Genomic DNA, 57,671 nt, shown 5'->3' with positions numbered 1-57,671 from the left:
GGTCTTGGTCGAACTCGGAACGCTGTTCTACGATTTGCACGCGCAAGGCGGGTTCTTTGACCGTGCGAATTTCGGCGTGCATTCCAAAGCGATCGAGCAACTGAGGACGCAGTTCGCCTTCTTCGGGATTGCCTGAACCCACTAGGACAAAGCGAGCAGGGTGGCGAATCGAGATGCCTTCACGCTCGACGGTATTCCACCCGGATGCGGCAGAGTCAAGCAATACATCTACCAAGTGGTCATCCAGTAGGTTCACCTCATCGACGTAGAGAATGCCTCGATTGGCTTTAGCTAACAGTCCTGGTTCAAAAGCTTTTACGCCTTCTGCCAGTGCTTTCTCAATATCAATCGTGCCGCAGACGCGATCTTCAGTTGCGCCCAGCGGCAAATCAACCATTTGTACTTTCTTTTTCGCCACCTGGATCGGCAGGTTAGCGGCACTAGTCTGATCGGAATGATCGGTGGATGCTGCCATAAGCCGTTGGCGCACTTCATCGCTCATCAAGTCAGGGTCACTGGGATGGCTGTTGAAGGGATCATCGGCAACAACTTCGATTTCGGGCAACAGGTCAGCTAGGGCACGAATGGTAGTGGATTTGCCTGTGCCGCGATCGCCCATAATCATCACGCCGCCGATTTTGGGATCAATCACGTTTAACAGCAACGCCAGCTTCATTTCCTCTTGACCGACGATTGCTGTGAAGGGAAACACCGCCCGACGAGCGGCTAACTTGGGTGAAGGGGTGGCTGACGCAGTAAGACTCACAGGACTACCTAAGATTGCTAACAAAAGATTAAATCACTGTTTCTCATTGTAAGCGCTCTTTGCACTCAAGCTGAGCTGTGTCAAAGTTCAATGCGATCGCAGCTTAAGTAAACTTAATCCCTACCCAGATTGTCTCAACCTAATCTGAAGAAGTGAGCGCTTCATGGCTTCATCTCCTCTGGGCCGGGGCGAAAGAGTCACTTTAGGAGACGAGCGATGCAGAATGCTGAGCAGGTGCAGTGGTTGCGGCAAAACACGTCGCTAGAGGCACTATCGGATGAAGTGCTGGAGGCGATCGCCGCCGAAATTCAGGAGGAAACCTTTGGGGAGAATCGCCGCTTGGTGCTGGAAGACACTCCACCACTCGCCCTTTACATTCTCAAATCGGGGCGGTTAGAGAGCTACCACACCAGCACTAATAGTCTGGCGAAAGCCACCAGCCTACTGCCAGGCACAGTGTTACATCTGAAAGAACTTCTGCTTGATCAGCCTACTGAGCAGACCGTAATCACCCTGAGTGACTGCATTTTGTGGACAGTTGCGGCTGAGGCATTCAAAGCGTTAGTAGAGCAACATCCAGAAATTTCTCGCACTTTCTCCCGCCAGTTGGCGGCTGAGTTAGATCAGGTTGCCTTTCAGCTTGCCTTTGAGCAAGAGCGGCAGGCAGCGTTACGTCCTTACATTGTGCCAAAGGTGCGACGGGGAGTTGTTGGCTCCAGTCGCTATGCAGTGCGGCTGCGGCAGGACATCAAAAAGGCTGCAGCAGACCGCCAACCCGTGATCATTTTTGGTGAACCGGGGTTAGGTAAAGACAATTCGGCAGCGCTGATTCACTTTGGCTCACGCGATCGCCACCAACCTATCATCAAAATCAACTGTGACACCATCCAGATAAGTGGTGCTGAACTCTTTGGTCGCCAGGGCGGTAAACCCGGACTACTGGAATGGTTAGGCAGAGGGACGCTGATGCTCAACAACGTCCAGGATTTACCCCAAGGATTGGAGGAAAAGCTGATTCGCCTGTTGAAAACCGGGGAATATTTACCTGTCAGCCGGGAAGGAGAGCAAGAACCTGTCCCAAAGCAGGCTAAAGCACGAATCATCCTGACGACAGAGCGATCGCTACCTAAAATCGATCGCAAAAATCTGGTTGGGCATTCGATCAAAGTGCCGCCGCTGCGAGTGCGAAAAGCCGACATTGAAGCACAGGTGAAATACTACATCAGCTTATTTTGCCGCGACAAAGGCTTAGCTCAACCCAAGGTGGCTCCAGAAGCACTGCGACGGCTTCAGGGCTATGACTTTCCAGGCAACCTGACTGAACTGGAAAGCCTGGTAGAACGTGCCCTGATTCAGAGCGATCTCGAAGAGATATCCGCAAGGGGTCGAGCTCCCGTTCTCACCGAAGAAGTATTCTGGTCAACCAGCACCAAAAACAAACGATTCCGATTCAACTTGCTTAACAGCTATCCGCGACTGCGTCAGTTTTTGCGTAGCCCCTGGTGGCCCGACCGGGTCAACTACGGCTTTACTTTGGGCTTCTTTGCCGTCATTGTCGCCATGCTGTTTTTAGGGCCGCAAACTCGTGATTCAAACATTGCCCTGAATCTCTTTTGGGCGTGGTGGTGGCCGTTAATCTTGGTTAGCTTTCCGTTTGTCGGGCGAACCTGGTGCGCGATTTGCCCCTTCATGATTTACGGCGAACTGGCACAAATGATTTCCCTCAAAGTTTTTCCGCGCCAGCTTCAGGCATGGTCAAGGCAACAAGCCGAGAAATGGGGCGGCTGGTTTCTATTTGGGCTATTTGTCCTAATTTTGCTCTGGGAAGAACTGTGGAATCTGGAGAATGTTGCCTACTTATCAGGTTGCTTGCTACTTCTGATTACCGCAGGAGCAGTGGTTTTTTCGCTGCTGTTTGAGCGACGGTTTTGGTGTCGCTATCTCTGTCCGATTGGCGGCATGAACGGAATGTTTGCCAAGCTCTCGATGATTGAGTTGCGGGCGCAGCAGGGAATTTGCTCAGCGACCTGCACCACCTATCAGTGCTACAAAGGCGGTCCGCAAAAAGGTGAAGGACTGGAAACAGGCGGCTGTCCGATTTATTCCCACCCGGCTCAACTTCAGGAAAATCGGGACTGCGTTCTATGCATGACCTGCCTTAAAGCCTGCCCCCACCGATCAGTAGAGCTAAACTTGCGTCCCCCTGGCATTGAGTTATGGACAACTCACGAGCCAACCCGTCACGAAGTCGCGCTGCTGTTTCTATTATTTGGCGCTGTATTTTTGCACCGCTTGCCAGAGATTTCAGCCCGTTTGAGTTGGTCCCTTGACTTGGAGAATTTTGGCATCCATGCAGGAGTGTCGATTCTGGCGCTGTTGGTGCCAGTGACGATCGCCCTCACCGCCCAGTTTTTAATTCGCCTCTTCAACCGCAATTGCAAACCCAAATCTTTTGTAGAACTGGCTTATGGGTATTTGCCGTTGGTTCTAGGGGGCAGTTTGGCACACTATCTGCGGTTGGGATTAAATGAAGCAGGACGGGCAATTCCAGTAACGCTTGCAACCTTTGGCTATAGCGGTGGTGGAATGGCAATCGCCGTCGCAGATCCCGCCGTGCTGTCATTTCTACAGAGCGTGACGCTGATTGTTTCTGTTTGGCTAAGCGTCATCCTGACTCAGAAAATCGCCCGTCAACCGTTCATCAACCTGTTGCCCCAACATTTAGCGACCGTGGCGATCGGTTCGCTTTTGTGGAAGATCATTGTTGGCTGGTAAATTGTCGGCTTGTAAAGACAACTGGTAAATGTCGGCTGGTAGAAATGCGCTCGCCTATGCTCGTCGCCACATTTGCCTGATCATTCCAGGCAGGAAGCCTGTTACTTCGTCGATGCGCTCTTGAGACAACTCGGCTTTGACGGCTGAAAAGACTGCAGCGATTACCACTTCTGGCTCTACCCCATTGGACAAGCCTGCTTCCTGGCGAATCCGGAACAGAAAGGTTTCCGGCTCAATTACTAGCGGTGGACGAACGCGGCTGAGGAATCGAACGAGGGGATTGGTGTCTCTCCAGAGGTCAACTACATCGTTTTGCAGAGCTTTGTCTTTGGTGGCGACCCCTTGCGGGTATCCCTTCGCAATCGCCTCTCCTTGAAGCTCAGCCGCTACTCGGTCAGAAACTTCTGTAGGCATCATGTCGCGCATCGTGCGAAACACAACCTCAGCGATGTCTCTAGCATCGTACAAATCTTCAAGCTCGCCCCGCACCATCACCTTTTTGAGGAACGACGTTGCTGCAACTGGAGTGGACTCAGAAGTTGAATTTGAAACTTTAGATAAACCAGTGGATGGTGAATTCATATTTCTTTGCAAAACTTATTTTTTCTTTACATGCTTCACCATAACGCCTTATCCCTGACAACGCAAATCGCCCCAGCAAAAGCCAGGGCGATTGTTAGGTTGCGATTAGACAGTTAGATGCTACGCTTCCTGCCACATTTGCTTAATTTCGCCAGGCAAGAAGTTAGCGACTTCATTAATCCGCTCTTCTGAAAGCTCGTCTTTGGTGGCTGAAAAAACTGCCTTAATTGCAGTTTCAGGTCCTACACCTCTAGGTAAGCCCGCTTCCTGATTAATCCGAAACAGGAACGTCTCAGGCTTGATTTCCAGGGGCGGACGAATTTTGCTGAGGAAGCGCACGATTGGATTGGTGTCTTGCCATAGTTCTGCCACCTCGTTTTGCAAGGCTTTGTCATCAGTTGGCAGAGCTTCTTCGTGCAGTTCAGAAGTGACTCGGTCAGCGGCTTCGGTAGTCATCATGTCGCGCATGGTACGGAACACGACCTCAGACACATCTCTTGCGTCAAACACATCCTCTAGGTTGCCCTTCAGCATCACCTTTTCGAGGAAAGGCATATTCTCCTGGACAATCGGTACAGAGGGTCCTTTGCTCAAGGCTGCAGGCGGATTTGCCTCCATTTTTTCCAGCAGCTTGCGTCCCTTGTCCGTCAGCTCTGCCCGCTTGAACTCAATCAGGTGAGGCAGTGGGCCATCCGGTGCGCCAAAGGTATTGGCAATACGGATATCTACTTCACCAGGATTGAGCGCATCGGGTACGTCTTCCTGATTGCCGTAGGCGTTGCCGCTAAATTCGGCGTTGATGTAGTGTTTCTGATTTAGGTAGTCTAGATGTCCGAGCAGATCTGTTTCGGTTACTGATCTACCTGCCAGGTCGCCAGGGGTTAGCCTTACTTCGTGCTTTCCTTCTGACTGGGTATCTCCTTCGCTAATTTTTTTAAGCAAGATAAAGGCGACATCTTCTCGTAAAGCAATTGTCATAAAAAAATCTCCCGATGAGTTCAACTTAAAGCAGGGTGGCGACCCCTTGCGGGTATCTCTTCGAGATCGCCATTCAAAAGGGCAAATCCGAAATCATCAGATCCTCAATTTTTATTGACCCTGTCAAAATTGAACATAGTCTGGTCCGATCCCTAACGACATCTGCTACAGGGCACAGACCCAAAGAAGGAGAGGGTAGAGCTTAAGTCTGTGGGCTGTGTTGCATTTGATTGAATCTCACTGCTTGTAGTCGTGAAATCGGTTAAGCATAGAGTGGTTTTTAACCTATCGAGCCTGTCCTATCGAGCCTGTATTGATGTCCTTTGAAATTCCTACCGAACCTGCACCGACAGAGGATTCTTTAGAATCGGCTCTCCCTTTAATTGAGGAGCCTAAAGAGGAATCTGAGCTTGATCCGTTTCTGATCAGCCAAACAATTTTGAAGCTGACCGTACCAATCGCGGCGCATCAGGATGTTCCAGAAGAGGCTCCCTCTGAGGCGACATCTGTTCCTGTCGCTTCGACTCAAGTTTTGGAGGCAATGCAGCGATTGGTAAACATGATTAAGGATTTGCGATCGCCCAAAAGCGGCGAGTCGCCCGATGTACCCCAAACGCCTGAAGCCTTGGCTCCGTATTTGGTTGAAGAAGCCTATGATGTGCTAGAAGCGATACAAAAGAACTACTTTGAGCTGCCCCAATCAGACTCCATTGGCTTGGTGGAAGGAGGCGATCGCTGGCAAAGCTACTTTCTAATTTCAGACCTGGCTCCCTGGCTGCTCTGGTGCATTGCTCGCAGCAGCCATGAGGTAATGCGACTGCTTGAAGGCATTCCTGCCAAAGCCTTTAAGCTAGGGCAAGGTTGGCGCACTGGAATTATCCGCCTGGTTGCGACGCTAGACACAAAAATTCCTGAACTGTCTGCATACCTAGATCTGACAACCTTCCAGGTCAACCAGTCTTTGCTTCCATCCGATACGATGATTCAATCGGACCAGTACAGCGCTTGTCAACAACCAACTTGGCTTGCTGGATTGCTGCCAGATTTGACTCAACACATTACAGCAACAACCCCTTCCATCAGCCGATTTTTTGCAGGCGCTGAAGTAGACGCTTTAGCACCAAACCACAACTGGCAGTCTGGACTGATCCAACTTCAGCTTGGGTTTGAATTTATCGCAACCGACGCGACCGTTTTTGCAGACTTTGCGGAGGCTTCTGACGCAGAGGCAGCCGCTCTTCTCCCCCCAAACGCTACCGAAGCAGCATCCCTTTCTTCAGACTCAAGCCACCTCCAAATCAAATTCACCCATTCAGATTGGCTAGAAAAATACTCCAAGACCCTACTTCAACAACAGCTTGCTAGTACCATCCAGCAGTTACCCACATTCCGAGCGGCAGGTGAAAAAAATCGGAACCTTTCTTCTCAAAGCCTGATTCCGCTGATCGTCAAAGATGCCTGCGACCTGGTAGACCTGCTGCAAACCTCTCCTGCACTATCAAGCCACTCTTTACAGCAAGAAGTTGAACTGACCGCCTTAACTCACCAACTGCTCTGGTCCTTTAGCCGAGGTGCCTATGAAGTGATGCAGCTGATGGGTGGCATTCGCGTCAATCTGCTTCAACCCGAATGCCCCTGGGAAACAGGTACCCTGCGTCTGTTAGCCAGCCTCAACAGCAAGACTCCAGAGCAAGACTGGCAACTCGATATAACGACCGGACAGCCTCCCCAACCGCACATTTTTCCACTTGCCCGCAATGTGATCGTGCAGTCTCATCAGAGTCACTGGTGTGAACGACCCGATGCGCTGGAGCAGCTAGAAACAAAGCTGATGCAGGTACTAGAACAAGCTGCCCCAGACTTGCTCCTGTTTCTAGAAGGAACAGACATAGAGGTACTAAGCGAGAATCAGCAAGGGGAACCTGGCGCGATTCAACTCAATGTCGGCTTTGAGTTCGTTCCTGACCTGAACTACAGCGCCTCTAGATAGACGGATAAACCTAGAAGACGCACTCTTTGACACTTGTTACTAATTGTGACGTTTGAGCGCTTTTGAGCCAGGGTCTTTCCTTGGGGTGATGATTGAACAACTGGCGTATCTCTAGCATAATCCCACATCCTTTATTGAAGGTTTGAATGAGTTATGCAATCTCCTAGTCAAGCTGTAGACCAGTCGAAGGATCGTCCTCGTGATCCCAGGAATCGGGAAGTAGTTTATGCTGCTGCCGATCCGCAAAACGGGAACCTGGCGACTCCGATTAATGCTTCAGACTTTACAATGGCGTTTATTAACAACCTGCCTGCCTACCGTAAGGGTTTATCTCCCTTGCGACGAGGTTTAGAGGTGGGAATGGCTCATGGTTATTGGATCCTCGGTCCTTTTGCGAAGCTGGGGCCACTGCGTGATACAGATATTGCTAACCTGTCGGGGCTACTTTCAACCGTTGGGCTGATCGTGATTTCAACGCTCGCTATGTCGCTGTATGCCAGCAGCAACCCGCCCAACCCAACTCAAACCATTACAACCCCCAGACCTCCTGAGGCTTTTAACCATTCCGAGGGTTGGAATGAATATGCGAGTGGGTTCTTAATTGGTGGAATTGGCGGTGCAGCTTTTGCTTATCTGCTGCTGCTGATCATTCCATCTTTTAGCAACTTCCTGGGCTAACCCTGGTCTTGCTTTGTTGCTCAATCCTTGTAACTTCCTAAATTCTCCATCCTAGAAAGTTGCTCATTTCGAAGCTCTAGTTTCCTTGTCTCTAATTGCAAGAAGCTGGAGCTTCTTTTGACTCGTTCCTGAGCTGGAATTGGGAAACCAGGAAAGCCTTGTAACCGTATGCGTTCCATCAGCCTGACTCTTATTGGTGCGAATCTTGAGGACGTTGGAGCAAATTCAGCAGTCCAGTTCCCAGGGCGACTGCGGCAGCAACGTAAAATACGGGCGGCAACCCGGCATATTTCCAGACTGGTCCTAGTACCAACGGTGAGATAAATTGTCCGAGCGAGTTACAACCTGTGCCGATCGCCAACACGCTAGAGCGCAGTTCTGAAGGTGCTTGATCTGCTAGACGGTCGTAAACGTTGGGCACAACTACCCCAAACCCCATGCCAAATAAGACGGCTGTTGGCATAATCCATTCCAACTGATCCAGGAAGGGAATCGTTGCCAGCGTTAGAGACATCAGCGTAAAACCGAGTGCGATCGCCCGCTCTGTTCCCATAGCCTTAGCCAACCGACTTGCTAGCAGCGCTGAAACGATCGCCGCTCCAATTGCTCGGACTGCCAAAACACTTCCATTCAGTAAAGGTGTTGCTCCGATTGCTTCACGCAGATACAGCGGCGTGTAGATTACCACCGAGTAGACAACCGAAGCTGCCAGAGCCAGCGTTAGATAAAGCTGCAAGGTGCGAGGCTGGCGCAAGATTTGTAGTAGCTGTTGGGTTTGATTAGCGGGAATAACGGAAGATTGTCCAGATTGCCCTTCCTTTAGCAGTACAGCGGCGATCGCTGCCAACGGCAACCCAAACCCGTAAAGATAAAACGCATACTGCCAGTGATGTTGCCCGACCCAGCCGCCTATCAGCGGAATCAAAATGCTGGCTGTAGTCATAGCGCTCGTGGCATAACCCAGAATGCGCGATCGCGCGTCTCCTTCATACATCGTCCCTAGTAAGCCAATGGTTGCTGCCGCGACCGCACCACTCGCAGCTCCGAGCAGGGCACGAGTTGCCAGCAGCGGCAGGAAACTTTGCATCCAGGCTCCAGCAGTTCCGAATATTGCATATAGCACCAGACCCGGAATCAGCACCTTGAGCTTGCCAATGCGATCCGAGAGAATGCCAAACAGCGGTGTGCAGACGGCGATCGCCAACGCGTGCATACTCACCAACAAACCCGCCCAGCGAGGGTCAAGCTGAAGCTGCTGCACAATCTCAGGCAGCACTGGTGAGACGATACCGCCCGTCATCGTAGTCAGGCAGCCCGCAGCCAACAACACCAGTAGTTTTGGCAGTTGCTTTGAAGCCATCAGCTTAGACAACGGCCTTGCGGGAGCTTTACGAACAGGCAACATAAAATTACTTAGAATTCAGAAACTTCTCAACACCACATAGATCGAGACTTACGCACCCTGCTTGGTACTGCGCTCCACACTGTGCCAGTTTGTCAAGCTGCTAACTAGGTGGGTCAGCCTCACAAAAATTCCGGCAAAACAAAATCAGGACGTGATCCACAGATCGTCCTCTTTACAAAGTTGCACATGGCGTCCACATTTTCTAGCCATAGCTTTATAAGCTGGCTAATTCTAGGGAAGTTGGCACAATCTGCACTAAAGAATGACCACTTTTCATGCTGTTTGGGTGAATACCGAAGCAGCAATGTATTGAGGAATAGATTGACTTATGAAAGGATTAAAAGTCTAGAGTGCGTTTCTATTCATCCATCGCTAAGTAGCAATATAAGCTCAATATCTAGACAGCGGTTAGTAGCAGGGGGAAAGCAGAATAGATGGAACTGGCGACAACGTTGAAGGGGCAGACCGTCCGGAACATTATCCGGGAAGTCGGTATCAATGCAAACCATTGGTATCCTGCGGGTTGGGCAAACCAACTCAAGCCAGGACAGGTGATGCCGCTGGTCGTCTGGAAGCAGGCGATCGCCATCTACCGAGACACCGACGGAGAGCTTCACGCACTCGAAGACGCTTGCCCACACCGGGGTGTAGAGCTACACAAAGGCAAAGTTCACGGTAAGCATCTCGCCTGTAGCTATCACGGTTGGGAGTTTGATGGTAGCGGCAGTTGCGTTAGCATTCCCTACCTGCCAAGCGGACAAAAGCTTCCCTGTGCTGAGGCGCGCAGCTACCCAGTGCAAGAGAAATATGGCTTGATCTGGGTGTTTCCGGGTGATCCTCACCGTGCCGAGACGCATCCTCTTCCTTCAGTGCCAGAGTACGACCAGCCAGAATGGTTGATGGTGCCTGTAACAGCTCACTTCAACGCCCACTTCTCGATCTGTAACGAGAACGCGATGGATGTGTTTCACGGCTTTTTGCACCAAGAGCTTCAAGGCTGGTTTGACCCAGTGCTGCTGAACTTGAAAGAGACAGAATCCGCAATCTGCGCCGATTATCAGGTTTCCTATAAAGGGCGACTGGCAAAATTTTTGGGATTGAGCGATCGCGCCGATGAGGTCACCACGCTGCCAATCTCAATTCAGTATCGCTATCCCCACTATTCCAGTTCGCTCCAAGGAATCTCTGCGCTTTACCTGATGCGGCTACCCGTTGGCCCAGTCGAAAGTCGCTCGTTCGCTCTATTTTTCTTTAAAGTCAAGGTGCCTCAGTGGTTGCCCCGCCCGGTCAAATCGTTGCTCAGTTGGGTGATTCAAAACTTTATGCTGCAACGCTTCCTCGACCAGGACATTGAAATGATGGAAAGCGAACAGCGGATTTACCTGGAAAACCCTAACCGCCGCTACGTCGAGATCAATCCGGCAATCATCGCTCTTCAGCGATTAATCATCCGGCAGTATGAGCAATTTATGCAACAATCAAGTCAATCATCCAGTCAATTACAAAGTGGTCGAAACGGTGATTCCCACAAGTCTATCTCTTTGTCCAAAGCGGCGATTTCAGGTCAGGCCGAACAAACCTCGGAAAATTGAGCTTGGATGAAGATAACTGTACTAACGCTATCAGCCATGCTTGCCAACTTCTGGCAGAGTCATAGGTGGCTCTTCAATTTATACCGAAGGTCGCCAAGCAATTGGGTTCAATGTCACAATCACGGTTGTGAATGTCTCTTGTCATCTCGCGTTGACTTCAGATCGGGGTAGCGCACCCTACCTGACCGATCTGCTGTTAAGCCAGAGGCAAAAAGCTACCTAAAGAAACTAAGGTGAGGGGAGTTTACTGTGCAAGTTATTAAGGAATACGTTCAGCGTTGGTACGAAAGTGGGCTTGACCCTGATGAATATATTTGTCACGGCAAGCAGGGCAACTTAGTTGAAATTGAGGAGGCTGACACGGGCAAACGCCGCACTGTTCTCACTTTCTGCACCAACGACGTGTTGGGACTAGTTCAAAATGAAGCCGTTCAAAAAGCTGCTATTGATGCAATTTTGAAGTATGGCACTTCTAATAGTTCGACTTCGGTGTTGAGCGGTCGGATTGACCTGCACCGCCAGCTCGAAGATGAAATTTCAGCATTTAAACATTTACCCTATACGCAGCTATTTCTCAATGCTTGGATGGCGATGCAGGCATTAATGGATGCCTTCTGCCACCTGGCAATTCCGGTGCCTGGCTTTCAGCATACACGCGAAACGCTGATTCTAACTGATGTGTTAAACCATGGTTGCATTGTGTCAGCGATCGCCAATGCTGGCACCCGCTCCGGTAAGCTGTTTGGGCATAGCCCCCGCGTTCGGGTACGGGCTTACCGCCACTGTGATATGGAAGACCTCAGCCGCAAGCTCCAGCGATATGCCCGTCCAGATGACCGGATATTGGTGGTGTCTGACGCAGTCTTTTCAATGGATGGCGACATCGCCCCGTTGCCCGACATGCTCAGCATTATGCAAAACTACGAAGGTAGCGTTTTGCTGATGGATGAAGCCCATGCTAGCGGCGCACTTGGCGCGACAGGTCGAGGCATCTATGAGCATTTTGGGTTATTGCCACAACAGGCGATCGAGCGGGGCGTTGTGCCGCTGATCATGACAACTTTCTCTAAGTTTGCGGCTTCTGCCGGAGCCGCGATTAGCAGCCATGTTGCCGAGCTAAAGCCGTTGCTCAACGTTTCACCCACCTCAATTGGCACTATTTCGCTGCCCCCTCCAACGACTGCTGCTGCGTTGGAGAGCATCCGTCAAGTGGTGAAGACTCCAGAACTAGTAGAGCGGTTGCAGGAAAATACTCAGTATCTGCGATCGCGCCTGGAGGAAAATGACTTTATGGCGATCGGTGAAACTAACGTGCTTCCAGTACTGCTGCCACCCGAGCTTAATCCTAAAATCTTTGCCAGAAAGCTGATGAACGATCACGGGGTGTGGGTGTCACCCATCTGGTTTATCGCCAAGCCTCGAGTTCGGATTACCGTTAACTCGCTGCATACCCGCGAAGAAATGGATCGTCTGGTTACCAGCATGGTAGCAACGCGAGAAGTACTGTACAAACCTACTATTAGTGCGTAAGTCCAGGCATTAAATTAGCATGAACAGTAGGGTGGGCAATGCTCACCCTATTTGCTTCTAGAAGGGGCGATCGCCCCTCGACTAGAATATTTTCTCCTGACAAGCTAAATTTATTGCTTTGTTACCTTTCTTGTCCCATCCTCAGTTGCTTGTGAGACATTGGGTATTAGAGAAGGGAATCTACTTCGCCGCCCGCTATGAGTTTGTGCATCAACCCCCGCTGTCTTCAGCCCGACCACCCTGGCAATGACGGCAATCAATTTTGCCAAAGCTGCGGCTCTGATCTGATTTTGCAGGGACGCTATCGGGTCATGCGACTGCTGAGCGACAAGAGCGGATTTGGCAAAGTTTATGAAGCCTTTGAGCGTAGTACACCCAAAATCCTCAAAGTCCTTAAAGAAAGTCACAGCACCAATCCCAAAGCGGTAACGCTGTTTCAGCAAGAAGCCGTCGTCTTGAGCCAACTTCAGCATCCCAGCATTCCGCAAATCGAGCCAGATGGATACTTTCAGTTTTTTCCAAGAAACGCTGTAGAGCCGCTGCACTGCATCATCATGGAAAAAATTGATGGGCCAAATTTAACCCAGTGGATGCGGCAACAGGGCAATAATCCCATTGGTGAAAAGCAGGCTGTTAACTGGCTTCAGCAGATAGTAGGAATTTTGCACCTGGTTCACAGCAAAAATTATTTTCATCGCGACATCAAGCCCGAAAACATCATGCTGCGCTCTAGCGGTCAGCTTGTGCTGGTTGATTTTGGTGCAGCCAGAGAGATGACCTATACCTATCTGGCTCAGCTTGGTGGCACCAGTGGTGTGACCCGCATCAGCTCTGCTGGCTACACACCACCTGAGCAAGAGCAGGGGCAAGCAGTTCCTCAGTCGGATTTCTACGCGTTGGGGCGCACCTTTATTTATCTGCTAACAGGCAAGCAGCCAACTGACACTGGCATTTATGATTCGCTCCAGAATGAATTTCACTGGCGTAATCATGCTCCCCACATTTCGCCACAGCTAGCCGGACTGATTGATCAACTCATTGCTCCTAGAGCCGCCGATCGCCCCAAAGACACGCAAGAAATTTTGGCTCGACTGTCACAAATTTCTCAGGAAGTTGCTGGCGGCGCATCTCACCCTTCTCACGCTTCAATGGGAGGAGCAGCCCTGTCGCCTCTGAGTATTCCAACGGTGTATCAGTCGCCACCCAAGTCGAGAACTTGGCAATGGTTGAGCGGCGGGCTACTAATTTTGCTGTTGGGAGGAGGTGGATATTGGCTCTGGCAGTCTCGTCAATCTTTTCCTTTAATTGCCAATAGCCAGAGAGTGGAAAATCAGGCGATCGCCATTACCCGCACTTTCACAGGGCACTCCAGCTTTGTCAACAGCCTGGTTCTCAGTTCCAATGGGCAAACCCTAATTAGCGGCAGTGCTGACAAAGCGATTAAAATTTGGAACTTTAACACGGGCGAGGAAATCCGCACGCTGACTGGACATTCCAGCTTTGTAAATCGATTAGCGGTAACACCGGACGGACGCCTTCTCGTCAGCACCAGTGCCGACCAGATGATTAAAATCTGGGAGATTGCGACGGGTCAGGAACTTCGCACCCTCGCCGGACACACTAGCCCCATCGATGCACTGGTGATTACACCAGATGGACACCATTTAATCAGTGGCAGTGTTGACCAAACGATCAAAATCTGGGAGATTGCGACGGGTCAAGAACTTCGCACCCTCACCGGACATGCTAGCTCGATTAATGCGCTGGTCGTTACTCCAGATGGGCAACGGTTAATTAGCGGGGGTGCCGACAAACTGATCAAAATCTGGGACATCAATACAGGTGAAGAAATCAGCACGTTGACAGGACATGACAGCTTTATCAATGCGCTGGCAATCAGCCCAGATGGGCAGTTAGTCGCTAGCGGCAGCGCTGATAAGACCATTAAAATTTGGAACGTGGAAACAGGTGAAGCAGTTCGCACGCTGACAGGACATTCAGGTTATGTGAATGCTCTGGCAATTAGTCCAGATGGGCAAACGCTGGCTAGCGGCAGTGCTGACCAAACGATCAAGCTGTGGGATTTCAACACGGGTGAAGAAATTCGCACGTTGACGGGCTATGGCACTCACATCAATTATTTTGTAATTAGCCCAGACTGGAGTGAAATGGCCAGCGGAAGCGATCGCCCCGTCATTTCTGTTTGGCGCTTACCGGAATAATTGAGATGCAAAATTGGGCAATTAGAGGCAAGTCTTTTGAATGGGGGATACGCACTTATCTGATGGCAGTGCTAAACGTCACGCCCGACAGCTTTAGCGATGGGGGACAGTTTAATACGCTAGAGACGGCGATCGCCCAAGCCACTCTTTTGCTTGAATCTGGAGCCGACATTTTAGATATTGGCGGACAGTCTACTCGTCCTCAAGCTGACCAAATTTCCCTGGAGGAAGAACTTAACCGGGTCATACCTGTAATTCAGGCGTTGCGTTCTGGTGCAGCGGGGGATGCTGTTCGGTCAGCGCCGATTTCAATTGATACTACCCGTGCCGCAGTTGCTCGTGCTGCGGTTCGGGCGGGAGCTGACGTGGTGAACGATATTTCTGGCGGCACCTATGATGCTGAAATGCTGCCCACCGTTGCAGAACTGGGTGTTCCCGCGATTCTGATGCATATTCGCGGCAACTCCAAGACAATGCAGCAGATGATAGACTACCGGGATTTAATCGGCGAGATTTGCCAGTTTTTACAGAAGCAAGCGGATCTAGCGATCGCCCAGGGCATTTCCCCTAGCAACATTGCTCTTGATCCAGGCATCGGCTTTGCCAAAACAGGCGCTCAAAATCTGGAGATTTTGAGACGACTGCCAGAAGTGCGATCGCTGGGCTACCCGCTGCTGGTAGGAACCTCCCGCAAAAGCTTTATTGGTCACATTCTGAATCAACCCGATCCACAACAACGGGTTTGGGGAACGGCAGCCACCTGCTGTGCGGCGATCGCTGGCGCTGCTGATATTCTCCGAGTTCACGATGTGAAGGAGATGCATGAGGTTTGCCAAGTCGCGGATGCAATTTGGCGATCCTAAGTTTCTATACGGTAGAACCTTTAGGAAGGGCTGGATCCGTTGCCACTACCACCATTGCCATTTGAACCATTGGTATCAGGCTCAATGATAGGTTCAGGCACAATCAACTCAGACATTGCCTCAGTTAGGGCTTTCGGGTCCATGAAAATGATCTTAGAGTTGTTGCTCTGTCCGAGCCTATAGTTAGCATCTACATATTTTTGCGCCACGAGATACTGCAACACAGCATGAGTGTTGTTCTGAGACTTGAGGGCATTAGAAATTAGCTCAATCGATTGCACCGTTCCTTCTGCTTCGGAAATTGCTGCCTGCTTTTCACCTTCTGCTTCAAGGATTGCTGCCCGCTTCTTACTTTCGGCTGCTCGCTCTAGCTCCAGCGATTCACGTACCGTTTCGGGTAGGGTAATATTTTGAACTTCAATGCGGGTAACTTTCACGCCCCAAGTTGCAGTTGCTTCATCTAACTGTTGCAGCAAAATCTGGTTGATTTGACTTCTAGAAGCGTAGGTTTGCTCTAGCTCCATCCGTCCAATCTCAGAACGCAGACTGGTAATAACCAGGTTCATCAATGCTTTGCTGATGTCTTCAACTGCGTAGTAAGTCTGCTGTAGCTCCAGGATACGCCAGTACATCACCGCATCCACCAGCAGCGTAATGTTGTCTTTAGTGATGGCCTCCTGCGGGTCAATGTCGAGAACTTGCTCACGGGTTGTATCTTCCCAAACGATCGTATCTAGCAGAGGAACAATGAAGTTTAACCCCGGCATGAGTTTGCGGTGATAGCGCCCCAACCGCTCGACCAGCGCTTCATTTCCCTGGTTGATGATTTTTACAGAGCCGACCGTATAGCCAATAATGAGCAGAGCAAGTGCAGCAAGAATTGACTGCATAGGGATCATCTCCTGAGGGGTATCGCCTGCCAAAATGAACAAGCGCTGAGTTACACACAATTAGCCCATCGTGTCTAGCCCATACTGTTAATTTATACTGTTTGATCGTAAATATGGCTATCAGGAAAGGTTGCAGGTAGAACAATTAACGTATTGCCATGACGACCCACGACATTTACGGTTTCTCCAACAGCGATTGTCATGTCCGAGATCTGACAGCGAGCATTCCACAGAGATCCTTGATAGGCAACCGTGCCAACTCCACCACTAGGAATTGGTGCTGAAACTTCAGCTTCGGTGGTGGGCGTAAGGTCTTTCGCTTCTCGCGGCACCATGCCCTGCATCACTACGGCTAGCGCAACTGCGAGCACTCCCCACAGCAGTAGCTGTACGGTGAAAGAGGTAATAGTCAAGGCGGCGATCGCCGTAATAATGGCAGCAATTCCTAACCCCGCGAGGCTAGGTTCTCCAACCAACATTCCTAACCCAAGGAAAACTAAACCGCTCAACAACCATAAGGTGTGAGTTTCTAAAGCCGATATCAAATCAATAATATCCACCGCAGCCCCCATTCCCTTTTAGCGAGTCTGAAGGATGTCTGCCAGAAAGCAAACCCACTAGATTCCTTACATGAAGTAATAACTTGACTTAAGTTACGCAAATCAATTCATGCCGGAAACCTAGCAGAGCAACTGCTTCAAATTGGTTAGACACACACCCTTACAATTAATTTTTTTTAACTGTATGTAAATACAGTGTACCTAGCTAGAATTACGGTTTTCGAGAGGACGTGACAGATTCAAAATTGCTTGCGCGGTCTTATTTTTGACGGGTTGGAATTTCGATCAAGAATTCGGCTCCCTGCCCTGGAGCTGAATTGCAGGTCAGACAGCCACCGTGCCTCTCCACCACAATTTGATAGCTAATCGATAGACCCAGTCCTGTTCCAGCACCCACAGGCTTGGTAGTAAAAAAGGGATCAAACAACTGCTTTCGGTGCTTTAAAGCAATTCCTGGGCCGTTGTCTGAGATGCGAATGGCGATGCGATCGCCACACACAACATCCGTTTGAATCTGAATCACAGGAGGGATATTAGGCACAGAACGCTTTTTGATTCCCTTAATTTCTATGTCTAGCGCATCAATAGCGTTGCTAATGATGTTCATAAACACCTGATTAAGTTGCCCTGCATAGCACTCCACCAGGGGCAAATTGCCGTAACGCTTTATCACCTGAATGCCTGGATAGCCAGCATTAGCTTTGAGCCGATGTTGCAAGATCAGCAGCGTACTGTCAATGCCTTCGTGAATATCGACAGGTTTCTTTTCAGCCTCATCCAGACGAGAAAAGTTTCGCAGCGAGAGGATGATTTGACAGATGCGATCGGCTCCTAGCTTCATCGAGGCAATCATCCGGGGCAAGTCGCTGACGATAAAATCTAGATCGACCCGGCTGATCTCCGCCTGAATTGCTGGAATCGGGTCGGGGTAGTGCTGTTGATAGAGCCGCAGCACGTTCAGCAAAGTTTGCGTATAGTCGCTGGTGTGGGCAATGTTGCCGTAGATGAAATTGACGGGATTGTTGATTTCATGGGCGACACCTGCAACAAGCTGCCCCAAACTCGACATTTTTTCAGTTTGAATCAATTGTGTCTGCGTTTGCTGAAGTTCGCGCAGAGTCTGCTTTAGCTCCTTTGCTTTGGCTTGAGCCTGAGCAGCGGCGGATTGGCTGCGCTCGTATAGTTCTGCCTGGTCGAGGGCGATCGCCAACTGCGTGGCGACCGACTGCAACAGTTCCACTTCATCGTCGCTCCAGGGACGCGAATAGCCACAGTGAACGCAAGTCAAAATCCCTAACTTGCCAGAACGAGTCTGCACTGGACAGGTGAGATGAGAGAAATAGCCCTGCCGAATAAACCGATCTTGCATGGTTGGATCAAGCAGAGTATCAGTCCTGACATCATCGACTCGCACCGTTTCAAATCGACTCAACGCCCACAGATAAGGCGTATCCGTATCTTCAATCGGATATCGACCGATGACGCTAGGCAACCTTGAGTCACGCGCCTCATAGGTCAAGTCAAAGTGAGGATTTTGGGGGTCCGGGCAGTACCAGACAAAGTTGCAGCGATCGCTCGCTAGCAGATTGCGAATCTCGTGTACTGTCGTTTCTAGAATCGTGTCCAGGTCAAGCGAGTTGCGGATTTGGTTTGCCAGATGGTTGAATAACGCTTCTCGCTGTGCCAATTCTCGAAAGCGGGATTCGCTTTGCTGGAGCATTTTTTCTGCCCCTTTGCGGTCGGTGACATCTTCCATCGTGCCCAAGATGCCGATAACATTGCCCCTTGCATCACGAATGGGAATTTTGCTCGTCTCGCGCCAGATATTTTCCCCATTTGCCTGCCGTCGTGACTCCAACAGCCGCACCTGGGGAATGCCTGTTTCCATAATTCGGCGATCGCACTCCCGGTAAAACTTTGCTTCGGACTCCGTCCAGGGTAAATCGAAGTCAGTCAGCCCTAGTACGTTTTCGGGTTCGCCCACACCCACTAGTTCAGCCCACTTGCGATTGCAGCCGAGGTAAACCAGATTTCTATCTTTCCAAAAAATGCACTGAGGAATGTTGTCTAACACGAGTTGCAGCAGAGCCGTGCTTTTGCTCATCTCTACGAGCTGCTGGTCGGCAGACTTTTCAACTAAGGCGCCATTCGCGTATTGATTAGACGGAGACCCTGACTCACGAGAATTAGCACAGGAGCGTGGGTTGGCGATCGCCCGCCCTACACTAAATACGCGCACAACTGCCCCAGCCGCATCTAAAACAGGTGTGTAGACCGTTTCGTAGAACCGAGTCCCTTCTGCTAACGGCACCTCGTGGGTAAATTGCAGCGGTTTATTTTGGCTAAAAACTTGCTGGAGGGCGATCGCCACCTGTGAAATGACCAGGCGTAGACAATGTGGGTCGAGCAATGAGTTTGACTGCTCTCGATTGACCCAGTTCAACCATTGCAGAACTGTCCTACCCATCAGGGCAGCAGGCTGTAAACCCAACAAAGCAGCGCCAGCAGGGTTTACGGCGACACAGCGAGTCTCCGAGTCATACTCTATAAATGCGTCTGTGGATTGTTCTAGAAATGCTTGCAGATAATCAACTGGTCTGACTAGCTCTCCACCCGGCAGATTGAAAGTCATGATGTTACGCGCAGGAAAAAGCCAAATTCAGGAGGTTCACACAACTTGTCTCGCCCACTCTCGATTCAAGCGGGAACAGCAAATGCTTGTAAGATCAGCACCCCTAGAAGTTTTAGATGCAGCCAGTGACGACAAAAGGAACTTTAATTATAGATTGGCGATCGCCAATCTCATCACGATTTTGGTCATTCGTTTTAGCTGTGTGCCACTGGTCATTGGCTACAACTGCCACTCCTGTCCAATGCGTTTAAGTAAAACCTATTAAAGGTTTTCAACGTAAGTCTGTAGTGATCAGCACATCAAACTATCGTTTATCCGTTTTTCGGGTTTTTCGGGCAAGATTATGGCGATTTAGCCGAAATAGCTGACTGCCCGCCAGCGGCAAATCTCTGGGCAAGATAAACATAACCAGCGGCAACCGAATAAACAAACAGCCGACACTGCTGCGACAGCCCGTTTCAATATAGACATTTTCTTGCTGCTTAGGCAGAGTTGCTGCAACCAGTTGTTCCAGGGGCAGTGCTGCCATCTTCAGCCAGTTCGATAGGTTTTCGGGAAGCTGCGTGTTGAACCGCAGTCGCAGATCCGGGGTCGAAAAAGACTGCACATAGGCAGGCGACAAAAAGGGTCTGTAGCGGTCCGCTTCAGGAGTCATCTGTTTCACAAATGACAGACTAACGCCTCGCAAAAGTTGACGCAGCGGCTCCGTTTCTTCGCCCCGCCGCTCTCGGACAAATAGACTTTCGGTTAAGTCATGGTTGAGGTTGTCGGGGTCGCCAATGCTCAGATGAGTACCGCCGATCGCCGTCAACAGGTACTTGGGTGACTGAATCTGAGCAAAGGGCAAGATTTGTTGGCTGACTGCAGGCGTAATCGAATCGTCAGTTCCCGTCAAAATTAGGGTAGGAACGGTGATCTCACCCAGGCTAGCCTCCGCAAACATGCGCCCCATTACCGGATTGAGGGCAATGATTTGAGCAATGCGTGGGTCTTCAAAATCAGTTTGGCTGTTGGGGTCTAAATCTGCCGCTGTACATTGCAGCCAATCTGCTGGAGATAGCCCAACCGGACTGCGCCCATCACAAAACTGCTGCAAATGCTCCAGGTCTAATTCTGCCCCCGCCAGCGCCAGCGCCGTGTAGCCACCCAGCGAATGACCAATGATCGTGGCTCGTTCGGTGTTGAGCCGTCCACGGAGCAGAGGCGAATAACGATTCAACCGCTCCAGTTCGTCGAGCAGGAAGCTAACGTCCAGGGGGCGATCGACAAATTCACTTGGAGGCAAAATGTCAGCCAGGTTGCCACTGCCCATTTCACCCATCGTCAGCCCGGTCAACCAGGCGACGTTGCTGCCCGGATGCTCTAAGGCAGCAACAACAATGCCGTGAGAGGCTAGATGCCGAGCCAGATACCCCATGAAGCGGCGATCGGCACCAAAGCCATGAGACATGATCACCAGCGGTCCTATCACATCACGATTCCAGTAGAGGTCTACTGGAATCGTGCGCGATCGCTCATAATCGTGAAATGTTAGAGTCTGCTGCCGCACCCAATAGTCTCCGCCAACAGTGGGGTCAAAGGGCGGCTGAAATGGCTCCGTTTCAACGGTGAGTTCCCGCTCCAGGATGGTGCTGAGGGCCTGGCTTTGCCAGTAGGGAAGGTTCATCTGAGAAGCCAGGGCGATCGCCGAACTACCATCAACCACTACCGTTTCCGCTGGGTAGGCCCGCAAAAAGCCCAACAAGCTCAGCCCATCCACCTGCTGTGCTGCCACAACGAGCGCTGCCTCAAGGTCTTCTACTGTGCTGTTAGGAATTGCCACCTCCAGCGTGCTTAAAAGCCGCTGTCCGGCAGAAGAATCCAACAAATCATCAACCAGGCGATCGCCTACATCTGGATCTAGCTGAATTCGGCTGTTGAGAGCCTGCCGCACATCTTCAGTCAACAGCGGTGTATAGAGGCTTAGACTGGGCGGAATTTCTCCAGTAGCGGCAAATTCTTCTAGGTCGCTAATTGTCACTGATTGTTCAATCGGTCCCAGACGTACCGTTAACCGTTCAGCGGACAAACCCGGAGACGCTACGCCACACCCCAGCATCAGCGCTAAGCCATATCCCAGTCTTTTGATATGCTGCATCCGTTGAGCGGGCGAAGGCGACTTTTGGGGTAAGGTTCTGAGCAGAGTAACCAGACGGCTGCGTCTGAATTTCACTAAGAGAGAAGTAGACTGATGCTGGAGTGAATTCACGGAACTTTACTCAAAAGCGGGACAGTGCAGCGAAGCAATTTTGACCTGGACTAAGAATGTCCTGATTTATAAACCGACCTGATCTAAGAAGTGATCTGGTATTACTTGTTCCTGTAACCTTTTGCCCATAAAGCAGCGTTTATAGAGCGATAGGTTCAGTCGGGGGCTTCGATAGGTGGCTCAAACTGATTTTGGTGCAGCCACTCAATCTGACGTGCTGCATCTGATAGTTTTGCTTCTCGCTGACCTTGCGATCGCGCCTGCCAGCACATCAAGCCCACAGGAGTGTTGATCAAGTCCACAAAGTTAGCTTTTCGGTTAGCAATTTTTACAGCAGCGATAGGCATTTCTTTGAGGAACCAGCGACTCCAACGGTAGAAGTAGTCGCGTGAAGTTGGCTCTCGCATTAAACTAACCCCGTGTAGCTCATGCAAATAGCGGTTTGAGCGTCCGTAGCGATGCCATTGACGGCGTAACTCTGATAGGGTAGCGCGGTGGCGATGCTGTACGACTGCCGATTCTGCAAAAGCCAATTTCCAGTTGCCCTGCTGCTGAATGCGCCAGCACATATCGGCATCACCGCCCGTCGTTAAGTAGGGACGAAATAGCCCTGCTTTTTCTAAAGCTTGCTGCCGAATCGCTAAATTAGCCGTCTGTCCGTAGGGCAAGAAGGGATGGGCAAGGGTGTGTTTTTGAGAGAGCGTATCTTGGCGATCAGCAAACTCCTCCAGGAGGGTTGTACCGGGAAGCGCAACAACTTCTCCTGCAACCAGACCCACCGCAGGGTCAGTAAAGGGCTGCATCAGGTTAATTAGCCAATCGGGCTGAGGACGACAATCTGCGTCGGTAAACGCCAGAATTTTGCTTTTGGCTGCTCTAACACCAGTGTTGCGAGCGGCGTAAGAGCTCTGGATTTGAGTTTCACTTAAATAGCGCAGGGTGATGCCACGGTCACTACTGGTCTGCACGGCGGTTTTTAGCAAATCAGGGGTGCGATCGCCACTTCCATTATCAACGAGCAAATATTCGACTTGACTGGCTGGATAGGTCTGTGCCCAAAGACAGTTAAGCAAATCGGGCAAGTCCGCTTCGCCATTGTAAATGGGGATGATGACAGACACAGGAGGCAAGAACTTTTCGTCAACGGGCTGATTCATTGGCTCATCGCTTTGAACGGGAGTCATGCGGCTACAGCTCCAAAAGTCTTACCTAAGAAGTAGTCCATTCATAAGGCTAGTCAACTTCATCGGGGTCGGCAAGTCCCTTAAGGTTGAGATTCAGTTAGCACCCTTAAAGAATTGTGTGGTCGGAGCCAACTTCCTCGCCAAAAGGAAACTAAAGCAGCACAGTAGAAGTCTCGTTTTACAACAAAGTATCACTCCCTGCTCAGATGACGTTGCGTCTACATTCTGGCTAAAGTCTGAGAACGCTTAAGTAAAGTTGCTTATCTGCTGTAAAACGAGTAAGCATTCGGGAGGGTGTTATATGAAACAAGATTTTAGAAAGCCATCTGCAATTGCAATTGCTGTATCTATTCCCCAAGAGCAGCGGGAAGCTGAATCGAATCAGAGTTTTTTGGTCAAGATTTTAATACCGTTGTTTGTAGCGATCGCACTTGCTCTAAATTTACCGCTGTCGGCGATCGCTAATCCGGTTGAAATCGCACAAGCGACTGAAACTGAAACACCGTCTGGGACACCAGACATAGACAGTTCTATTACCAGGGAATATGAGCCTGCGGTCGTTTATATCCCAGACCCACAGACTCAAGAGCTAGTGCCACAGTCAGTGCTATTAGGGGCTGACGAGCCGGTTGAGGGTGCAGTTGATCAAATCATGCAGGCTTATCAAGGGCAGGATGTCGGCATCACAGGCTATGAGGTGAATGTCGATCAGTCCAGCCAGGAAGCTGAAATCAACTTTGAGGTAGATGCCCCCCGTGGCGAAGAAGCTTTTCAAAGTCTCAGTAGTGCCAACCAATACTCCTTGTTTGAAGCAATTCGAGAAACACTGTTGACTGAACCGACCTACAACGTCGATGAGGTGATTTTCCTCGCTAACGGTGACTCTTTTGACATCTAACGTCTAAGAGACTGTGGAGAACGGTTCTGCTTTTTTCTAGCAAGCATCCGTTCGCCCCTATTAGACCATCCCTAAACCTCTTGCGTGAGTGGCGGCGCGGCAAAGCTGCGCCACCACTCACGCTTTAAAAAGCGACTTCTAGAGGTTACTGAGAAGCTGTTTGCCCTACCACAGACAGGTTAAGCTCTCCTCCTGGGCAGTTTCGATTTGAGTTGTAGAAAGAAATTTTAGATGGGGGGCTGCGTTTTCAAGAACACTGTGCTACTATCAGTAATCGTGGATTGGGCGGGTCGGTGCCCGAGTGGTTAATGGGGGCGGACTGTAAATCCGCTGGCTACGCCTACGCTGGTTCAAATCCAGCCCGGCCCACCACGAAAGTCGAGAGCTATGAATTTTGAGTTGTGAGTAGGTCACGCCTCTCATCATTCAAAATTCAGCACTCAAGACTGACTTTTGCCCGTGTGGCTCAGTGGTAGAGCACACCCTTGGTAAGGGTGAGGTCACGAGTTCAATCCTCGTCACGGGCTTACTCCCTTCCGGTTGAAGATTAGGTAACAAAAGGTTCAGCGATGTACCCTCGCTGAACCTTTTGTTATGAAAAGAGTAGAACATTCAACAAATTCCTCTGTAGGATAGACGCACAGCGCTGTGACATCTGGCATAAAGGTTGAACAACCCTAAACCCCGACCGCAGCATGTTTAGTCTTCTTGAAACTACAGTCAAACCTTTGCTCCTCAACACAAAGGTGCTGGAGGTAGCGTATGAGCTTTACCTGCAAGCACCCCAGTCGGAGTATCCAGAAATTGACCTAAAAGAGTTGTCTAACCGGACTGACGCAAGCTTGTTGGAGTGCCGCAACGCTATCGTCGGTGCACACGAAGTTGGTAGATTTCCAAAGTGTTCTCTGTGCTCTTGATGAGAGGTAAACAGGCGAGCGCTCCCAAAACTGTCACATCTGAAGTCAAAACCTTGAAAGCCCAAAAGCCGTCACCCTCTTCTTACCGCTTTGGTTGGTTTGACTGGTTTTGTCTGTGGTATCCCCCAGGTTGGCTAATCTTGTTTAATCGCCACTGGCAGCACTATCACGCTGACCCAGAAGGTTGGAATTGGTTGGAATATATTTTATTTCTCCTTCCGGGTGGGTTTTATCTGGCGCTGCTGTTGCGCTGGTTAAGACTGGGAGGGCGATCGCCTTGTCAAACAAATACCTCAGTTGAGCCTGGATACCAGAAAGCATTTCGAGATGAAATTCTTGCTCCAATCTTGCAGCATCACTTCCAACCCGAGTTGCACAACACTGAGCATTTGCCTCAGCAAGGACACTTTATTGTTGTGTTAAATCATGCGGGGATGGCTTTCCCGTGGGATTTTGTTGGACTAGGAACCCTATTAAGCCAAACAAAAGGCTGGTTTGTGCAGCCAGTTGCCCATGAAATTTTCTTTGATCATCCCTGGCTAAAGTGGTGGTTGCCTGCAGGCTGGTCACAGATTTTGGGAGGCATTCGGGCTAATCGAGACAGTTTTGAGACGGCGGTGGCTGATGAACAAGCCGAAACTGTTTTGCTATATGCCCCAGAAAGCTGGCGTGGACTGGCAAAAGGTTGGCAGCAACGGCATCAATTGGAGACGTTTGACCCTAGTTTCATCAAGTTGAGCGATCGCCATCATATTCCTATCCTGCCTGTTCTTTGTATTGGCAACGAATTCCTGCACCCCTGGGCTTTTAACTCAAGAAAGCTAACGAAATGGACAGGACTACCCCTGTTTCCCCTATCGCCGCTGATGATTGCGTTTTTGCTGTTTCCATCGATGGGCGTCTGGGCAGCGAAGACTCATTTGAGATATTACATTCAGCCGCTAGAGAAACCCTGGCAACGGGAGCATTCTCTGCAAAACCGATCGGTAGCCTATCAGGAGGCGCAGGATTTGCGATCGCGTCTGCAAAACTCGATGAATGATTACCTGTCACAATTGGTAAAGTAGCTCTTTTTTCTGGACGCTTTAGCGATGCAAACGGTTGATCAAATTCTCGATCGGGCTTTGGCAGGAAAAGATTTGTCTGAGGCAGAGGGTGTGGTGTTGCTCAGACAAACCGATGCAGGAGCGATCGCCGCCATTCGAGAAACGAGCGATCGCCTACGCCACAAACAATCAGGTGACATTGTTACCTATGTGATCAACCGCAACATCAACTTCACCAACATTTGCGAACAGCACTGTAGCTTCTGTGCCTTTCGTCGAGATGAGGGCGATGAAGGTTCGTACTGGTTAACCGAAGCAACAATTTTAGAAAAAACCACCGATGCCGTCCAACGAGGCGCAACTGAAATTTGTATGCAGGGCGGACTGCATCCTGGGGCAAAGCTGAATGGAACGTCTCTGGATTACTATGTGCGGTTAGTGAGAACGATTAAAGATGCCTTTCCTCATCTGCATCTCCATGCTTTTTCACCACAAGAAGTGCAGTTTATCGCGAGAGAAGATGAGTTAAGCTACGCCGAAGTGATTGCCGCATTTCGGGATGCTGGCGTCGGCTCCATGCCTGGAACGGCGGCAGAAGTATTGGATGATGAAGTGCGGCGCGTCCTCTGTCCCGAGAAAATCAATACGGCAGTTTGGTTAGAAATTGTGGAAACCGCCCATCGCTTGGGAATGCCTACTACTAGCACGATGCTTTCGGGACATATTGAAACACCAGAGCAACAGATGCGGCATTTTGAACTGTTGCGATCGCTCCAGCAAAAAGCGGTAGAAAGGGGCGATCGCGGCATCAGTGAATTCATTCTGCTACCCTTTGTAGGTCAAGAGGCACCCAAACCGCTGCGGCGACGAGTTGGACGCGATCAGCCTGTCCTTTCCGACTCACTTTTACTCACTGCCGTTGCCCGAATTTTTTTAGGAAACTGGATTGCCAACCATCAGCCAAGCTGGGTCAAGTTGGGCCTAGCTGGAGCCACCGAAGCCCTGACCTGGGGCTGCAACGACATCGGCGGCACGCTTATGGAAGAACACATCACTACAATGGCGGGCGCACAAGGTGGCACCTGCATGGAAGTAGCAGATCTCAAAGCAGCCATTCATTCTCTGAATCGCCCAGCACAGCAGCGAGACACCCTTTATCAGTACCTCACCTCACAGAAGGGTGTAGAGTCTGAAGTACCGGTGTAGTGTAAATCGATATTGCCATTGAACTTGGGGTGCCTACAAAATGTCATTTTTTGCAGATTGGCTGACGGTTTTGGCGATCGGGTGTCTAGCAGTAATGGCTCCTGGACCCAACCTTGCCATGACTTTACGCAACAGTTTGTCTTATTCGAGGCAGTCAGGCATTTACACCGCCGTGGGTCTAGCTGCTGGCAACTGTGTTCATGTAACCTACTGCCTGGTTGGAATCGGAGTCATTATCTCAGAATCAATCCTGTTGTTTAGTGCAATTAAATGGTTAGGAGCAGCTTACCTCATCTACGTTGGCATCAAGTCACTCCAAGCGCAGCGGCACAAACCAATCGTCCCAAAAGGCTCTGCTACTCAAAACGCTCAACATTCATCATCTCAACAAACTCACGATCTCACTCGATTTGCATCAATTCGGATTGGTTTTCTCACCAACTTGCTTAACCCTAAAGTCACTCTGTTCTTTCTTGCCCTATTTACCCAAATTATTCAACCTACAACGCCATTGTTCACTCAAGCAATTTATGGACTGACGATGGTGGCACTAGAGTTCATTTGGTTTGCTCTAGTTGCGATCGTGATTTCCCAGCGCTCCATCAAAAACCGATTTCTGGCAATCTCCCATTGGACTGAGCGAATCACAGGAGCCGTTTTGATCGCTCTCGGTCTGCGGTTAGCCGTTTCTCAACAAAATACATAACTGTTGAACTTGATCACCTTCAAATTAAACGGATTTCACAAATACTCTCCACATTACTAAGCTCTTTATCCCTCATTCTTTATTTCTCTTCCTCCCTTCATGTCTATCATCACGGTCGAAAATCTCAGCAAAACCTATCCTGTTGCCGTCAAGGAAGCAGGTTTAAGAGGAACATTAACTCACTTTTTTCATCGTACCTATCGTGATGTGAAAGCGGTGCAGGATGTTTCTTTTCACATTCAACCTGGAGAAGTCGTGGGTTTTCTGGGACCCAATGGTGCAGGCAAAACGACCACACTCAAGATGCTGACTGGCTTGATTCATCCCTCTAGTGGTCGCATTAATGTTGCAGGGCATACTCCATTCACGCGAGAACAAAGCTTCTTAAAGAAAATCACCCTGGTGATGGGGCAAAAGCAGCAGCTTATCTGGGATTTACCTGCATTGGACTCACTCAAAATCAATGCAGCGGTTTACGACATTTCGGATAAGGAATTTCGCGGACGAGTAGGGGAATTGGTTGAGATGCTTTCCCTTGAAGATAAGCTGACTCAGCCTGTCCGGAAGCTCTCACTGGGCGAACGGATGAAAGCAGAACTGTTGGCTGCTCTGCTGCACCGCCCTAAAGTGTTGTTTTTGGACGAACCCACTTTAGGATTAGATGTAAATGCTCAGGTGGCAGTACGTGAGTTTTTGCGGGAATATAACCAGCGCTATCAGGCAACAGTTTTACTCACTAGTCACTATATGGCAGATATCACAGCGCTGTGTCAGCGGGTACTGTTGATCTATGCCGGAACACTAATTTATGACGGTAGTTTGGAAGGGCTGCTAGAGCGGTTTGCTCCCTACCGTGAAGTGAAGGTGGAGTTAAAAGAGAAATTAGCAGATAAGGGAGAAGGGGGGCGATCGCACACGCTCTGTGCCGAAGACTCACTCACCAAACTACAAACCTATGGCGAAGTTGGCGCAGTCGAAGGCTGCATTGTCCGTTTCCTGATTCACCGCGAAGACCTGACTCAAACCGTTGCCCGCATCCTCGCAGAGTTAGACGTAGTAGACCTGACCGTTACCGATCCTCCCGTTGAGGAAGTGATCGGTCGAGTCTTCCAGGCTGGAGCGGTTGCATAAACTTCGCCGTTAGGTAGCGCTTGAATATGGAACTGCTGACACTACTGTCATCATTGTTCCCTTTGCATTCCACCATCCCAATTCACAATCCTAAATAATAATTTTCTGTCTTACCCGTCTAAGTGAAGCTTGTCAGAGGGCTATAAATGTACTGTGAACTGTAGGTTCTCTCAGACCTTATCCTTAGACCATCCTATGTTAACCCTGTATCAACTCTGCTTTTTGATTGGTGGCAGCTTTACACTTCTTTCTGCACTGGCGGGGTTTGATGGTGCAGACATTGATTCAGACTGGGAACTCGATCGGGAGTATGAGGTTGATCCCCATGCCGGAAATCTTTCGCAGCAACGGGAACGAGGTGAACTAGAAACCCTTATTAGTCCTCGTCACAGACGCATGGGTTTACCCATCTTCAAACTACGGTTTTGGACATTTGGAAGCTGTTTTTTTGGACTAACCGGACTGTTGTTGTCGAGAATACAGCCTGCCCTGCCGCAGTTACTGGTGTTGGCTTTGGCGATCGCCATCGGCATCATTTGCGGTACGGCGATTGTTTGGGCGCTATACTCCTTGCGCCAGCGAGAAGCCGACAGCCTGGTGAGGTCCGGAGATTTGGCTGGGCTTTCAGGAATTGTCGAAATTCCCTTTGATTCCTCTAGTAGAGGGAAAGTGCGGGTTAATGCAAAAGGAATGATGATTGACTTCACAGCCTCGACTCAAGAAGCGGTTGCCTTTGCCAAAGGTGAACGGGTGGTGATTGTGGGAGTAGAAGGAAGTCGAATTTGGGTAGTCTCCGAAAAAGCCTTTAAAGCTGCAACCTGATTGCACTATACCCATTACAAGGAATTTAAACCCATGAGCAATAATCGTGCTGAGTTTCAGTCAGTGTCTACCCCCGTCACGACGGCACAAATAGCCCAAATTGATCCTGTTTTTCCTACGAATGCTTCAAATAATGGCATCAGAAATGAACTCGTAGGAAGCTTGCCGCTAGCAATTTCAGTATTGGTGGCGATCGCCATCTTTATCTGGATCTACAAACTCGTTTTATGTATCTGTAACCCTAACGAGATCCTGATTCTATCAGGCTTGAAACGGCGTACCACAGAAGGTGAAACGGTTGGTTATCGAGTAATTTTTGGCGGGCGTACCGTTCGTATTCCTATCCTGGAAACTATCAAACGGATGGATTTGACCACGATGCCTGTTCCGGTAGAGGTGAAGAATGCTTACTCCAAAGGGGGAATTCCTCTGCGGATTCAGGCGATCGCCACTATCAAAATCTCCAGCGATCCAATTGTCGTCGGCAACGCAATTGAACGCTTCCTTGATCGTGACTCTTCCGAAATTTCCCGTGTGGCGAGAGAGACGTTAGAAGGGAATTTGCGTGGTGTAGTTGCCACTCTCACCCCAGAAGAATTGAACGAAGATCGACTGGTGTTTGCCGAGCGCATCACTGAAGATGTCAGCCGCGATTTAGCCAAGATGGGCTTACACATTGACACATTAAAAATTCAAAGTGTCGCCGATGATGTTGATTACCTCAACTCGATTGGTCGCAGCCAGATTGCTATTGTGTTGCGTGATGCGGAAATTGCCGAATCCAATGCTTTAACCGAAGCAGAGCAGATCGAGGCAGACTGCAAGCGTCAGTCAGAGGTGGCAAAAACCCAGGCGCGTTCGATCATTCAGCAAAAGGAAAACGAGTTGCGCAAAATCAAGGCAGAACTAGAGCAACAAGCAAAATCTGAGGAAGAACGTACCACTGCCGCAGCGCAGGAAGCCAGAGCCAGAGCTGAACAGCAGCTTCAAACGATTCGGGCTGAGTTGGAACGATTGCGTCTGGAAGCCGATCAGGTTTTGCCAGCCGAAGCCGAACGTCAAGCAAAGGAACTGCAAGCCCGAGGTGAAGCCTCTGTTCTCTCTGAAAACGCTCAGGCGGCGGCACAAGTGAACGACCTGTTTGCCGAAGTTTGGCAGGAAGCGGGAACTAATGCATCAGAAGTATTCTTAACCCAGCAAATTGAGATGGTACTGCAAGAGGCAGCCAAGATTCCGGGTCGGGTTCATCTCAAACATGTGAATGTGATTGACAACGGAGATGGCAAGGCGATCGCCAGCTTGGTCAACGCCTATCCCGAAACCGTGCGTCAGTTCCTCGATCGGGTTGATCAAACCCTGGGAATTGATGTGGTCGGCACACTTAGCCAGCAAAACGGGCACTATTCGCAAAACGGTCGGAATGGTCAGAACGGTCAGAAACAGGTACAGCTAGAGGGAGAAAACTAATCATGGAAGCCATTCTTGCACTACTGATTGCCCTTGGTGCTGGAACCGGGGCCGGAACGCTGGTACTCCGCAACCTTTATTACATCTGTCAGCCTAGCGAAATCCTCATCTTTGCCGGAAGCCGTCGCACTCTTTCTAATGGGCGTAAGGTTGGCTATCGTCTGGTTAAAGGCGGCAGCAGCGTCCGGGTGCCCTTGCTAGAACGCGCCTTTCGGATGGATTTAACCAACCTGATTATTGACTTGCGGGTGATCAGTGCTTACTCCAAAGGTGGCATTCCCCTTACAGTAGAAGGCGTAGCAAACATCAAGATTGCCGGAGAAGAACCCACTATTCACAATGCGATCGAGCGTCTCTTGGGCAAGAGCCAAAAAGAGATTATGCAAATGGCAAAGGAAACGCTGGAAGGTAATCTGCGTGGCGTGCTAGCCAGTCTTACTCCAGAGCAGATTAATGAAGATAAGTCTGCCTTTGCTAGAAGTTTGCTCGAAGAGGCGGAAGATGATTTGGAGAAACTAGGACTGGTGTTAGATAACCTCCAGATTCAAAACATCTCCGACGATGTGCAATATCTCAACTCAATTGGACGTAAACAGCGAGCAGACTTGTTGCGTGATGCCCGAATTGCCGAAGCTCAGGCACAAGCTGAGTCTGCCATTCGCACGGCTGCAAACCAGCAAACTACGTCGTTGAAGCAAATTGAAACGAAGATTGAAATCGCCAAAGCAGAAGCCGACCAGCGGATTCAGGATGCCCTCACGAAACGTACAGCCGTTATCGCTGAGGCTGAAGGTGAAATTGCTGCAATCGTTGCCCGCACCCAGGCAAACGTAGCCGTGCAAACGGAACGTATCAAGCAGGTCGAGCAACAGCTTCAAGCAGATGTAGTAGCTCCGGCTGAGGCAGAGTGTAAGCGGGCGATCGCCCAGGCAAAAGGTAACGCCTCTCGCATCATTGAAGATGGTAAAGCTCAAGCACTGGGCACCAAGCGCCTGACTGAATCCTGGAAAGCTGCTGGACCCAATGCCCGTGAAATCTTCCTGTTCCAAAAACTAGAAGTATTGCTAAAAACCCTCACCTCTACGGTGCCTGATATAGACGTGCAAAATGTCAGCGTCATCGACACCACAAACGGTGGCACCGCTACTCAGGTCGCCTCATTTCTAGAACAACTGCGCCAGTCCTCAGGCATTGATGTAGCGGGCATGACTCGTCGTTTTGCCAATGATGTCTCTCCTAGCACTGCTGCAATCAGTTCCTCCCCCACTGTCACCGTTCCATCGGATAAAGTGGCTGCGGTCGTACCGCTCAATTCACTCACCGAAGATGCCTCACTCACTGCCCTGCGTAGTGATATCCAAAAACTGCTCGAAAAACTGGCGCAGTCTAACCCTACTCCTCAACAAGCCGAACAATCGGTAGAGCAAGCAATTCAACAATATCCAACGCTGAAACGACGACTACAAAAAGCAATGGATGTGGGAGGACGTGAAGCACTTAAGGCAGTCTTCGCTCATCCTTTTATCCAGATTCCCGCGAGTATGCTCGAAGCTTGGGTAGAGGAAAAGTAGAAGTTGAATATAGGTTGAAATGAGTGGGCGATCGCCTCCAAAGAAGCGATCGCTTTTTTGTGATTTGAACTATCAGTTCCCGAGGTCAACATAGCTGTAGCCATACAAATTAGGAAAAAGAAGGGAGGCAGGGTTGAACCCTGCCTCCCTTCTTTTTCCTAACTAATGTGACTATAAAGGCATTGAAATCTACGCAACTATAGCGATGTCAGCAGCAGTAATGGCAGTTTTATTGGATAGCGTTGCAATCCGAACTTGGCTTGCACCACCTACACCATCCACATCGAAGAAGAGACCACCCGTTCTCTGGTCATACAAGAAGCGATCGCCCTGATCCTGCGCGCTACTGCCTAGAACGAATTGAGAAGCAGACAAACTCCCGACTTGGAGATTCTGGCTAAATCCCCTTCTGGAAACCAGGATCGTATCGTCAACACTCCTGAAGTCAGCAATCACGTCGATGCTGCCAGTTCTAACATTGTCAAAGATAAAGCTGTCTCTGCCTGCTCCACCTATGAGCCTGTCTTTACCTGCTCCACTGGTAAGTCGATCGTTGCCAAGTCCACCATTTAGGGTGTCGTTTCCACCCTCACCTAGCAGAATATCATTACCCGCATCGCTGGATAGGATGTCGTTTCCATTGTCTCCAAAGAGGCGATCTCTCCCAGCACCACCGGAGAGCCGATCTCTCCCAACTCCACCTCGCAGCAAATCGTCACCACCGTTGCCAAGCAGGCGATCGTTACCACCGTTGCCAACCAACGTATTTCTGACATTGTTGCCAGTAATAACATTGTTCAAGCTATTTCCGGTTCCGGCCGTTGCCCTTCCGCTTAGTGTGAGGTTCTCTAACCCTGACTGCAAAATCCGGTTGATGGACGCAGTAACGGTGTCGATGCCAGCACTATCAATAATTCTGTCACCTGCACCATTCACAAAATAGCGATCGTTGCCAGCTCCACCATTCAATACATCATTGCCAGTGCCGCCATCCAACACATCGTTGCCACCATTGCCAGTCAAGATGTCATTCCCCGCGCCAGCGGTAATAGAGTCATTGCCAGATCCACCGATTAATGTATTTGCCAGATCATTACCCGTTAGAGTGACACGCCCCACAAACCCTCTGAGAGCAAAGTTCTGGAAGTTCTTGATTACAGTGCCTGCAAGTCCTGTTCCTATGACTAGGTTATTAACATCACTAGCAGTTGCAGATCTGAGCGTAATTGAGTCGGTTGCAGTGCCGCCGGTCAGCACAAAAGTGTTAGAACCAGAGCCACCATCAATGCTGTCCTGTTGTTTGAGGGTATCAAATACAGCAAGGACAGTATCGTCTCCCCCAGCCATGTCAAATTCATCCTTGACAGGTGTTGCAGTAGCAGTGTCACTACCATTAGTTCCGGTAAAGACATTAGTGTTGTTGTTGACCGGGCTTACAGTAACAGCGACGGTACCGATGGCAGTTCCGCCTTTTCCATCATTTGCTGTGTAGGTGAAAGAATCTGCACCTGAGAAGCCAGCAGCAGGGGTGTAAGTAAAGGTGCCGTTGTTGTTGTTCACAACAGTACCATTCGCGGCTTGAGTAAAGCTCGAAACAGTTAGAGTATCTCCGTTCAAGTCTGTATCATTAGTTAAGACATTGACCGTTGTAACTGCATTACCTGCTGTAGTGGTTGCAGCATCTGGAACAGCAACTGGAGGAAGATTAACCGGAGGAGTGACAACTGGAGTCACGGTAACAGCGACGGTACCGATGGCAGTTCCGCCTTTCCCATCGTTTGCTGTGTAGGTGAAGGAGTCTGCACCTGAGAAGCCAGCAGCAGGGGTGTAGGTAAAGGTGCCATTGTTGTTGTTCACAACAGTACCGTTCGCGGCTTGAGTAAAGCTCGAAACAGTCAGAGCATCTCCGTTCAGGTCTGTGTCATTGGTTAAGACATTAACCGTTGTAACTGCACTACCTGCTGTGGTGGTTGCAGCATCAGGAACAGCGACTGGAGGAGTATTAACTGGAGGAGTGACAACTGGAGTCACGGTAACAGCAACAGTTCCAACGGCAGTTCCCCCTTTTCCATCGTCTACTGTGTAGGTGAAAGAATCTGCACCTGAGAAGCCAGCAGCAGGGGTATAGGTGAAGGTGCCGTTGTTGTTGTTCACAACAGTACCGTTTGTTGCCTGAGTAAAGCTCGAAACAGTCAGGGTATCTCCGTTCAGGTCTGTATCATTGGTTAAGACATTAACCGTTGTAACCGCATTGCCTGAAGTTGTCGTTGCAGCATCAGGAACAGCGACTGGAGGAGTATTAACCGGAGGAGTGACAACTGGAGTCACGGTAACAGCAACAGTTCCAACAGAAGTTCCGCCTTTCCCATCGTTTGCTGTGTAGGTGAAGGAGTCTGCACCTGAGAAGCCAGCAGCAGGGGTGTAGGTGAAGGTGCCGTTGTTGTTGTTGACGACAGTACCATTCGCAGCTTGAGTAAAGCTCGAAACAGTTAGGGCATCTCCGTTCAGGTCTGTATCATTGGTTAAGACATTAACCGTTGTAACCGCATTGCCTGCTGTCGTGGTTGCGGCATCTGGAACAGCAACTGGAGGAGTATTAACAGGAAGAGGAGAAGGGTTATTGGTGACATTAAGAGTGACTGATGCTGTAGCTTCAGGTAGAACAGATAAAGCAGTCTCATAGCCTGCAACTGTAAAGCTACGTGCATTAATAGGAGTTACAAAGGGAACCAGAGGCTGAGTGTTGTACTGTAAAGACTCCAAAGTTTGCTTAAAAGCACTAACAGAAGCAGTCCCAGCGAGTCCTGTAGCAGTTAGAGTCAGTGTCCCTGACACCGAGTTATAGCTAGCAGAAATTCCAGAAGCCGCCGTAACATTCAGGTTTTCACTAAATAGAAGAGAACCCAGTAGACCATTAATATTGACTGTAACTCTGTTCAGTCGGTCGCTGGTGGAGGTGATGTTAATAGTGTTAGGCGGAAAGACGTTAACAGGAGTCCCGATTGCAACACTGCCCTGAGCGTTAACACCTGATGCATTTCCGTTCAGATCGATTGAAACTGTCATAAATTTGTTTCCTTAGAGATGGTCGGACAATAGGATTGGGTGAGAGTTGTCAAATCAAAAGGTTTGGGGCAAAGAACTAAAATTTTTGATTTGGACGATTGGGGCTTTTGTAGGCAAGCAAAAGTAGCCTGATTAAACGGGATGTTGTTTGAACACCACCGCATCAAGGCGATCGCTTCTTAATTGAGTAGCCCAACAGTTGAAGTGCTACTTATGGGTAGAAAATTTGAGTGCGATTAAACTGACGTTGATAAGCAAGAGCTTCGAGACAAGGTCAAGGAAAATGTGATACTTACGGGCACTCGTTGAATATATTTGGACATTGATACATACAGACTGGTCTATTAAAGGGGCATTCACTTAAGAAACACATGTTTTGAGGGCTTTTAGACACAAATTTGTTTTGCAAACTAAGAGCTTCATGTGCCTTTCATGTAACCGCGACTATTGTTCCCAGGGAACATATAACACTAACGGCATTTATAAAATAAAAACCTAAAATGCAGAAGCTCAAATGGTGAAAGTACCACCACCCATATCCTTCAGCCAAAACCCAACGAAATCTGTAGAAGCTGTTAATTTAGAAGCGGATCTTTCAACTCCACTAATGCTCATAGAAACAAGGTCCCAGTCTTTGCAACCAGGACCATATCTATTAGCTCTTAAGCTCATCGTTGCGCTAGTGAAGCTATCAGCTTGCTTCAGGTAACTAGGACAGTCAACCTATTTCAATCGGCTTTCTTCAATCGGCTTTCACCCACATTTTTTTCATACCAATTCATCATTGGGGTGGCGCTAACTCCATGTAGCACGACAGAAATAATTATAGTTATGTAAGTAATCCAGCCAATGATTTCACCCGCTTGGTTTTCCAAACCTTCTCCGTAAGCATAGGAGAGGTAATAGAGCGAACCGACTCCTCGAATACCAAACCAACCAAAGAGTAAACGGGTTGTGGGATGAAAGCGGTTACCTACTGTACACACCCATGCTCCCAAAGGACGAATCACAAAAATTAGCAGCCCCGCAACCAACAGTGCTGGACCAGCAAAGCGGAGAACTGGCTCAACTCGTATCAACGTTCCTAACAGCAGAATTGTGCCAATCTCCATCAGTCTCTCGACTCGCTCGGTAAATTCTAATTGAGAGACTTTTTTTTCTTTGTCAGGGTAGTCTCGTCGCACCATTATCCCTGCTACAAATACCGCCAAAAAGCCATATCCGTTAACCACTTCAGTGAGCGAGTAAGTTAACAGAATCGTACCAAGCGCAATAAAATCTTCCATTGACTCATCGATCGCCCCTCGCTTCTGAGACCGTTTGCTTAGCCACACAACTGCTTTGGTGACGATGACGCCCATGATGATGCCAGCGGCGATCGCCCAAATCAAATCAACCGCCACCCACTGCTTAAACCAGTTGTCTAAATTTTCATCCTTAATCCAGTGCAATCCAAAGTAGACAAACGGAAACGCCAGCGCATCATTTAATCCTCCTTCTGAAGTCAAGCCAAAACGGAGTTCATCCTGATCTTCCGTGTGGGCAAGCTGCACCTCCGAAGCTAATACCGGATCGGTCGGAGCCAAAATTGCACCCATCAGCACCGCTGCTCCCCAACCCAGCCCCAGTAGCCAGTGCCCTATTGCTGCCACCGCAAAAATTGATAGCGGCATCAGCAACCCAATCAGCCGCACTGTAGAATTCCAGGAAAACGCGTTTAGCGGGCGATTCATCTTCAGCCCACAGCTAAACAGCGAAACGATCACTACAAATTCTGCTAGCCGCTCTAAAAATTCTGCCTCTGGGCGCAAGTCGATCAAGCTAAATCCATAGGGCCCCAGCAAGATCCCCACAACCAAATAAATTAACGCAAAGGAAAGCGGTAATCGGGAAATCCAGCCCGACCCTAAAGTCACTGCTAAGAGCAAAAGACCAATTACCAATAAATCCAGAATATAAGTACTCACACCAATGCTTTCCATTGCTTTCAATTCAGAACCCTGTTTGAGCTTAATTGGCAAAACGACGAGTTCAATCGGCTGAAAGAAGGAAAGGAGGGCGCATGAGGGATGAGAATCAAGGGTGGGGCTCAAGGGAGGTAGGGGTAAGAGGTATTTCCTACCCCCGTCCCCTCTGTTCCATCCAAAATTCCATAATGGGAACTGCTGCGATAAAGTTGTAATCAGGTTAAGAGTTTGAGTAGATTGAAGCCATTATGTTTGATGCCCTTTCCGAGCGTTTGGAAGTAGCCTGGAAAAAACTCCGGGGACAGGACAAGATCTCTGAATCGAATATTCAAGACGCGCTCCGGGAAGTTCGTCGGGCTTTACTGGAGGCAGACGTCAACCTTCAGGTCATTAAAGATTTTATTGCTGAAGTTCAAGAAAAGGCGCAGGGCGCAGAAGTCGTCGCGGGAGTACGCCCTGACCAGCAGTTCATCAAAATTGTCTACGACGAACTGCTGGTGCTAATGGGCGAAACCAACGTGCCCTTGGCTGAGGCAGATACAGCACCCACGATTGTGCTGATGGCGGGTCTCCAGGGAACGGGTAAAACCACTGCGTCGGCAAAGCTGGCATTGCACCTGCGGAAACAAAATCGCAGCACAATGCTCGTCGCAACGGACGTATATCGCCCTGCTGCGATCGATCAGCTCATCACGCTAGGCAAGCAAATCGATGTGCCTGTGTTTGAACTGGGCAGCGATGCCAACCCGGTTGAGATTGCCCGCCAGGGAGTCGAGAAGGCTAAAGCAGACGGCATTGACACCGTGATCATTGACACGGCAGGTCGCTTGCAGATTGACCAGTCGATGATGGCTGAGCTAGCCCAAATCAAAGACACCGTGAAGCCTAACGAGGTTTTGCTGGTAGTAGATGCGATGACGGGTCAAGAAGCGGCTAACCTGACCCGCACATTTCACGACCAGATTGGCATTACTGGAGCAATTCTGACGAAGCTGGATGGTGACACCAGAGGTGGTGCAGCTCTCTCTGTGAGACAGATTTCAGGACAGCCAATCAAGTTTGTCGGCGTGGGTGAAAAGGTAGAAGCGCTACAGCCTTTCTACCCCGATCGCATGGCTTCCCGAATTTTGGGAATGGGCGATGTCCTGACGCTGGTGGAAAAGGCGCAGGAAGAGGTTGACCTGGTAGAAGCCGAGAAAATGCAGGAGAAAATCCTCTCGGCTAAGTTTGACTTCACTGACTTTTTAAAGCAGACCCGCCTGCTGAAGAATATGGGTTCCCTTGGCGGGATCATGAAGATGCTGCCCGGTATGGGCAAGCTGTCGAGCGAACAGCTTGAGCAGGGCGAGGTGCAGCTCAAACGGGCAGAAGCGATGATCAACTCCATGACGCTGGAGGAACGCCGCAACCCAGATTTGCTCTCTAGTTCTCCCAGCCGCCGCCGCCGCATTGCTAAAGGATCGGGCTATGGGCTAGATGATGTGAGTAAGCTGGTGAGCGATTTCCAGAAGATGCGATCGCTGATGCAGCAAATGGGTAGAGGACAGTTTCCTGGCATGGGAATGCCCGGAATGGGCGGCATGTTTGGCGAACCTGCAATGGGTGGCGGTGGACCCAAGCCTGGCTGGCGTGGCTATCCTGGTGGCGGCGCACCCCCCAAGAAAAAGAAGAAGGAGAAAAAGAAGAAGGGATTTGGAAGCTTGTAGGCAGTTATGATTCTAGGTGACAGTGCTAGAATTGTAGACTGTTGCCCTGCACTTGCGGGGAATTTGGCAGCAGTTAAGATATTAGACTTGCAATTGGAGTAACATTTTCAGGCATGATCAAGTTGCGATTGAAGCGGTACGGCAAAAAGCGCGAGGTGAGCTACCGGATTGTAGCAATGCATAGCAGCACCCGTCGGGATGGTCGCCCTCTGGAAGAACTAGGGTTTTACAACCCCAGAACCGATGAGATTCGGCTGGAAGTTCCAGCGATTGTCAAGCGCCTGCAAGAAGGAGCGCAGCCGACTGAGACCGTGCGCCGTATTTTAGAAAAAGCAAACGTATTTGAACAGGTCAAAGCCTGATTAGCCTGTGACTGATCCAGTCGTTGCTAACTCTGCTCAGAAAACCGCTAGCCCTGATTTTGCTGGGCTAGTTAAGTTTTTAGTGGAACCTTTCCTGGAATCTCCTCAATCTCTCAGTGTAGATTGTGAGGTTTCTCGACGCATAGGACGTGTTCTAGTTCGACTGGCATTTGAGGGAGAAGATAAGGGGCGGGTGTTTGGTCGAGGCGGACGAAATATTCAGGCAATTCGAACCGTTTTACAGGCGGTAGCTCAGACAGTTGGTTATTCGGCTCATCTAGACATTTACGGTAGCCATTCTAATAGCCGTGAAGGAGATACAGACGACAAGCCGGCACCGCCCAAATCTCAGCCTCGCCGCCCTCCCAGACCCCGTTCGTAACGCTCAATTTTGAATGGGAAAATCACTTGTTATTGAACTGCCTAGCTCTGAAAGCGCGATCGCCTTGGCTGGGGCTCACGAAGAGAATCTCAAGCAATTAGCCCGACAAACAGGGGCTACGGTTGTTTTGAGAGGTCAAGAGCTGCTGATTTCGGGCACTGATACTCAGGTTGAGTTGGGTGAGCGGTTAGTGCGATCGCTTGAACCCTATTGGAGCATCGGCAAAACGATCACTGGGGTAGACATTCTCACCGCCCGTCATGCTTTAGATACTCAACGGCAAGAAGACCTACAAGATCTTCAGCGCGACGTGCTGGCTCGCACTCGACGCGGCGAAGAAATTCGGGCAAAAACCTTTCGGCAGCGGCAGTATGTTCAGGCAATTCGTAAGCACGACCTGACTTTTTGCATTGGTCCCGCTGGTACGGGAAAAACTTTTCTAGCTGCGATTATTGCAGTTCAAGCACTTCTATCGAACGAATATGAGCGGCTGATTTTGACTCGCCCTGCGGTTGAAGCTGGAGAAAAACTGGGCTTTTTGCCCGGAGATTTGCAGCAAAAGGTGAATCCTTACCTGCGTCCGCTTTACGATGCGCTGCATGAGATGCTTGATCCCGAAAAAATTCCTAATCTAATGGAGCGAGGTGTGATTGAGGTCGCTCCTCTGGCTTACATGCGCGGACGAACGCTAAATAATGCGTTTGTGATTCTGGATGAGGCGCAAAACACTACGCCTGCCCAGATGAAGATGGTGTTGACCCGTTTAGGGTTTCGCTCACGCATGGTCGTGACAGGCGACGTTACGCAAACTGACCTGCCAACCAATCAGCAGTCTGGACTGGCGATCGCCCAAAAGATTTTGCAGAATGTTGACGGCATTGCTTTCTGCCAACTGTCAAAAGCAGATGTGGTACGCAACCCTCTGGTGCAGCGCATTGTTGCAGCCTACGAGCAGTACGAGACTTAAAATATTCTTATAGCATCCCGGTGATGATGAGAAAGCAGCCATGAGAAGACAGCCATGAAAAAAGCTTCTGTACGGTGGCGAGTGGTCTGGTTTGTCGGGTTATTTCTGCTGTGGCTACTGTGCAGTGGTTCTGTTTTGGCTGGCACACTATCTGATCGCCTGGCCCAATTTCCAGACTGGCAAACTAAGCCGTCGGTGCAGGCTGCGACGGGCGATCTGGTTTACCCAGATTGGTTGGCAGGTGAGTGGACGGTGACAACGACGCTGCTAGATATGACAGCCCCGCTCGCGCCAGAAATTACCACGCCTGGATTTGAGAGCAACGAGCAATATCTTAACCAGCCCATTACCTTTCGGGTGCGATTTGTGGAGCAGCAGCCTCGACTGAATGGCATCTTTTCTTCGCTAAAACAGCTGGTAAGGGGACAAAAGCAGTTTGTGGCAGATCGAGCGTTCAACGGACAAAATCTAGCGGAGGCATATCTGGGCGATCGCACCGTTCTCTCCGTCAGGGTCGATCCGAACAATCCTAATCGGCAAATTACCTTGCTGCAGGGCGATCGCCAACTGGTTTCTACCGTTACCGGACGCGCTACAGAAAATCCCGATCCCGACCAGTTCATCACCACAGAGATCTTTCAGCAGATGTTTCGGGGAGCACCCCAGCTTTACTTCAACGTAGTTGAGACTACCACTGCTTATCAGCGCCATGACACAGAACCCGCCATTTCTGCTGATCAGGTGACGGCTATCTACCTTTCGCCTCAAGACCCAGACTATTTTAAGGTTGGGGATATCCCCGTTGCGCTCTACCGCTATCGGCTTGAATTTTCCCCAGTTGTCTCGGCAGATTTAAACGCAGGGGAATTGAACAATGGAAACGCGCTTTTTCCAATTTGAAGCAGACTTTGTGAATTCGCTGCGCTGCATTCCGATGCAGGTCAGGCTTAAACTCGACACCTGTGGCATTAAGTTAAAGCTTCCCCAGTGGCATCGGTTTAGAGCTGAAGAACGACAGACCCTGGTTGATTTGCCTTGTGAAACTGAGACTGAAGTGCGAGCTTATCAGCAACTGCTGCAACGCTTGATCTCCGAAAGAACTGGTGAAAGAGCGACTGAATTGGCGATCGATCCCCACCCTGCCTGGAGGAATGCTGAAACTGTAGCTGATAGCGTTCAGGACAAAGCCACAGAAATTGGCGTAACCATTACTCCTGCTCAATGGGCAAACCTTTCCCCAGAACAGCGTTTTGCCTTGATTAAGCTGAGCCGTTCTAATCACGAAAACGCCAACTTTTTACCTGCACTTCACGAATTTCAGATCATCTAGGTTAAAGATCAGGTTCTAGAGGATCAGGGATGCATCCCTAATCCTCTAGTGGGAAAGGAGTAGGTTGAAAAATAGAGAAAAGCTGGAAAACTGCTAGTTTTGGGTTAAGTTTAACGAGGTTCCGTCCCCAAGATCTGTGTAGCTCTGTAAGTTTCGGCTATATCTCCTGCTAGAGATAGCTATTGGGGCGGCCGTTAGGAGACGATACTGAAGACTCGCGATTGGAAAAGACCGCACTAGCTTACTCATGAATATACACACCGTATCAACCCAACCTTTTACCGACCAAAAGCCCGGCACCTCTGGGCTACGCAAGCGCGTTCCAGTCTTTCAACAGCTTCATTACCTGGAAAATTTTGTCCAGTCAATTTTTGACAGTTTAGAAGGCTATCAGGGGCAAACCCTAGTTCTAGGGGGCGACGGTCGTTATTACAATCGTCAGTCAATTCAGATCATTTTGAAGATGGCAGCCGCGAATGGGTTTGGGCGCGTATTGGTAGGGCAAGGCGGGATTCTTTCAACTCCGGCCGCCTCCTGTGTGATTCGTAAGAATAAAGCCTTTGGCGGAATTATTCTCTCGGCTAGCCACAACCCTGGTGGTCCAGAAGGCGACTTTGGCATCAAATACAACACTGGCAACGGTGGACCAGCTCCTGAAAAAGTCACCGAAGCGATCTATGAGCGCAGCAAAACAATCGAGGGCTACAAAATCTTAGAAGCCCCTGACGTTGACCTGGATCAAATTGGGATATCGCAACTGGGAGAAATGACGGTCGAGGTAATCGATTCAGTATCTGACTACGCCGAACTGATGGAGTCGCTGTTTGACTTCGATCGCATTCGTCAATTGTTCGCTTCAGGGCAGTTTCGCCTGTGTGTAGACTCAATGCACGCTGTTACAGGTCCTTATGCTCACGCGATTTTGGAGCAGCGGTTGGGGGCACCCGCCGGAACGGTAATCAACGGCAAACCGCTAGAAGACTTTGGTAATGGACATCCTGACCCCAATCTGGTTTATGCCCACGAGTTGGTTGACATCATGTTTGGTGAGGATGCACCGGACTTTGGCGCGGCTTCGGATGGAGATGGCGATCGCAACATGATCTTAGGTTGTCAGTTTTTCGTCACGCCCAGCGACAGCCTTGCCGTATTGGCAGCAAATGCAAAACTGGTTCCGGGCTACAGCAGCGGTTTAGCAGGCATAGCTCGTTCCATGCCTACCAGTCAGGCTGCTGACCGAGTTGCGGCTCAGCTTGGCATCGACTGCTATGAAACGCCGACGGGCTGGAAGTTTTTTGGCAATTTGCTGGATGCAGGTAAGGCGACGCTCTGCGGTGAGGAAAGCTTTGGCACTGGCTCTAACCACGTCCGTGAAAAGGATGGACTTTGGGCAGTGCTGTTTTGGCTGAATATCCTGGCAGTTCGGCAGCAGTCGGTTGAAGAGATTGTGCAAGAACACTGGCGCACCTACGGACGCAACTACTATTCTCGTCATGACTATGAGGGAGTAGACAGCGATCGCGCCACGACCTTGATGGGCAACCTCCGCACTGCTACCGCCACACTCAAAGGCAAGCAGTTCGGTGCTTACACCGTTGAGTATGCAGATGACTTCAGCTACACCGACCCCATAGACGGCAGTGTAAGCCAAAAACAGGGATTGCGAGTCGGCTTCACCGACGGATCGCGGATCGTCTTCCGACTCTCCGGCACGGGTACTCAAGGCGCAACGCTAAGAGTCTACCTGGAAAGCTACCAACCTGATCCGGGTAAGCAAGATCTGGATGCTCAAGATGCACTGGCAGAATTGATTGCGATTGCCGAAGAACTAGCCCAAATCCGCACCCACACGGGAATGGACAAGCCAACGGTAATTACCTAAGAACCAGAGAACAAAAAAGGGAGGTGGGCTAAGCCCACCTCCCTTTTTTGTTCCAAAGCTGTAGGATGGCGATCGCTTTCAGCCCTGCATTCTCTAAACTGGCGATCGCACTAACGGAAGGTTTCAATTGTGATGAAACGATGAAGTCAGTCTATCGAAAACTGAGTCGTTTAACTTGTAGAAATACTTAATTAAGAGCCACGTTTGCAGTAGCATTGGCTATTCTCGCTTACAGTGGTCATCTTTAATTCAGTCCAGACACTTTTCAATCTACAACACTGTTGGCTGACGCTAATGAGCAAGCGAGTTGATCCGGCTTTACTTCTGACCCTCTTGATTACAACTGGTTTGATTGTAGGTGGCATCAGTCTTCTAAACAGGCTTTCACCGGGACTAATCCCCGGTTCGGCAGGACAGTCCAATTCAGCGGGTGATAGCCGTTGGGAATCGACCCGCGGTTCAACGCAACTGACTATTCTAGGGGACACCTTCAGCGGATACAGCACCTTTCGTCACAGCACTTTTCAAGATGCCTTGAAAGAAACCGGCTTAACGCTGAATTATGAGGATGAATTTGACCAGGCAGCACGGGCTGAGCGGTTAAATCAGGGTGAGGCAGATCTAATCGTGACCACCCTAGATCAATTTCTTCAGCAACAGCCTCAGGGACAAATCGTAGGATTGATCGATCGCACCGTCGGCGCAGATGCAGTTGTCTTGAATACGAAACAATACCCCAACTTAAAGTCACTGCTAGATTTAAACCAACTCGTGCAGCAAGCGCGATCGCAAGGTAAACGCTTGGGAATTGCCTTTGCAGGGGATACCCCAAGTGAATATTTGTCGCTAGTACTGGATACCAAGTTTGAAGCGTTTAACCTGTCGGACTTTGAAGTGATTCGCGTTGCCGATGCCTCAGAAGCGTGGGAACTGATGCAAGCCCCAGCAGGTTCATCTGATGTGGATGTGGCGATCGCTGTGATTTGGGAGCCTTATGTGACCCAGGCACGGCAGCAAGGCTACACCGTTGTTCTATCGAGTCAAGATGCACCAGGGGCGATCGTCGATGTTTTAGTTGCGTCAGATCGGTTGATTCAATCTCAACCGGGGCTGCTCTCAGAATTGCTGGAAGCATACTATCGCCGTATTGATGCAAATGTGCGCGATTCAGCGCAACTGCAAGCTCAAATTGCTGAAGATGGCGGGTTATCGTCTACTGATGCGGTTTCTGTGCTTCAGGGCATTGAATTTTTCACCGCCACCGAGGCTCAAGCCTGGTTCAACGATGGTACCCTGGAGCGTCGCATTGGTTCTACAGCCGCAGTGCTGACATTGGCGGGACGGTTGGACCAAGTGCCCCAAAACTCCACTGCCCTATTCAGTTCAGAATTTATCACTAGAGCAGCCACCAATACACAAACTTTGATTGAATTAGTGCGGGCAGATAATCCAGAACTAGCAGAGCGACTGGCAGGTCGAGAGAGCGCTGTGGGGGTGACTACTGCTCTAGAAAACAGCCAGATTCAAGCTGCTCCCGACATTGGCAATCTAGAAGTTAAGGGGGACGTTGGCTTTGGTGTTGGCTCGGCTCAGTTGACCGCCACAGGGCAGCAAACCCTAAATCAACTGGCGCAAGAAATTCAGGAGTTTAACACCCAAACGGTGGCAGTGCGGGTGATTGGACACACCTCTCAAACAGGAGCCGCCAGCCTTAACCAAACCCTCAGTCAGCAACGGGCGCAGGTGGTGGTCGATTATCTGCGGAATCGGGGTGTACAGAACAATATTGTGGCAGAAGGCAAAGGGTTTAGCCAACCACTATCTGGTATTGCTCCAACAGATGCACGCAACCAACGGACTGAGATTCGTCTCGTTCGCGTCAATTGAATTAAGGGACATTCCCATTCACCTATGCTTGCTCATCCCATAGCTGTATTCATACAGGGTAGAACTTGCTGCGCTACGATTCGCTGAGCTGATAGTGAGTACAGCGATCGCACGGACCACTCGGATTGACTGCACAGCGCAGCAGTTCCGATCGCGCATTGTAGGTACAGGTTGGATCACCGATCACCCAGTGGCCATCGACTAGACTTTTCTCGACGGGCGAATGTGTCTTTTGAACACAGAGGGTGATTTTGTGCAGCCGATAGCGGCCCGATTTCAGCAAATAGCGGTGTTTGCGCTCTAAAACCAGATAGGTTTGCCCTTCCACCTCCAGGTAGGCACCAGGTTGAGGGTTCCAGTCTAGATAGAGATGCCCCAGAGTAGAGCGGGTATCGCTCAGAATGACCTCTGTCGGCAGCAGCGAATTTAACTCCATAGCAATCGAGCGCAATCAACGAGTGACCAAACATCTTATCAAATTAAACAAAAGGGAAAGGAAAAGGGCATCTTTCTTGCCTTTTCCCTTCCCTTGAAGTCGTCCCAATTTTAGTTGGTTCTTGTTCAAATATTCTTTAAGAAGTCGTGCGGAATAAAACTTCTCAAAGAATATTTAGAGCGTGATGAGGGGCGATCGCTCCTCATCACCTACTACGCCAGTGCAGCCTGACGCTCTTTAGCTTCCTTGATTACCTCTTCTGCCACATTGCTGGGGCAAGGCGCATAGTGGGAGAACTCCATTGAGAACTGTCCACGTCCAGAGGTCATCGTCCGCAGGTCGCCAATGTAGCCAAACATTTCGCTCAGCGGCACGTCTGCCTTAATCCGCGCTCCCATTGGGTTAGTGTCTTGGGACTTGATCATGCCTCGGCGGCGGTTGAGGTCACCAATCACGTCACCCATGTGGCTATCTGGTGTGAATACGTCCACCTTCATGATCGGCTCAAGCAGTTGAGGACCAGCTTTGGGCAAAGACTGACGATAAGCAGCCCGTGCCGCAATCTCAAACGCCATTGCTGACGAGTCAACGGGGTGGTAGGCACCATCTGTCAGCGTGATCTTCAAGTCGACGCAGGGGAATCCAGCCAACGGACCCCGATCAATACTGGTTTCAAAGCCCTTTTGAATAGCGGGCAAGTATTCTCTGGGTACGTTTCCACCCGTCACCTTCGACTCAAACACAAAGCCAGTACCCGCCTCACCTGGCTCGATCACATAGTCGATCTTGCCATACTGACCCGAACCGCCTGACTGCTTCTTGTGGGTGTAGCTGTCTTCTAGGCGCTTCGTAATGGATTCGCGATAAGCCACTTGAGGCTTACCGACTTCCACTTCTACACCGTGCGTCCGCTTGAGAATGTCAACCTTGATGTCGAGATGCAGTTCGCCCATGCCTTTGAGGATGGTTTCGCCGCTCTCTTCATCAGTTTCGACGTGGAAAGAGGGATCTTCTTGCACCATTTTGCTCAGTGCCATGCCCATCTTCTCGTCGCCTCCCTTCTTCTTCGGCTTCACCGCAACGGAGATTACCGGTTCGGGAAAGACCATCGGTTCCAGGGTGGCAGGTTTCTTAGGATCGCAGAGCGTGTGTCCGGTCTGGACGTTCTTCATGCCCACGATCGCCACAATGTCACCCGCCTGAGCCGAATCAATCTCCTCACGGGAGTTGGCGTGCATTTCTACCAGACGACCAATTCGCTCGGTTTTACCTGTAGCAGTGTTGAGTACCGTGTCACCCTTAGACAAGGTACCGGAGTAGAGGCGGGTGAAGGTCAGGGCACCAAAGCGATCGTCCATGATCTTGAAGGCTAACGCCCGTAGCGGACGGTTGGGATCAACGATCGCAAATTCACCCGTTTCATGTCCTTCCAGGTCAACCTCTGGCTGAGGCTTAACTTCGGTGGGATCAGGCAGGTAGTCCACAACTGCATCTAAAACCAACTGCACCCCTTTGTTTTTGAAGGAGGAGCCGCAGTAGGTGGGGAAGAAGGCGAGGTCGCGGGTGCCCTTGCGGATACAGCGCTTGATCGTGTCAATATCCGGCTCGTTTCCTTCCAGATATTGCTCCATCACGTCATCGTCATGCTCAACCGCTAGCTCAATCAGCGCTTCACGGTAAGACTCAACCTGGTCAACCATGTCAGCGGGAACTTCTTTGATCTGGTAGTTAAGCGGATCGCTGGAGTCATCCCAGATCCAGGCTTTACGGGTGAGCAGATCAACCATGCCTGTGAATTGGTCTTCAACACCAATCGGCAGCACCATTACCAGCGGCTTGGCTGCAAGCACGCTTTCGACTTGCTTCACCACTCGGTAAAAGTCAGCGCCCGTACGGTCAAGCTTATTGATGTAGATGATTCGAGCGACTTTGGAATCGTTGGCATAGCGCCAGTTTGTTTCAGACTGGGGTTCAACGCCGCCAGAGCCGCAGAACACACCAACGCCACCGTCAAGAACCTTGAGCGAACGATAGACCTCAATGGTGAAATCGACGTGACCAGGGGTGTCGATAATGTTGAGCTGGTGGTCTTTCCAAAAGCAGCTTGTGGCAGCGGACTGGATCGTGATTCCGCGCTCTTGCTCTTGCTCCATGAAGTCCGTGGTCGCCGCACCTTCATGAACTTCACCAATTTTGTGAATTTTCCCAGTTAGTTTGAGAATTCTTTCGGTGGTGGTCGTCTTGCCCGCATCTACGTGAGCGAAGATGCCAATATTGCGATAACGAGACAGGTCTTTCATAATTGCTCTACAGATAGGTTCTACAAACCAGTGACAATCACTCGCAAGTGGCACTCAAGGGGAACAGCGTTGCCTTCATAGCAGCACGGACGGATCCCACCACCTGGAGGTTGAGAATCTAGCGATTCTCGTGGCGACTATACTAATTGTTAATAATTTTAAAATACTTTTGCGACGTATAGGAAATTTGGTCGGTCGTAAGTGCCACACTCTCAAGGTGCGGTCGCTATGAGACGAGCGCTTCGCCAGCTTTGCCAAGCATTTCGCGCCCGTGTGGTTCAGAGAGATTGGTCAGGTCAGGACCAGAAGGAATAATTCCGCCTGGATTTAACGGAAACAAATTGCCATAGTAGTCTCGCTTGATGCTTTTCTGGTCACAGATGTCAGCTACGCCAGGAAGCTGATAGAGATCGCGCAGGTACGCACCCAGATTCTTGTAGTCTTGAATCCTACGGCGGTTGCACTTGAACAATCCGTAGTATGCCACATCAAAGCGAAATAGGGTGGTAAACAGGCGAACGTCAGCCAGCGTAGGGCGATCACCACACAAATAGCGATTCTTTTCCAGGATAGCGTCGATTTCGTCAAGTGTGGTGAAAAGCTGTTCGCAGGCAGCGTTATAGGCTTCCTGGGTTTGGGCGAAACCGCAGCGGTAAACACCATTGTTAACCGAGTGGTAGATTTTCTCGTTCCACTCGTCGATTTTTTCCTTTAAGTCTTCGGGGTAGAGGTCGAGGGTGGGGTGATGGGCGATCGCATTAAATTCTGAGTTCAGCATCACAATGATGTCGGCACTCTCGTTGTTCACAATGGTTTGCGTCTGCGTGTCCCAGAGAACTGGAACGGTACTGCGACCGCTATAGCCTGGTTCCCCTAGCTGGTACAGATCAACCAGGGTGCGAATTTCTGCTTCGGGTTGATCGAGTGCCCAGCCGCTATCGAGTGGCGAGACAATGGAAACAGCAATCGCATCCTCAAGCCCCTTCAAAGCACGAACGACTAGAGTCCGATGCGCCCAGGGACAGCTCATGCCTACATAGAGGCGATAGCGACCTGCTTCTGGCTGATACGGATTCTTCTCCTCAGTGCTGATGAAGTTGCGGAACTGGCTGCTGGGACGGATGTACTCCCCCGATTTGCTGCGCGGAGCGAGGTTTGACATCATCACCCGCCACATGGTCGTCCAGACAAATTTGCCTAGTCGAATGATTAGCGTCGGCGGCAAAGACTTACCTTTTCGCTTGGCTTTAGGTTTTTCAGGATTAGAGGGTGTTTGAGTCACATCTGTAGCCTTGTGTAGAGCAGTTGCGCTTTACTCGTTCCCAGGTTCCACCTGGAAATGCTTTTGGAGTAGCTCTGCCACTTAATTGCAGAAGGCAGAGCCTCTAACTCTACATTTCAGGGCAGAGCCTTGAAACGAGTTTTGACATGCTAGGTTTTGGAATTGAAATATCTTTCCTTGATCTTAGCGATTATGCGCTGTGTGCGTAATTTTGTTAGTCGTAACGGAGTCAACGCTTGAATGTTAGATGAATACTGATCTTTGTAATCAAAGAAATAATTAATGTCACTCAGAATGCGCTCAAGTCGTTGAACGATATTTTCGGTGCGATATTCTGCAAAAAATTGTTCAGACAGATTAATGGGTGCTGAATTGTGAACCACTTTTAGAATGCGCTGAATATCAAATTCTTTAGAATATCCGGCGATTTTGTAACAGTTGAATCCCGGATCGAGGTAGTCTGATAAGCCGCTGTTGACACTGGAGAAGACTTGGCAACCGCAAGCGATCGCCTCCATTGGCTGTAGCCCAAATCCTTCACTCACACCCTGCATTGCCCAATATTCTGCCGAGTCATACAGGTAAACTTTGGCGCAATTGAATAAGCCTGCCAGATCTTCAACGTAAGAATTGACAACACAGACATTACAATGCTGCTGCAAAGCCGGTACTAATTCTTTGAGCAAATATTCTGACGATTTTCGCGCCTGGACTAATACGTCAATATCTCGCTCTAAACTCAGATTTTGGAACTCATCAGAGATTTGGTTGGGTAGGTAATAGATTAAAGCGTGGGGCGATCGCTGTCCCCAATAGCCCATCGTATTACGACTAACTGTAATAATTGGGACGCTGGACGGTAGCTTGAACCCATACTCGGCACTGTGAGCGTGATAGACCACGTTGTAGGGCTTTAATCTAGCGGCAAGTTTAGGAACATCAAACCCCCAGCTAATCACAAAAATTACATCTTCTCCCCGTTTCTGAAGGACATCATCCAGAAACAGTGTCTCTTTTTCTCGTTGACGGTACGTGACGACCTCAGCCGGACAAACCTGCTGTGCCAAACGCAACGTTTTTAACTCTGCCCACAGCCCGCCACAGGCAAACTTACCAGCCGTTCCAGGAACCAAGAAATAAAGTTTTCTCACAACACTACCAGCTTCACCATCCCTATTTTGCCTCTAAGGAGATGGCTGAGGAAGAAATTGCGTTGATGAAATTCAAGTAGGATGTGTTGGAGCCGCGTTACGCGTTGTGGGCTGTGGGTTGATGCGTTACCTCTACCGCTTAACGCATCCTACCTGGCTGACTGACAAATCTTTTGATGTAGGTTGGGTGAAACAACGTGCAACCCAACACTCACCCAGATTCCGTTGGGTTACGCATTCGCTTCACCCAACCTACGATATGTCCCTAGTTATCGCCTAGTCCATCAAGCGAGAAGTGGTCAGGGAAATATCTGCATACTCCCAAGCCTGCTCAAGCCGTTCCTGTGTGGTCTGGGCTTCTGCGGTTTTGCCTTGAGCCTGTAAGCTCTGAGTCAAGCCGTAAAGCGACCAGCCATTCTCAGGATAAATTGCTAGATCTTCTCGGTAGGTTTGTTCTGCTTCGGCTGGGCGACCTGCTTGCAGCAGTACAGCTCCTAGCGTTTGCCGAACTGGGGAATACCAGGGTGACGGTTCATCATAGCTAAGTTGGTCTTCCAGGGTGACACCCGTTTGCAGGTGGGCGATCGCCTCTTCAAAATCTCCCTGTTTCGCTGCCAGTTCACCCGCTAACACCTCACTAGCAATTTGCAGCAGGTGAGAAGTGCTGTTGATATCCCAGATGGTGACTCCTTCTAAAGCGGGACTGGTGGCGATCGCTCTCACAGCTTCCAGTTCCTCCGTTGCGGCTTGCAACTCACCTTTTGCGGTGTACGCCATGCCTCGCGCAAAATGCCACACCCCTGTCGGATACACCAGATCTTCTGCTGGAGCAGGCTGCGCTAAGATCTCATCCCACATGCCAAATTTAACGTAGGTGTAAAGCGGAATGGTGGAGTAATGCTGCAAGGTGCCAAAGCCTGCTTCCCGAATCAGTGATTGGTTAACCAGTGCAGCCGTCTGGTGAGCGGCTTGGAGTGCGTTCTGTTGTTGTCCTGACATGGTTGCCGCATACCAGCCAAAGTGTTCGTTGTGCGGCATGTAAGCAATTGGATAAGTTCCTTCAGGGTTATGCTGACGAGCGTATTCAGCATCGGCGGCTGCGGCTTGGCGGTTTGCCACCACGGCATCGTTATAGCGCCCCACCCGCAGGTAAATGTGTCCAGGCATGTGAATCAAATGTCCGGTGTTGATGCGAAGCAACCGCAGGCGATCGGCTGCGGTTGCTGCCAAATCAGGACGTTTAGCCTCAACTGCATGAATGTAAAGGTGAATCGCACCTACATGATAAGGATTGCGGCTTAAGACCGATTCTAAAGTTGTGATGATCTCAGCCCCCTCTGGTCTGGGTTCTCCATTTTCTTGCCAATAGTCCCAAGGAACAGTGTCCATCAAGGCTTCGGCAAACAGGGTGGCAGCATCCAGATCATCGGGATATTGTTGAGTAACTTGTCGCATCGCATTGGCATACGCAAGATCTAGTTCACTGCGATCTGCGACTGGCTCGGGGGTGTAGCGTGTTGCCAGTGCTGAAATGTATGCTCTTTCTTGATCACTTGCGTGTTCGCTGAGGGCAATCGCCCTCTGAATTGCTTCCCAAGCTGTAGGAACTGCGCCATCTTCCATTGCGGCATTGATGTTTGGTCCTAAAACATACGCCATTCCCCAGTGACATATTGCACAGGTTGGGTCGAGTTCAGCAGCCTGTTGAAAAGCTCGAAGAGCCTCAGCGTGGTTGAATCCATAGGCTAAAATCAATCCTTGGTCAAAGTAGCGCTGCACCTGTGGGTTAGATGTAGAAATGGGATGACTATAGTTACCCAAATCGTCAAACAAAGGAACCGTTGCTTCTGTGGAAGTTGCAACCTGTTCAATTGATTCTGCCTGATGCTGGTCAGATGTGTGAGCTAATGCCAGTTTAGAATGACCAGCTAATTCCACCGCTGCCAATAAGGTTAGTGCAAGCAGGGTTGGATAAGGGTTAAAGCTGTAGCTCATTTGCATGTCCTCCAATTGAGTAAGAAGTTAGAACAAAGACCTTTAGTTAAGGGAAAAGCGGTTGAAACGATGCCGCGTTGCGTTGCTCTGCACGGTAGCGCAAGTATTGCGGCTCCGCCTCGTGAGAGGAGGTAGAGCCTCCAGAACGCATTCCGGAGCTTCGCTTTGGAACGAGAGTGTTGGAGTTATTTTGACTCGCTGCTTTTGAGTTTGGTAAAGAGAAATGTCCAGCGTGTTGTCTTTGAATTGGTATAACGTTTTGCCTTGCTGTTGAGGGACAGATTGAAGGCGATCGCTTGGATTATAGACAAACGCATCGGTAAACTCATTTTCAAGTATCTTTAGCTCACCTAGTGTTGCATTGGTCAACAGGTCAAGGTCAATTAGCCGAAAGGAGATACCACATGTCAGCACAACGGTCAGCAAAATCTTTAGGCTCTGCATTAATGGGCGATCGTTTCTCACCATGAGAGTTACCTCAAAACATTGATAGAGTTCAAGCCGTGTGATCAACCTGGCTTGCTATCCAAAACTCACTTCATTAAAAACTGATTGCTAGTAGCGCTTTTCTATCCAGATTAAAGCGTCCTGCTCAGAGTCAAAGTAATGATGCTTAGTGGTTATTGGATCGTAAATTTCAAGTACCGTAGGTTGGGTGAAGCAAAGCGTGACCCAACAAAACCCATGCGATTGCGCTTCTGGGTAACAAATTCAACCTCTCAAACGTTCTCATAAATAAAATCTAGAGCAACATTGCAATTTGATTGGCATGAAAAAGTCAGAAAAGGTTAGAAGCTGCAATCGTTGATACAGATTTTTCTGAAGGTAGGGCGATCGCACTTTATCTTCCGATCCGCTTATACCTCTGCACTGCAATACAATGCTTCTGCATTGATGACATTAACAATGTAATGACTAACAATGCTTCTGTAGGGCAACACCATGCTTCTGTAGCGACGGCATTAACAATGTGATGGCTAACAATGCTTCTGCATCGCGATACAGTTCCACTGCATCAGCTTACAGAGACACTAGATTTGATCTGTTGTTCAGGTTGTCTTTGAGCCTGCTGTATCTGTAGTGGCTGAGTCGAAAGTGGCTGAGTCAAAGAACTGGCTGTAGCAGCTACGGCAAATTGACTGAGATCAAAGACGAGTGAATCCTGACGAGGACGGGAAAATCGTGCTGCGATCGCACATAGTTTGCACATAAAAGTAGTCCTCCAAACTTATATCTGAACAGGAGCAGTCATTAACAAAATGTCACCCGCGTGATGAATCAGCCTCACTTGCGAATAATGTAATAGTCATTCTGGAAATCGTGCGCCAGTCGTTTAATTTCAACCTGCTTAAACCCAGCATTGACAAGCAGTTTCAGTGCTTTTTCTTGCCCCCACATTGCCCCTAACCCCATACCACCATAGGCAAGGGAAACCGTCATGCAGTGCATACAGGAAATGGTATAGAGCAGTGGTGCAACAGGATGATCCAGGTTGCCGCCTACATCGGTTGTGGCATGAATGTCTTGCATCAGGTAAACACCATCAGGACGCAACGCACTGTGAATGTTCTTTAATACAACATCGGGTTTAGCCTGATCGTGAACGGCATCAAAGGTGGTGATGAAATCGTAGCGATCGCTCTCTGTCAAAGTCGCTGCATCTCTTACCTGAAACTGGACATTGTGAAGCTTCCGCAGTTGGGCTTCTTGATTGGCAGAGGCGATCGCTTCTGCTGAGAAGTCATACCCCGTAAATCGGCTATTTGGAAAAGCCTCTGCTAACTTGGTGAGTGCCCGCCCGCTGCCGCAACCCACATCTAATACATCAATACCCTGTTGCAAAGCTTCTATGAGTCTAGGAATCAGGGGTAACACATGGTCAAACAGTGCAGATACAGTCGTTTGCCCGCTATCTTCTGCCATTACTGCATGGAAGCGCTTGAATTCTGAGTAGGGAACACCACCACCTTTGTAGAAACAATCAACAATCTGATCTTCTACCGTTCCTAAGAGTGAAATGTATTGAGCAAAGGGAGCAATGTTATCGGAAGCGGCTGCTCGGGTTAGAAAAGCGGCGTGTTCTGCGGGCAAAGTGTAGGTTTTGGCAATCGGGTCGTAGTCTACTAAACGACCTGTAACCATTGTACCGAGCCATTCCCGCACGTAGCGTTCGTGAAGTCCGGCAGCATCAGCAATTTGTTGACTGGTGGAGGGCGGCAGTTCTGCCATTGTGTTAAACAGCTCGGTGCGGTGTCCGATTGAAGTCATCAGGGCAATCGCGCCGCTGTTGAGAATGCCTAACAGGCGATCGGCAAAAGCTTCAGCTTTGGTTGTGTCAAAGGTTTGAGTCGAAAAAGTTTGAGTCGTCATGGTCGATTCCTCGGCTAACAATTCTTGATGCGGCTTTGCATCTGAATTTAAGTTAGCGATCGCAGCGTTCCCAAACCGTTCCTAAACCGTTCCTGGTTCGAAAGGCTTCACTAGAAGCAACCGCAATTGCCTAGACTAGAAATGATTAACATCTAAACTAGAGTAACCCCTGGAAAATTGTATTTTACTTATGGCTATCAATCCCGATCTCGTTCAGCCTCAATGGCCTTCTCATTTGAGAGTCACAATTCTTGTGGAATCTCTGATATCGGGGAAAGTAGCCGCCTCTATTTTTGAATTTCCGACCTGTCGAGTTGAAGCAGATACTAAAGAAATCGCGATTGCTCAACTACAGTCCAACTTTTTAGAGCAACTTCAGCACACTGAGGCTATTCCTTGGAATGTGCCAATTCCTAGTACAGAACCCACTTGGGCGCAGTTTGCGGGTATCTTTCAAAACGATCTGGATTTTCAAGCAATTATGGAGACAATTCGCGCTGAGCGGCTTTCGGAGGATGACTCTGAAGTTGATCCTGCTTACTATCAGTAAAGGCGGTCTCCATGGCTCGATACATTTTGGATACCGACCATATTTCACTCATCCTTTGCAATCACCCTCAAGTTACTGCGATCGCTGCTCAAGAACAAATTGCCATAACAGTTATCACAGTTCAAGAGCTCTTCAATGGCTGGGTTGTGAGAATTAACGATCCGTCCCAGATCAACAATTTACCTGCACTCTACTCAAAACTTTGGACAACCGTGAGGTATTTTCAAACCGTTGAGGTATTGAACTTTACAACAGCAGCGGATAATTGTCTCAAACACCTCCTGAAAGAGAATCCTCCCCTGCGGAAAAACCGTCTGCAAAAAGATGTACGGATTGCAGCCATTGCACTATCTTTGAATGCTACAGTCGTTACTCGTAACCAACGGGATTTTGGACAGGTACCTGCAATTAAGCTTGCCGACTGGACACAGTCAGATTGAAGCATTCCAGAGCTGTAGACGTGTTCAGTACCATTCCCCTTACGGCTTTAAGACTTCAGCAAACCAAGTGCGATCGCCAGAAATTCCTAATTTGTCAGCTACTGTCTGAATTGAACCGATGTCAGATGCATTGAGTTCATAAATTACTCTGGTGCGATCGCGTGATAGATAAGATTGCAGCCATTCAATTCCATATTCTGCACAGTAGTGTCACCACAATAGGATAATGCTGCGATCGCATCACTTGCCCCCAGTTCTGCCATTGCCAGGTAGGTCAAACAGTTGCATTCGCGCCCGTGGTCTTGCTCAACTTGTGCCTGTCGCCATGCCTGCTGTAGCAAGGTTCGTGCCATCTCATAGCGACCATTGTGGAGATGCGAGCCTGAGCATCGGTTGAGTCTGTCCACAGATAAAAAGCAATGCGCTGACGTGACTGAGGCGTATGATGATGCAAAATTAGGTACGCCAACAAGGCTGATCATCACAAGTTAAGGAGAATTCTCCCAGAAGCTTGGCTTGCAAGAGAGACATACTATTCTTTTGCTACCTAAAAGGCCGCAGTCTTAGTATTGATGAGGTAAACCTCAGCCACATCATTTACACTAACCTGAACTGGCGCGTAACTTCCATCTCCTAAAAAATTATTCAAACATAGCGGTTCTTGCTTGAGTGGAATACAGAGCACTAGCCTACGACAACCTGGTCGTAGAACTCGTTAGAATATCTCGGATTTGAGCATGGGTTAAACTGCGGTTTGCACTTAGCATCAGCGCAACGACACCCGCCACATGGGGAGTTGCCATTGAGGTGCCACTTAAGAAGTTATCCCTCTTTCATCACTCTAGGCGGAGTAAAATAAGAGTGAGTTTCTCCAAAGTTAGATAGGGCAATGGTTACACCCCGCCAAGCCGTTAGTACAGTCACGTTCATCGACAACTA

The 57,671-nt window shown here is 49.7% G+C and carries 47 protein-coding genes and 2 tRNA genes (1 of these 49 running past the window's edge); 28 read left to right on the top strand and 21 right to left on the bottom strand.

Going from position 1 to position 57,671, the window contains the following annotated elements; genetic code table 11:
* A protein-coding gene (gene bchI / locus H6G00_RS12465) for a magnesium chelatase ATPase subunit I (RefSeq protein ID WP_190641600.1) crosses the window boundary here: on the bottom strand, window positions 1-766 show its 5' portion. The gene continues 395 nt to the left of window position 1, outside the view; only the first 766 of its 1,161 coding nucleotides appear in the window; the start codon lies at window positions 764-766; its stop codon lies off the left edge, out of view.
* A 216-nt stretch (window positions 767-982) separates the two neighbouring features.
* Here bchI and H6G00_RS12460 point away from each other — a divergent pair, with 216 nt between their 5' ends.
* Window positions 983-3,541 (top strand): sigma 54-interacting transcriptional regulator, encoded by a 2,559-nt coding sequence (locus H6G00_RS12460; RefSeq protein WP_190796968.1) that lies wholly within the window; start codon window positions 983-985, stop codon window positions 3,539-3,541.
* A gap of 54 nt (window positions 3,542-3,595) precedes the next feature.
* Here H6G00_RS12460 and H6G00_RS12455 read toward each other — a convergent pair whose 3' ends face one another.
* Complete coding sequence (locus H6G00_RS12455) at window positions 3,596-4,123, bottom strand: DUF2267 domain-containing protein (protein ID WP_190796967.1); 528 nt, start codon at window positions 4,121-4,123, stop codon at window positions 3,596-3,598.
* A gap of 120 nt (window positions 4,124-4,243) precedes the next feature.
* Window positions 4,244-5,101 carry a DUF2267 domain-containing protein gene (locus tag H6G00_RS12450; protein WP_190641603.1) on the bottom strand — a complete coding sequence of 286 codons (858 nt, stop codon included), beginning with the start codon at window positions 5,099-5,101 and terminating at the stop codon, window positions 4,244-4,246.
* Window positions 5,102-5,417: 316 nt separating this feature from the next.
* On the opposite strand from H6G00_RS12450, the gene H6G00_RS12445 reads away from it, so the two are divergent.
* Both H6G00_RS12445 and H6G00_RS12440 read left to right on the top strand, forming a co-directional pair.
* On the top strand, window positions 5,418-7,091 hold the full coding sequence (locus H6G00_RS12445; protein WP_190796966.1) for a hypothetical protein: 1,674 nt from the start codon (window positions 5,418-5,420) through the stop codon (window positions 7,089-7,091).
* A 153-nt stretch (window positions 7,092-7,244) separates the two neighbouring features.
* The gene (locus tag H6G00_RS12440) at window positions 7,245-7,769 is read left to right on the top strand and encodes a photosystem I reaction center subunit XI (protein WP_190641605.1); all 525 of its coding nucleotides are present in this window, start codon (window positions 7,245-7,247) and stop codon (window positions 7,767-7,769) included.
* Window positions 7,770-7,959: 190 nt separating this feature from the next.
* Here the strand turns inward: H6G00_RS12440 and H6G00_RS12435 are convergent, their stop codons facing one another.
* Window positions 7,960-9,129 carry an MFS transporter gene (locus tag H6G00_RS12435; RefSeq protein ID WP_190796965.1) on the bottom strand — a complete coding sequence of 390 codons (1,170 nt, stop codon included), beginning with the start codon at window positions 9,127-9,129 and terminating at the stop codon, window positions 7,960-7,962.
* A gap of 479 nt (window positions 9,130-9,608) precedes the next feature.
* Here H6G00_RS12435 and H6G00_RS12430 point away from each other — a divergent pair, with 479 nt between their 5' ends.
* From H6G00_RS12430 to folP, 4 genes are all read left to right on the top strand, one after another.
* The gene (locus H6G00_RS12430; RefSeq protein ID WP_190796964.1) at window positions 9,609-10,766 is read left to right on the top strand and encodes an aromatic ring-hydroxylating dioxygenase subunit alpha; all 1,158 of its coding nucleotides are present in this window, start codon (window positions 9,609-9,611) and stop codon (window positions 10,764-10,766) included.
* A 249-nt stretch (window positions 10,767-11,015) separates the two neighbouring features.
* Window positions 11,016-12,296, top strand: coding sequence for an aminotransferase class I/II-fold pyridoxal phosphate-dependent enzyme (locus H6G00_RS12425; RefSeq protein WP_190796963.1), 1,281 nt, complete (start codon window positions 11,016-11,018; stop codon window positions 12,294-12,296).
* A gap of 197 nt (window positions 12,297-12,493) precedes the next feature.
* On the top strand, window positions 12,494-14,518 hold the full coding sequence (locus H6G00_RS12420; RefSeq protein WP_190796962.1) for a serine/threonine-protein kinase: 2,025 nt from the start codon (window positions 12,494-12,496) through the stop codon (window positions 14,516-14,518).
* Between the two features lie 5 nt (window positions 14,519-14,523).
* Window positions 14,524-15,381: a dihydropteroate synthase gene (gene folP, locus H6G00_RS12415; RefSeq protein WP_190796961.1), complete on the top strand. Its 858-nt coding sequence runs from the start codon at window positions 14,524-14,526 to the stop codon at window positions 15,379-15,381.
* 20 nt (window positions 15,382-15,401) lie between these two features.
* Here the strand turns inward: folP and H6G00_RS12410 are convergent, their stop codons facing one another.
* From H6G00_RS12410 to H6G00_RS12400, 3 genes are all read right to left on the bottom strand, one after another.
* Window positions 15,402-16,271, bottom strand: coding sequence for a stomatin-like protein (locus tag H6G00_RS12410; protein ID WP_190641610.1), 870 nt, complete (start codon window positions 16,269-16,271; stop codon window positions 15,402-15,404).
* 92 nt (window positions 16,272-16,363) lie between these two features.
* Window positions 16,364-16,831, bottom strand: a complete 468-nt coding sequence (locus H6G00_RS36095; protein WP_190641611.1) for an NfeD family protein — start codon at window positions 16,829-16,831, stop codon at window positions 16,364-16,366.
* Window positions 16,832-17,090: 259 nt separating this feature from the next.
* Window positions 17,091-19,463, bottom strand: a complete 2,373-nt coding sequence (locus H6G00_RS12400; RefSeq protein WP_190796960.1) for a PAS domain-containing protein — start codon at window positions 19,461-19,463, stop codon at window positions 17,091-17,093.
* Between H6G00_RS12400 and H6G00_RS12395 the strand changes: the two genes are divergently transcribed.
* The gene (locus tag H6G00_RS12395) at window positions 19,462-19,728 is read left to right on the top strand and encodes a hypothetical protein (RefSeq protein ID WP_190796959.1); all 267 of its coding nucleotides are present in this window, start codon (window positions 19,462-19,464) and stop codon (window positions 19,726-19,728) included. The genes H6G00_RS12400 and H6G00_RS12395 overlap by 2 nt on opposite strands.
* A gap of 39 nt (window positions 19,729-19,767) precedes the next feature.
* Here H6G00_RS12395 and H6G00_RS12390 read toward each other — a convergent pair whose 3' ends face one another.
* Entirely contained in the window at window positions 19,768-21,711 is a 1,944-nt protein-coding gene (locus H6G00_RS12390) for an alpha/beta hydrolase (protein ID WP_199318448.1), read from the bottom strand.
* Between the two features lie 155 nt (window positions 21,712-21,866).
* Window positions 21,867-22,895 (bottom strand): glycosyltransferase, encoded by a 1,029-nt coding sequence (locus H6G00_RS12385; RefSeq protein ID WP_242042247.1) that lies wholly within the window; start codon window positions 22,893-22,895, stop codon window positions 21,867-21,869.
* A gap of 301 nt (window positions 22,896-23,196) precedes the next feature.
* Here H6G00_RS12385 and H6G00_RS12380 point away from each other — a divergent pair, with 301 nt between their 5' ends.
* The 10 genes from H6G00_RS12380 (at window position 23,197) to H6G00_RS12335 (ending at window position 32,659) form a co-directional block, all read left to right on the top strand.
* Entirely contained in the window at window positions 23,197-23,793 is a 597-nt protein-coding gene (locus H6G00_RS12380) for a hypothetical protein (protein ID WP_190796958.1), read from the top strand.
* 287 nt (window positions 23,794-24,080) lie between these two features.
* Window positions 24,081-24,165, top strand: a tRNA-Tyr gene (locus tag H6G00_RS12375).
* Between the two features lie 83 nt (window positions 24,166-24,248).
* Window positions 24,249-24,320, top strand: a tRNA-Thr gene (locus H6G00_RS12370).
* Window positions 24,321-24,763: 443 nt separating this feature from the next.
* Window positions 24,764-25,777, top strand: a complete 1,014-nt coding sequence (locus tag H6G00_RS12365; RefSeq protein WP_190796957.1) for a 1-acyl-sn-glycerol-3-phosphate acyltransferase — start codon at window positions 24,764-24,766, stop codon at window positions 25,775-25,777.
* A 24-nt stretch (window positions 25,778-25,801) separates the two neighbouring features.
* On the top strand, window positions 25,802-26,962 hold the full coding sequence (cofH, locus tag H6G00_RS12360; protein ID WP_190796956.1) for a 7,8-didemethyl-8-hydroxy-5-deazariboflavin synthase subunit CofH: 1,161 nt from the start codon (window positions 25,802-25,804) through the stop codon (window positions 26,960-26,962).
* A 40-nt stretch (window positions 26,963-27,002) separates the two neighbouring features.
* Window positions 27,003-27,668 (top strand): LysE family transporter, encoded by a 666-nt coding sequence (locus H6G00_RS12355; RefSeq protein WP_190796955.1) that lies wholly within the window; start codon window positions 27,003-27,005, stop codon window positions 27,666-27,668.
* A 99-nt stretch (window positions 27,669-27,767) separates the two neighbouring features.
* Window positions 27,768-28,799, top strand: coding sequence for an ATP-binding cassette domain-containing protein (locus H6G00_RS12350; RefSeq protein ID WP_190796954.1), 1,032 nt, complete (start codon window positions 27,768-27,770; stop codon window positions 28,797-28,799).
* 195 nt (window positions 28,800-28,994) lie between these two features.
* Window positions 28,995-29,621 (top strand): NfeD family protein, encoded by a 627-nt coding sequence (locus tag H6G00_RS12345; RefSeq protein ID WP_190796953.1) that lies wholly within the window; start codon window positions 28,995-28,997, stop codon window positions 29,619-29,621.
* A 33-nt stretch (window positions 29,622-29,654) separates the two neighbouring features.
* Entirely contained in the window at window positions 29,655-31,088 is a 1,434-nt protein-coding gene (locus H6G00_RS12340; RefSeq protein WP_190796952.1) for an SPFH domain-containing protein, read from the top strand.
* Between the two features lie 2 nt (window positions 31,089-31,090).
* Complete coding sequence (locus H6G00_RS12335; protein ID WP_190796951.1) at window positions 31,091-32,659, top strand: SPFH domain-containing protein; 1,569 nt, start codon at window positions 31,091-31,093, stop codon at window positions 32,657-32,659.
* 189 nt (window positions 32,660-32,848) lie between these two features.
* Here H6G00_RS12335 and H6G00_RS12330 read toward each other — a convergent pair whose 3' ends face one another.
* On the bottom strand, window positions 32,849-35,725 hold the full coding sequence (locus tag H6G00_RS12330) for an Ig-like domain-containing protein (RefSeq protein ID WP_190796950.1): 2,877 nt from the start codon (window positions 35,723-35,725) through the stop codon (window positions 32,849-32,851).
* 728 nt (window positions 35,726-36,453) lie between these two features.
* Window positions 36,454-37,707 carry a sodium:proton antiporter gene (locus H6G00_RS12325; protein ID WP_190645861.1) on the bottom strand — a complete coding sequence of 418 codons (1,254 nt, stop codon included), beginning with the start codon at window positions 37,705-37,707 and terminating at the stop codon, window positions 36,454-36,456.
* A 233-nt stretch (window positions 37,708-37,940) separates the two neighbouring features.
* On the opposite strand from H6G00_RS12325, the gene ffh reads away from it, so the two are divergent.
* The 8 genes from ffh to H6G00_RS12285 all read left to right on the top strand — a co-directional run bounded on the left by ffh (window position 37,941) and on the right by H6G00_RS12285 (window position 46,208).
* Window positions 37,941-39,398, top strand: coding sequence for a signal recognition particle protein (gene ffh / locus H6G00_RS12320; protein WP_190796949.1), 1,458 nt, complete (start codon window positions 37,941-37,943; stop codon window positions 39,396-39,398).
* 113 nt (window positions 39,399-39,511) lie between these two features.
* Window positions 39,512-39,760: a 30S ribosomal protein S16 gene (gene rpsP / locus H6G00_RS12315; protein ID WP_190645678.1), complete on the top strand. Its 249-nt coding sequence runs from the start codon at window positions 39,512-39,514 to the stop codon at window positions 39,758-39,760.
* A 7-nt stretch (window positions 39,761-39,767) separates the two neighbouring features.
* A complete protein-coding gene (locus H6G00_RS12310; protein WP_190796948.1) occupies window positions 39,768-40,142 on the top strand; it encodes a KH domain-containing protein in 375 nt (124 codons plus the stop codon).
* Between the two features lie 13 nt (window positions 40,143-40,155).
* Window positions 40,156-41,109 carry a PhoH family protein gene (locus H6G00_RS12305; protein ID WP_190796947.1) on the top strand — a complete coding sequence of 318 codons (954 nt, stop codon included), beginning with the start codon at window positions 40,156-40,158 and terminating at the stop codon, window positions 41,107-41,109.
* A 54-nt stretch (window positions 41,110-41,163) separates the two neighbouring features.
* Window positions 41,164-42,009: a DUF6816 family protein gene (locus H6G00_RS12300; RefSeq protein WP_190796946.1), complete on the top strand. Its 846-nt coding sequence runs from the start codon at window positions 41,164-41,166 to the stop codon at window positions 42,007-42,009.
* Entirely contained in the window at window positions 41,984-42,439 is a 456-nt protein-coding gene (locus H6G00_RS12295) for a nitrate reductase associated protein (RefSeq protein WP_190796945.1), read from the top strand. Before H6G00_RS12300 ends, H6G00_RS12295 begins: the two co-directional genes overlap by 26 nt.
* 247 nt (window positions 42,440-42,686) lie before the next feature.
* The gene (locus H6G00_RS12290; protein ID WP_190796944.1) at window positions 42,687-44,321 is read left to right on the top strand and encodes an alpha-D-glucose phosphate-specific phosphoglucomutase; all 1,635 of its coding nucleotides are present in this window, start codon (window positions 42,687-42,689) and stop codon (window positions 44,319-44,321) included.
* Between the two features lie 294 nt (window positions 44,322-44,615).
* Window positions 44,616-46,208 (top strand): phosphate ABC transporter substrate-binding/OmpA family protein, encoded by a 1,593-nt coding sequence (locus tag H6G00_RS12285; protein WP_190796943.1) that lies wholly within the window; start codon window positions 44,616-44,618, stop codon window positions 46,206-46,208.
* A gap of 73 nt (window positions 46,209-46,281) precedes the next feature.
* Here the strand turns inward: H6G00_RS12285 and H6G00_RS12280 are convergent, their stop codons facing one another.
* From H6G00_RS12280 to H6G00_RS12245, 8 genes are all read right to left on the bottom strand, one after another.
* Complete coding sequence (locus tag H6G00_RS12280; RefSeq protein WP_190796942.1) at window positions 46,282-46,644, bottom strand: DUF6464 family protein; 363 nt, start codon at window positions 46,642-46,644, stop codon at window positions 46,282-46,284.
* Window positions 46,645-46,856: 212 nt separating this feature from the next.
* A complete protein-coding gene (fusA, locus tag H6G00_RS12275; protein WP_190645685.1) occupies window positions 46,857-48,944 on the bottom strand; it encodes an elongation factor G in 2,088 nt (695 codons plus the stop codon).
* A 226-nt stretch (window positions 48,945-49,170) separates the two neighbouring features.
* Window positions 49,171-50,226: a glutathione S-transferase family protein gene (locus H6G00_RS12270; protein ID WP_347278175.1), complete on the bottom strand. Its 1,056-nt coding sequence runs from the start codon at window positions 50,224-50,226 to the stop codon at window positions 49,171-49,173.
* Between the two features lie 149 nt (window positions 50,227-50,375).
* Complete coding sequence (locus H6G00_RS12265; RefSeq protein WP_190796941.1) at window positions 50,376-51,377, bottom strand: glycosyltransferase; 1,002 nt, start codon at window positions 51,375-51,377, stop codon at window positions 50,376-50,378.
* 276 nt (window positions 51,378-51,653) lie between these two features.
* Window positions 51,654-53,372, bottom strand: a complete 1,719-nt coding sequence (locus H6G00_RS12260) for a tetratricopeptide repeat protein (protein ID WP_190796940.1) — start codon at window positions 53,370-53,372, stop codon at window positions 51,654-51,656.
* 42 nt (window positions 53,373-53,414) lie between these two features.
* A complete protein-coding gene (locus H6G00_RS12255) occupies window positions 53,415-53,840 on the bottom strand; it encodes a hypothetical protein (RefSeq protein WP_190796939.1) in 426 nt (141 codons plus the stop codon).
* 547 nt (window positions 53,841-54,387) lie between these two features.
* Window positions 54,388-54,582, bottom strand: a complete 195-nt coding sequence (locus tag H6G00_RS12250) for a hypothetical protein (RefSeq protein ID WP_190796938.1) — start codon at window positions 54,580-54,582, stop codon at window positions 54,388-54,390.
* A 74-nt stretch (window positions 54,583-54,656) separates the two neighbouring features.
* Entirely contained in the window at window positions 54,657-55,742 is a 1,086-nt protein-coding gene (locus H6G00_RS12245) for a class I SAM-dependent methyltransferase (RefSeq protein WP_190796937.1), read from the bottom strand.
* A gap of 190 nt (window positions 55,743-55,932) precedes the next feature.
* Here H6G00_RS12245 and H6G00_RS12240 point away from each other — a divergent pair, with 190 nt between their 5' ends.
* Window positions 55,933-56,292 (top strand): hypothetical protein, encoded by a 360-nt coding sequence (locus H6G00_RS12240; protein ID WP_190796936.1) that lies wholly within the window; start codon window positions 55,933-55,935, stop codon window positions 56,290-56,292.
* A gap of 11 nt (window positions 56,293-56,303) precedes the next feature.
* Window positions 56,304-56,732, top strand: coding sequence for a type II toxin-antitoxin system VapC family toxin (locus tag H6G00_RS12235; protein ID WP_190796935.1), 429 nt, complete (start codon window positions 56,304-56,306; stop codon window positions 56,730-56,732).
* A 143-nt stretch (window positions 56,733-56,875) separates the two neighbouring features.
* Here the strand turns inward: H6G00_RS12235 and H6G00_RS12230 are convergent, their stop codons facing one another.
* Both H6G00_RS12230 and H6G00_RS12225 read right to left on the bottom strand, forming a co-directional pair.
* Entirely contained in the window at window positions 56,876-57,085 is a 210-nt protein-coding gene (locus H6G00_RS12230; RefSeq protein WP_190796934.1) for a hypothetical protein, read from the bottom strand.
* Window positions 57,086-57,421: 336 nt separating this feature from the next.
* Window positions 57,422-57,535 carry a S8 family serine peptidase gene (locus H6G00_RS12225; protein WP_347278174.1) on the bottom strand — a complete coding sequence of 38 codons (114 nt, stop codon included), beginning with the start codon at window positions 57,533-57,535 and terminating at the stop codon, window positions 57,422-57,424.
* Window positions 57,536-57,671: the final 136 nt, after the last annotated feature.

It is taken from the genome of Leptolyngbya sp. FACHB-541, from assembly GCF_014695875.1.
Classification (GTDB): domain Bacteria; phylum Cyanobacteriota; class Cyanobacteriia; order Elainellales; family Elainellaceae; genus JAAUTN01.
The sequence above is the reverse complement of the archived record's forward strand: the minus strand, read 5'-3'. Positions and strand labels throughout refer to the sequence as shown.

What these genes read in the sequence shown, in the direction of transcription:
- H6G00_RS12255 (WP_190796939.1), bottom strand. Translation starts at nt 53,840, where the DNA reads ATGGTGAGAAACGATCGCCCATTAATGCAGAGCCTAAAGATTTTGCTG.
- ffh (WP_190796949.1), top strand. Translation starts at nt 37,941, where the DNA reads ATGTTTGATGCCCTTTCCGAGCGTTTGGAAGTAGCCTGGAAAAAACTC.
- H6G00_RS12285 (WP_190796943.1), top strand. Translation starts at nt 44,616, where the DNA reads ATGAGCAAGCGAGTTGATCCGGCTTTACTTCTGACCCTCTTGATTACA.
- H6G00_RS12395 (WP_190796959.1), top strand. Translation starts at nt 19,462, where the DNA reads ATGATGTTACGCGCAGGAAAAAGCCAAATTCAGGAGGTTCACACAACT.
- H6G00_RS12290 (WP_190796944.1), top strand. Translation starts at nt 42,687, where the DNA reads ATGAATATACACACCGTATCAACCCAACCTTTTACCGACCAAAAGCCC.
- H6G00_RS12400 (WP_190796960.1), bottom strand. Translation starts at nt 19,463, where the DNA reads ATGACTTTCAATCTGCCGGGTGGAGAGCTAGTCAGACCAGTTGATTAT.
- H6G00_RS12435 (WP_190796965.1), bottom strand. Translation starts at nt 9,129, where the DNA reads ATGGCTTCAAAGCAACTGCCAAAACTACTGGTGTTGTTGGCTGCGGGC.
- H6G00_RS12440 (WP_190641605.1), top strand. Translation starts at nt 7,245, where the DNA reads ATGCAATCTCCTAGTCAAGCTGTAGACCAGTCGAAGGATCGTCCTCGT.
- H6G00_RS12325 (WP_190645861.1), bottom strand. Translation starts at nt 37,707, where the DNA reads ATGGAAAGCATTGGTGTGAGTACTTATATTCTGGATTTATTGGTAATT.
- H6G00_RS12380 (WP_190796958.1), top strand. Translation starts at nt 23,197, where the DNA reads ATGAAACAAGATTTTAGAAAGCCATCTGCAATTGCAATTGCTGTATCT.
- H6G00_RS12445 (WP_190796966.1), top strand. Translation starts at nt 5,418, where the DNA reads ATGTCCTTTGAAATTCCTACCGAACCTGCACCGACAGAGGATTCTTTA.
- cofH (WP_190796956.1), top strand. Translation starts at nt 25,802, where the DNA reads ATGCAAACGGTTGATCAAATTCTCGATCGGGCTTTGGCAGGAAAAGAT.
- H6G00_RS12430 (WP_190796964.1), top strand. Translation starts at nt 9,609, where the DNA reads ATGGAACTGGCGACAACGTTGAAGGGGCAGACCGTCCGGAACATTATC.
- H6G00_RS12455 (WP_190796967.1), bottom strand. Translation starts at nt 4,123, where the DNA reads ATGAATTCACCATCCACTGGTTTATCTAAAGTTTCAAATTCAACTTCT.
- H6G00_RS12410 (WP_190641610.1), bottom strand. Translation starts at nt 16,271, where the DNA reads ATGCAGTCAATTCTTGCTGCACTTGCTCTGCTCATTATTGGCTATACG.
- H6G00_RS12225 (WP_347278174.1), bottom strand. Translation starts at nt 57,535, where the DNA reads ATGGCAACTCCCCATGTGGCGGGTGTCGTTGCGCTGATGCTAAGTGCA.
- fusA (WP_190645685.1), bottom strand. Translation starts at nt 48,944, where the DNA reads ATGAAAGACCTGTCTCGTTATCGCAATATTGGCATCTTCGCTCACGTA.
- H6G00_RS12245 (WP_190796937.1), bottom strand. Translation starts at nt 55,742, where the DNA reads ATGACGACTCAAACTTTTTCGACTCAAACCTTTGACACAACCAAAGCT.
- H6G00_RS12260 (WP_190796940.1), bottom strand. Translation starts at nt 53,372, where the DNA reads ATGAGCTACAGCTTTAACCCTTATCCAACCCTGCTTGCACTAACCTTA.
- H6G00_RS12300 (WP_190796946.1), top strand. Translation starts at nt 41,164, where the DNA reads ATGAAAAAAGCTTCTGTACGGTGGCGAGTGGTCTGGTTTGTCGGGTTA.
- H6G00_RS12250 (WP_190796938.1), bottom strand. Translation starts at nt 54,582, where the DNA reads ATGTGCAAACTATGTGCGATCGCAGCACGATTTTCCCGTCCTCGTCAG.
- H6G00_RS12330 (WP_190796950.1), bottom strand. Translation starts at nt 35,725, where the DNA reads ATGACAGTTTCAATCGATCTGAACGGAAATGCATCAGGTGTTAACGCT.
- H6G00_RS12350 (WP_190796954.1), top strand. Translation starts at nt 27,768, where the DNA reads ATGTCTATCATCACGGTCGAAAATCTCAGCAAAACCTATCCTGTTGCC.
- H6G00_RS12460 (WP_190796968.1), top strand. Translation starts at nt 983, where the DNA reads ATGCAGAATGCTGAGCAGGTGCAGTGGTTGCGGCAAAACACGTCGCTA.
- H6G00_RS12280 (WP_190796942.1), bottom strand. Translation starts at nt 46,644, where the DNA reads ATGGAGTTAAATTCGCTGCTGCCGACAGAGGTCATTCTGAGCGATACC.
- H6G00_RS12235 (WP_190796935.1), top strand. Translation starts at nt 56,304, where the DNA reads ATGGCTCGATACATTTTGGATACCGACCATATTTCACTCATCCTTTGC.
- H6G00_RS12240 (WP_190796936.1), top strand. Translation starts at nt 55,933, where the DNA reads ATGGCTATCAATCCCGATCTCGTTCAGCCTCAATGGCCTTCTCATTTG.
- H6G00_RS12305 (WP_190796947.1), top strand. Translation starts at nt 40,156, where the DNA reads ATGGGAAAATCACTTGTTATTGAACTGCCTAGCTCTGAAAGCGCGATC.
- H6G00_RS12230 (WP_190796934.1), bottom strand. Translation starts at nt 57,085, where the DNA reads ATGGCACGAACCTTGCTACAGCAGGCATGGCGACAGGCACAAGTTGAG.
- H6G00_RS12295 (WP_190796945.1), top strand. Translation starts at nt 41,984, where the DNA reads ATGGAAACGCGCTTTTTCCAATTTGAAGCAGACTTTGTGAATTCGCTG.
- H6G00_RS12450 (WP_190641603.1), bottom strand. Translation starts at nt 5,101, where the DNA reads ATGACAATTGCTTTACGAGAAGATGTCGCCTTTATCTTGCTTAAAAAA.
- folP (WP_190796961.1), top strand. Translation starts at nt 14,524, where the DNA reads ATGCAAAATTGGGCAATTAGAGGCAAGTCTTTTGAATGGGGGATACGC.
- H6G00_RS12340 (WP_190796952.1), top strand. Translation starts at nt 29,655, where the DNA reads ATGAGCAATAATCGTGCTGAGTTTCAGTCAGTGTCTACCCCCGTCACG.
- H6G00_RS12420 (WP_190796962.1), top strand. Translation starts at nt 12,494, where the DNA reads ATGAGTTTGTGCATCAACCCCCGCTGTCTTCAGCCCGACCACCCTGGC.
- H6G00_RS12335 (WP_190796951.1), top strand. Translation starts at nt 31,091, where the DNA reads ATGGAAGCCATTCTTGCACTACTGATTGCCCTTGGTGCTGGAACCGGG.
- H6G00_RS12385 (WP_242042247.1), bottom strand. Translation starts at nt 22,895, where the DNA reads ATGACTCCCGTTCAAAGCGATGAGCCAATGAATCAGCCCGTTGACGAA.
- H6G00_RS12355 (WP_190796955.1), top strand. Translation starts at nt 27,003, where the DNA reads ATGTCATTTTTTGCAGATTGGCTGACGGTTTTGGCGATCGGGTGTCTA.
- rpsP (WP_190645678.1), top strand. Translation starts at nt 39,512, where the DNA reads ATGATCAAGTTGCGATTGAAGCGGTACGGCAAAAAGCGCGAGGTGAGC.
- H6G00_RS12345 (WP_190796953.1), top strand. Translation starts at nt 28,995, where the DNA reads ATGTTAACCCTGTATCAACTCTGCTTTTTGATTGGTGGCAGCTTTACA.